General features: G+C 62.9%; 53 protein-coding genes and 1 pseudogene (1 of these 54 running past the window's edge). 27 read left to right on the top strand and 27 right to left on the bottom strand.

Translation table 11 applies throughout. The annotated features are described in order from the left end of the window. Positions 1-42 precede the first annotated feature (42 nt). The 10 genes from hemE to pilM form a co-directional block, all read right to left on the bottom strand. Positions 43-1,107: a uroporphyrinogen decarboxylase gene (gene hemE, locus ACEWE8_RS06975; RefSeq protein ID WP_115273378.1), complete on the bottom strand. Its 1,065-nt coding sequence runs from the start codon at positions 1,105-1,107 to the stop codon at positions 43-45. A gap of 151 nt (positions 1,108-1,258) precedes the next feature. Continuing rightward, entirely contained in the window at positions 1,259-2,677 is a 1,419-nt protein-coding gene (locus tag ACEWE8_RS06980; protein ID WP_115273377.1) for an FAD-dependent oxidoreductase, read from the bottom strand. Between the two features lie 123 nt (positions 2,678-2,800). After that, positions 2,801-7,246 (bottom strand): glutamate synthase large subunit, encoded by a 4,446-nt coding sequence (gene gltB, locus ACEWE8_RS06985; RefSeq protein WP_046787055.1) that lies wholly within the window; start codon positions 7,244-7,246, stop codon positions 2,801-2,803. A gap of 373 nt (positions 7,247-7,619) precedes the next feature. After that, positions 7,620-9,215: an SPOR domain-containing protein gene (locus tag ACEWE8_RS06990; protein WP_046787054.1), complete on the bottom strand. Its 1,596-nt coding sequence runs from the start codon at positions 9,213-9,215 to the stop codon at positions 7,620-7,622. A gap of 15 nt (positions 9,216-9,230) precedes the next feature. Then, positions 9,231-10,328: a 3-dehydroquinate synthase gene (gene aroB / locus ACEWE8_RS06995; RefSeq protein ID WP_046787053.1), complete on the bottom strand. Its 1,098-nt coding sequence runs from the start codon at positions 10,326-10,328 to the stop codon at positions 9,231-9,233. Positions 10,329-10,422: 94 nt separating this feature from the next. Continuing rightward, the gene (gene aroK, locus ACEWE8_RS07000; protein ID WP_039602073.1) at positions 10,423-10,941 is read right to left on the bottom strand and encodes a shikimate kinase AroK; all 519 of its coding nucleotides are present in this window, start codon (positions 10,939-10,941) and stop codon (positions 10,423-10,425) included. 4 nt (positions 10,942-10,945) lie between these two features. After that, a complete protein-coding gene (locus tag ACEWE8_RS07005; protein ID WP_080952148.1) occupies positions 10,946-12,214 on the bottom strand; it encodes a type IV pilus secretin PilQ in 1,269 nt (422 codons plus the stop codon). Next, positions 12,138-13,154 (bottom strand): pilus assembly protein PilP, encoded by a 1,017-nt coding sequence (locus ACEWE8_RS07010; RefSeq protein WP_046787084.1) that lies wholly within the window; start codon positions 13,152-13,154, stop codon positions 12,138-12,140. The genes ACEWE8_RS07005 and ACEWE8_RS07010 overlap by 77 nt, the downstream gene beginning before the upstream one ends. Continuing rightward, positions 13,151-13,687, bottom strand: coding sequence for a PilN domain-containing protein (locus ACEWE8_RS07015; protein WP_046787051.1), 537 nt, complete (start codon positions 13,685-13,687; stop codon positions 13,151-13,153). Before ACEWE8_RS07015 ends, ACEWE8_RS07010 begins: the two co-directional genes overlap by 4 nt. After that, positions 13,687-14,535, bottom strand: a complete 849-nt coding sequence (gene pilM / locus ACEWE8_RS07020) for a type IV pilus biogenesis protein PilM (protein WP_046787050.1) — start codon at positions 14,533-14,535, stop codon at positions 13,687-13,689. Before pilM ends, ACEWE8_RS07015 begins: the two co-directional genes overlap by 1 nt. 181 nt (positions 14,536-14,716) lie before the next feature. Between pilM and ACEWE8_RS07025 the strand changes: the two genes are divergently transcribed. Continuing rightward, the gene (locus tag ACEWE8_RS07025) at positions 14,717-17,167 is read left to right on the top strand and encodes a penicillin-binding protein 1A (protein ID WP_395589246.1); all 2,451 of its coding nucleotides are present in this window, start codon (positions 14,717-14,719) and stop codon (positions 17,165-17,167) included. A 70-nt stretch (positions 17,168-17,237) separates the two neighbouring features. Here the strand turns inward: ACEWE8_RS07025 and ACEWE8_RS07030 are convergent, their stop codons facing one another. The 3 genes from ACEWE8_RS07030 to rpmE all read right to left on the bottom strand — a co-directional run bounded on the left by ACEWE8_RS07030 (position 17,238) and on the right by rpmE (position 19,725). Next, complete coding sequence (locus tag ACEWE8_RS07030) at positions 17,238-18,506, bottom strand: malic enzyme-like NAD(P)-binding protein (RefSeq protein ID WP_039603148.1); 1,269 nt, start codon at positions 18,504-18,506, stop codon at positions 17,238-17,240. Between the two features lie 179 nt (positions 18,507-18,685). After that, positions 18,686-19,507: a thermonuclease family protein gene (locus tag ACEWE8_RS07035; protein WP_046787048.1), complete on the bottom strand. Its 822-nt coding sequence runs from the start codon at positions 19,505-19,507 to the stop codon at positions 18,686-18,688. A 2-nt stretch (positions 19,508-19,509) separates the two neighbouring features. After that, positions 19,510-19,725 carry a 50S ribosomal protein L31 gene (gene rpmE / locus ACEWE8_RS07040; RefSeq protein WP_012312321.1) on the bottom strand — a complete coding sequence of 72 codons (216 nt, stop codon included), beginning with the start codon at positions 19,723-19,725 and terminating at the stop codon, positions 19,510-19,512. 167 nt (positions 19,726-19,892) lie between these two features. Here rpmE and ACEWE8_RS07045 point away from each other — a divergent pair, with 167 nt between their 5' ends. The 3 genes from ACEWE8_RS07045 (at position 19,893) to ACEWE8_RS07055 (ending at position 24,739) form a co-directional block, all read left to right on the top strand. Continuing rightward, a complete protein-coding gene (locus ACEWE8_RS07045; protein WP_046787047.1) occupies positions 19,893-22,112 on the top strand; it encodes a primosomal protein N' in 2,220 nt (739 codons plus the stop codon). Between the two features lie 190 nt (positions 22,113-22,302). Next, positions 22,303-24,039 (top strand): arginine--tRNA ligase, encoded by a 1,737-nt coding sequence (gene argS, locus ACEWE8_RS07050; RefSeq protein WP_046787046.1) that lies wholly within the window; start codon positions 22,303-22,305, stop codon positions 24,037-24,039. A 1-nt stretch (position 24,040) separates the two neighbouring features. After that, a complete protein-coding gene (locus ACEWE8_RS07055) occupies positions 24,041-24,739 on the top strand; it encodes an SPOR domain-containing protein (RefSeq protein ID WP_046787045.1) in 699 nt (232 codons plus the stop codon). Positions 24,740-24,784: 45 nt separating this feature from the next. Here ACEWE8_RS07055 and ACEWE8_RS07060 read toward each other — a convergent pair whose 3' ends face one another. After that, positions 24,785-25,204, bottom strand: a complete 420-nt coding sequence (locus ACEWE8_RS07060) for a TM2 domain-containing protein (RefSeq protein WP_039602507.1) — start codon at positions 25,202-25,204, stop codon at positions 24,785-24,787. A 176-nt stretch (positions 25,205-25,380) separates the two neighbouring features. Between ACEWE8_RS07060 and ACEWE8_RS07065 the strand changes: the two genes are divergently transcribed. Then, on the top strand, positions 25,381-25,998 hold the full coding sequence (locus ACEWE8_RS07065; RefSeq protein ID WP_046787044.1) for a C40 family peptidase: 618 nt from the start codon (positions 25,381-25,383) through the stop codon (positions 25,996-25,998). A 36-nt stretch (positions 25,999-26,034) separates the two neighbouring features. Here the strand turns inward: ACEWE8_RS07065 and ACEWE8_RS07070 are convergent, their stop codons facing one another. Continuing rightward, positions 26,035-27,033, bottom strand: a complete 999-nt coding sequence (locus ACEWE8_RS07070) for a type IV pilus twitching motility protein PilT (RefSeq protein WP_046787043.1) — start codon at positions 27,031-27,033, stop codon at positions 26,035-26,037. Positions 27,034-27,098: 65 nt separating this feature from the next. Between ACEWE8_RS07070 and ACEWE8_RS07075 the strand changes: the two genes are divergently transcribed. From ACEWE8_RS07075 to ACEWE8_RS07115, 9 genes are all read left to right on the top strand, one after another. Beyond that, positions 27,099-27,785 (top strand): YggS family pyridoxal phosphate-dependent enzyme, encoded by a 687-nt coding sequence (locus ACEWE8_RS07075; RefSeq protein WP_046787042.1) that lies wholly within the window; start codon positions 27,099-27,101, stop codon positions 27,783-27,785. A 38-nt stretch (positions 27,786-27,823) separates the two neighbouring features. Continuing rightward, a complete protein-coding gene (proC, locus tag ACEWE8_RS07080) occupies positions 27,824-28,642 on the top strand; it encodes a pyrroline-5-carboxylate reductase (protein ID WP_046787041.1) in 819 nt (272 codons plus the stop codon). A gap of 10 nt (positions 28,643-28,652) precedes the next feature. After that, positions 28,653-29,243, top strand: a complete 591-nt coding sequence (locus tag ACEWE8_RS07085; protein ID WP_046787040.1) for a YggT family protein — start codon at positions 28,653-28,655, stop codon at positions 29,241-29,243. An 88-nt stretch (positions 29,244-29,331) separates the two neighbouring features. Then, a complete protein-coding gene (locus tag ACEWE8_RS07090) occupies positions 29,332-30,471 on the top strand; it encodes a homoserine O-acetyltransferase (RefSeq protein WP_046787039.1) in 1,140 nt (379 codons plus the stop codon). Positions 30,472-30,478: 7 nt separating this feature from the next. Continuing rightward, complete coding sequence (gene metW, locus ACEWE8_RS07095; RefSeq protein WP_012312310.1) at positions 30,479-31,099, top strand: methionine biosynthesis protein MetW; 621 nt, start codon at positions 30,479-30,481, stop codon at positions 31,097-31,099. A 22-nt stretch (positions 31,100-31,121) separates the two neighbouring features. Next, positions 31,122-31,556 carry a DUF4426 domain-containing protein gene (locus tag ACEWE8_RS07100; protein ID WP_046787038.1) on the top strand — a complete coding sequence of 145 codons (435 nt, stop codon included), beginning with the start codon at positions 31,122-31,124 and terminating at the stop codon, positions 31,554-31,556. Next, complete coding sequence (rdgB, locus tag ACEWE8_RS07105; protein ID WP_046787037.1) at positions 31,553-32,149, top strand: RdgB/HAM1 family non-canonical purine NTP pyrophosphatase; 597 nt, start codon at positions 31,553-31,555, stop codon at positions 32,147-32,149. Before ACEWE8_RS07100 ends, rdgB begins: the two co-directional genes overlap by 4 nt. Then, positions 32,146-33,333 carry a radical SAM family heme chaperone HemW gene (gene hemW, locus ACEWE8_RS07110; protein ID WP_046787036.1) on the top strand — a complete coding sequence of 396 codons (1,188 nt, stop codon included), beginning with the start codon at positions 32,146-32,148 and terminating at the stop codon, positions 33,331-33,333. Before rdgB ends, hemW begins: the two co-directional genes overlap by 4 nt. Positions 33,334-33,342: 9 nt before the next feature. Continuing rightward, positions 33,343-33,669, top strand: coding sequence for a DUF3392 domain-containing protein (locus ACEWE8_RS07115; protein ID WP_003257821.1), 327 nt, complete (start codon positions 33,343-33,345; stop codon positions 33,667-33,669). Positions 33,670-33,843: 174 nt separating this feature from the next. Here the strand turns inward: ACEWE8_RS07115 and trmB are convergent, their stop codons facing one another. The 4 genes from trmB to ACEWE8_RS07135 form a co-directional block, all read right to left on the bottom strand. Continuing rightward, complete coding sequence (trmB, locus tag ACEWE8_RS07120; protein WP_046787035.1) at positions 33,844-34,566, bottom strand: tRNA (guanosine(46)-N7)-methyltransferase TrmB; 723 nt, start codon at positions 34,564-34,566, stop codon at positions 33,844-33,846. Positions 34,567-34,575: 9 nt separating this feature from the next. Beyond that, complete coding sequence (locus tag ACEWE8_RS07125; RefSeq protein WP_008092966.1) at positions 34,576-35,370, bottom strand: thiazole synthase; 795 nt, start codon at positions 35,368-35,370, stop codon at positions 34,576-34,578. 54 nt (positions 35,371-35,424) lie between these two features. Beyond that, entirely contained in the window at positions 35,425-35,625 is a 201-nt protein-coding gene (thiS, locus tag ACEWE8_RS07130; protein WP_012312305.1) for a sulfur carrier protein ThiS, read from the bottom strand. Between the two features lie 103 nt (positions 35,626-35,728). Next, positions 35,729-36,100 (bottom strand): DUF423 domain-containing protein, encoded by a 372-nt coding sequence (locus tag ACEWE8_RS07135; RefSeq protein ID WP_115273363.1) that lies wholly within the window; start codon positions 36,098-36,100, stop codon positions 35,729-35,731. 64 nt (positions 36,101-36,164) lie between these two features. Here ACEWE8_RS07135 and mtgA point away from each other — a divergent pair, with 64 nt between their 5' ends. Further along, positions 36,165-36,875 carry a monofunctional biosynthetic peptidoglycan transglycosylase gene (gene mtgA, locus ACEWE8_RS07140; RefSeq protein WP_046787034.1) on the top strand — a complete coding sequence of 237 codons (711 nt, stop codon included), beginning with the start codon at positions 36,165-36,167 and terminating at the stop codon, positions 36,873-36,875. A 111-nt stretch (positions 36,876-36,986) separates the two neighbouring features. Here the strand turns inward: mtgA and rpoH are convergent, their stop codons facing one another. The 4 genes from rpoH to ftsY form a co-directional block, all read right to left on the bottom strand. Then, positions 36,987-37,841, bottom strand: a complete 855-nt coding sequence (rpoH, locus tag ACEWE8_RS07145; protein WP_012312302.1) for an RNA polymerase sigma factor RpoH — start codon at positions 37,839-37,841, stop codon at positions 36,987-36,989. A 111-nt stretch (positions 37,842-37,952) separates the two neighbouring features. Continuing rightward, a complete protein-coding gene (ftsX, locus tag ACEWE8_RS07150) occupies positions 37,953-38,978 on the bottom strand; it encodes a permease-like cell division protein FtsX (protein WP_046787033.1) in 1,026 nt (341 codons plus the stop codon). Continuing rightward, positions 38,975-39,646, bottom strand: a complete 672-nt coding sequence (ftsE, locus tag ACEWE8_RS07155; RefSeq protein ID WP_039601211.1) for a cell division ATP-binding protein FtsE — start codon at positions 39,644-39,646, stop codon at positions 38,975-38,977. The genes ftsX and ftsE overlap by 4 nt, the downstream gene beginning before the upstream one ends. Next, positions 39,643-41,205: a signal recognition particle-docking protein FtsY gene (gene ftsY / locus ACEWE8_RS07160; protein ID WP_046787032.1), complete on the bottom strand. Its 1,563-nt coding sequence runs from the start codon at positions 41,203-41,205 to the stop codon at positions 39,643-39,645. Before ftsY ends, ftsE begins: the two co-directional genes overlap by 4 nt. Before the next feature lie 232 nt (positions 41,206-41,437). Between ftsY and ACEWE8_RS07165 the strand changes: the two genes are divergently transcribed. The 6 genes and pseudogenes from ACEWE8_RS07165 to ACEWE8_RS07190 all read left to right on the top strand — a co-directional run bounded on the left by ACEWE8_RS07165 (position 41,438) and on the right by ACEWE8_RS07190 (position 48,756). After that, complete coding sequence (locus ACEWE8_RS07165) at positions 41,438-42,793, top strand: pitrilysin family protein (RefSeq protein WP_046787031.1); 1,356 nt, start codon at positions 41,438-41,440, stop codon at positions 42,791-42,793. Between the two features lie 124 nt (positions 42,794-42,917). Further along, positions 42,918-44,270, top strand: a pseudogene (locus tag ACEWE8_RS07170) (M16 family metallopeptidase); the annotation flags it as partial. After that, a complete protein-coding gene (gene rsmD, locus ACEWE8_RS07175) occupies positions 44,270-44,872 on the top strand; it encodes a 16S rRNA (guanine(966)-N(2))-methyltransferase RsmD (RefSeq protein WP_012312296.1) in 603 nt (200 codons plus the stop codon). The pseudogene ACEWE8_RS07170 and the gene rsmD, both read left to right, overlap by 1 nt. A gap of 85 nt (positions 44,873-44,957) precedes the next feature. Continuing rightward, entirely contained in the window at positions 44,958-46,301 is a 1,344-nt protein-coding gene (locus tag ACEWE8_RS07180; protein ID WP_052750455.1) for a pitrilysin family protein, read from the top strand. After that, complete coding sequence (locus ACEWE8_RS07185) at positions 46,298-47,692, top strand: M16 family metallopeptidase (RefSeq protein WP_395589238.1); 1,395 nt, start codon at positions 46,298-46,300, stop codon at positions 47,690-47,692. The genes ACEWE8_RS07180 and ACEWE8_RS07185 overlap by 4 nt, the downstream gene beginning before the upstream one ends. Before the next feature lie 71 nt (positions 47,693-47,763). After that, complete coding sequence (locus ACEWE8_RS07190; protein WP_046787029.1) at positions 47,764-48,756, top strand: hydrolase; 993 nt, start codon at positions 47,764-47,766, stop codon at positions 48,754-48,756. 9 nt (positions 48,757-48,765) lie between these two features. Here the strand turns inward: ACEWE8_RS07190 and ACEWE8_RS07195 are convergent, their stop codons facing one another. Continuing rightward, positions 48,766-49,620 carry a sulfurtransferase gene (locus ACEWE8_RS07195; RefSeq protein WP_046787028.1) on the bottom strand — a complete coding sequence of 285 codons (855 nt, stop codon included), beginning with the start codon at positions 49,618-49,620 and terminating at the stop codon, positions 48,766-48,768. Between the two features lie 35 nt (positions 49,621-49,655). Then, a complete protein-coding gene (locus tag ACEWE8_RS07200) occupies positions 49,656-50,321 on the bottom strand; it encodes a TetR/AcrR family transcriptional regulator (RefSeq protein WP_046787081.1) in 666 nt (221 codons plus the stop codon). Positions 50,322-50,473: 152 nt separating this feature from the next. Between ACEWE8_RS07200 and ACEWE8_RS07205 the strand changes: the two genes are divergently transcribed. The 5 genes from ACEWE8_RS07205 to ACEWE8_RS07225 all read left to right on the top strand — a co-directional run bounded on the left by ACEWE8_RS07205 (position 50,474) and on the right by ACEWE8_RS07225 (position 54,970). Further along, positions 50,474-51,904 carry a coniferyl aldehyde dehydrogenase gene (locus ACEWE8_RS07205; protein ID WP_046787027.1) on the top strand — a complete coding sequence of 477 codons (1,431 nt, stop codon included), beginning with the start codon at positions 50,474-50,476 and terminating at the stop codon, positions 51,902-51,904. Between the two features lie 10 nt (positions 51,905-51,914). Then, positions 51,915-52,400, top strand: coding sequence for a hypothetical protein (locus tag ACEWE8_RS07210; RefSeq protein WP_046787026.1), 486 nt, complete (start codon positions 51,915-51,917; stop codon positions 52,398-52,400). Between the two features lie 21 nt (positions 52,401-52,421). Beyond that, entirely contained in the window at positions 52,422-54,020 is a 1,599-nt protein-coding gene (locus ACEWE8_RS07215) for a GMC family oxidoreductase (RefSeq protein ID WP_046787025.1), read from the top strand. Positions 54,021-54,131: 111 nt separating this feature from the next. Next, on the top strand, positions 54,132-54,611 hold the full coding sequence (gene coaD / locus ACEWE8_RS07220) for a pantetheine-phosphate adenylyltransferase (RefSeq protein WP_039601221.1): 480 nt from the start codon (positions 54,132-54,134) through the stop codon (positions 54,609-54,611). Positions 54,612-54,718: 107 nt separating this feature from the next. Next, positions 54,719-54,970, top strand: a complete 252-nt coding sequence (locus tag ACEWE8_RS07225; protein ID WP_009683359.1) for a YfhL family 4Fe-4S dicluster ferredoxin — start codon at positions 54,719-54,721, stop codon at positions 54,968-54,970. Between the two features lie 58 nt (positions 54,971-55,028). On the opposite strand, the gene mutM is transcribed toward ACEWE8_RS07225, so the two are convergent. Continuing rightward, entirely contained in the window at positions 55,029-55,841 is an 813-nt protein-coding gene (mutM, locus tag ACEWE8_RS07230; RefSeq protein WP_046787024.1) for a bifunctional DNA-formamidopyrimidine glycosylase/DNA-(apurinic or apyrimidinic site) lyase, read from the bottom strand. A gap of 3 nt (positions 55,842-55,844) precedes the next feature. Further along, on the bottom strand, positions 55,845-56,663 hold the full coding sequence (locus ACEWE8_RS07235) for an HDOD domain-containing protein (RefSeq protein ID WP_174141113.1): 819 nt from the start codon (positions 56,661-56,663) through the stop codon (positions 55,845-55,847). A 209-nt stretch (positions 56,664-56,872) separates the two neighbouring features. Here ACEWE8_RS07235 and ACEWE8_RS07240 point away from each other — a divergent pair, with 209 nt between their 5' ends. Next, positions 56,873-56,876, top strand: partial view of a class I SAM-dependent rRNA methyltransferase gene (locus tag ACEWE8_RS07240; protein WP_046787023.1) — the start only. The gene runs 1,193 nt beyond the window's last position; only the first 4 of its 1,197 coding nucleotides appear in the window; its start codon is at positions 56,873-56,875; the stop codon falls past the right edge of the window.

The following is a 56,876-nucleotide window of genomic DNA, read 5'->3' on the forward strand; positions in this document are numbered from 1 at the left end:
CCGCAAAGCGGCCCCAAATCGCTTGACTGACTGCCATTCAGATCACTGGTGATACTGCGCCGACAGCTCATGCACGGCGTTGATGAACACACCCGCATGCTCCGGGTCGACCTCCGGCGTAATGCCGTGACCCAGGTTGAACACGTGGCCGGTACCCTTGCCATAGCTCGCCAGGATCCGTGCCACTTCGTTGCGAATGGCCTCAGGCTTGGCGTACAGCACGGTCGGGTCCATGTTGCCTTGCAGGGCAACCTTGTCGCCAACGCGGCGGCGGGCGTCGCCGATCTCGCAGGTCCAGTCCAGGCCCAGGGCATCAGCGCCGGCTTCGGCGATGCTCTCCAGCCACAGGCCGCCGTTCTTGGTGAACAGGATTACCGGCACCTTGCGCCCATCGTGCTCACGGATCAGGCCGCTGACGATCTTGCGCATGTAGGCCAGGGAGAACTCCTGATACGCCGCCGCCGACAGGTTGCCGCCCCAGGTGTCGAAGATCTGCACGGCTTGGGCGCCGGCCAGGATCTGCCCGTTGAGGTAGCTGGTGACCGACTGTGCCAGCTTGTCCAGCAGCAGGTGCAGGGCCTGCGGGTTGTCGTAGGCCATCGCCTTGGTCTTGCGGAAGTCTTTGGACGAACCACCTTCGACCATGTAGGTGGCCAAGGTCCACGGGCTGCCGGAGAAACCGATCAGCGGCACACGGCCGTTGAGCTCGCGCCGAATGGTACTGACGGCATCCATCACGTAGCCAAGGTCTTTCTGCGGATCAGGGATTGGCAGGGCTTCGATGTCGGCCGGGGTGCTGATGACCTTCTTGAAACGCGGACCTTCGCCGGTCTCGAAGTACAGGCCCAGGCCCATGGCATCGGGAATGGTGAGGATGTCCGAGAACAGGATCGCTGCGTCAAGCGGGTAGCGCTCCAGCGGCTGCAGGGTGACCTCACAGGCGAACTGCGGGTTCATGCACAGGCTCATGAAGTCACCGGCCTTGGCGCGGCTGGCGCGGTATTCCGGCAGGTAACGGCCGGCCTGGCGCATCATCCATACAGGGGTGACGTCTACGGGTTGCTTGAGCAGTGCACGCAGGAAACGATCGTTCTTCAGGGCAGTCATGTCGGCATCCGGCAAAAAAGTGCGGGCATTTTCTCAGACGCCAGCGCAAAAGGCACGGTTGAGACCATGCGTTTTGTCTATTGGGTGCCGTGGATCAAGCAATTTTGTATACAAAAAGCGATGAGGCCGCTGTGCGGCCCCATCGGTCACATCAGACTTCGAGGTAATCCAGGATACCTTCGGCAGCGGTACGACCTTCGAAGATGGCGGTCACCACCAGGTCCGAACCGCGCACCATATCGCCACCGGCAAAGATTTTCGGGTTGCTGGTCTGGTGCTTGAACTTGCCTTTCTCCGGGGCCACCACGCGGCCTTGGCTGTCCATCTGGATGCCATGCTGCTCGAACCAAGGTGCCGGGCTTGGGCGGAAGCCGAAAGCGATCACCACGGCGTCCGCCGGGAGGATTTCTTCGGAACCCGGGATTGGCTCAGGGCTGCGACGACCACGGGCATCAGGCTCGCCAAGACGGGTCTCGACCACCTTCACGCCTTCGACCTTGTCTTCACCGACAATGGCGATCGGCTGACGGTTGTAGAGGAATTTCACGCCTTCTTCCTTGGCGTTCTTCACCTCTTTGCGCGAGCCCGGCATGTTGGCTTCGTCACGACGGTAGGCACAGGTCACCGCCTTGGCGCCCTGGCGGATCGAGGTGCGGTTGCAGTCCATTGCGGTGTCGCCACCGCCCAGCACCACGACCTTCTTGCCCTGCATGTCGACGAAGTCTTGCGGCGACTTCTCGAAGCCCAGGTTGCGGTTGACGTTGGCGATCAGGAAGTCCAGCGCGTCATGCACGCCCGGCAGGTCCTCGCCCGGGAAGCCGCCTTTCATGTAGGTGTAGGTACCCATGCCCATGAACACGGCGTCGTACTCGGCGAGCAGCTGTTCCATGGTGATGTCGGTGCCCACTTCGGTGTTCAGGCGGAACTCGATACCCATGCCGGTAAAGACTTCGCGACGATTGCTCAGCACGGTCTTTTCCAGCTTGAACTCAGGGATGCCGAAGGTCAGCAAGCCGCCGATTTCCGGGTTCTTGTCGAACACCACCGGGGTAACCCCGGCGCGCACCAGCACGTCGGCACAGCCCAGGCCTGCCGGGCCAGCGCCGATGATGGCAACGCGCTTGCCGGTCGGTTTGACCTTGGACATGTCCGGGCGCCAACCCATGGCGAAGGCGGTGTCGGTGATGTATTTCTCGACCGAACCGATGGTCACCGCGCCGAAGCCATCGTTCAGGGTGCAGGCACCCTCGCACAGGCGGTCCTGCGGGCACACACGGCCGCAGACTTCCGGCAGGGTGTTGGTCTGGTGCGAGAGTTCCGCCGCAGCCAGGATGTTGCCTTCGGAGACCAGCTTCAACCAGTTCGGGATGAAGTTGTGCACCGGGCACTTCCACTCGCAATACGGGTTACCGCAGCCCAGGCAGCGGTGTGCCTGCTCTACGGACTGCTGGGGCTTGAAAGGCTCGTAGATTTCCACGAACTCCTTCTTGCGTTGGCGCAGCAGCTTTTTCTTCGGGTCCTTGCGGCCCACTTCGATGAACTGGAAGTCGTTACTCAGACGTTCAGCCATTTTTCAAAACCTCTTAACAGCAGCTGCAAGCTACAAGCTGCAAGCCGCAAGACGATCACTTAAGCCGGGCAAACCTCGAGCTGCTATTACTCGCAGCTTGAGGCTTGCCACTTGCAGCTGTTTTTACTGCGGGTTGGCACGGGTGCTGGACAGCAGTTGCTTGAGGTTGGCCGCCTTCGGCTTGACCAGCCAGAAGCGCCGCACATAGTCGTCCAGGTTTTCCGAGAGCTCACGCCCCCACTCGCTGCCGGTTTCTTCCACGTATTCGCCAAGGACCCGCGCCAGGTGGCTACGGTAGGCTTCCATCGCTTCACCACTGATACGCTGGATTTCCACCAGCTCGTGGTTGAGCTTGTCGACGAAGCTGTTGTCCATGTCGAGCACGTAGGCGAAGCCGCCAGTCATGCCAGAGCCGAAGTTGTAACCGGTCTTGCCCAGAACGCAGACAAAGCCACCGGTCATGTATTCACAGCAGTGATCGCCAGTACCCTCGACAACAGCATGGGCGCCGGAGTTACGCACAGCGAAGCGCTCGCCCGCGGTGCCGGCGGCGAACAGCTTGCCGCCCGTGGCTCCGTACAGGCAGGTGTTGCCGACGATGGCGCTGTGCTGGGTTTCGAACGGGCTGCCGGCTGGCGGCACGATGGTGACCTTGCCACCGGTCATGCCTTTGCCAACGTAGTCGTTGGCGTCACCTTCCAGGTACAGGTTCAGACCACCGGCGTTCCACACGCCGAAGCTCTGGCCCGCAGTTCCCTTGAAGCGGAAGGTGATCGGCGCTGCGGCCATGCCCTGGTTGCCGTGCAGCTTGGCGATTTCGCCGGAGATGCGCGCACCAATGGAGCGGTCACAGTTGCAGATGTCGAGCGCGAACTCGCCACCGGCCTGATCGCGAATGGCCGGCAGGGCCATTTCGACCATTTTCTCGGCCAGCTCGCCCTTGTCGAACGGCGGGTTCTTGTCGACTTCGCAGAACTGCGGCTTGTCAGCCGAGATGTGCGAGCTGCCCAGCAGCGGCGACAGGTCCAGGTAGTGCTGGCGCTCGGTATCGCCTGGCAGCACGTCGAGCAGGTCGGTGCGGCCGATCAGCTCGCCCAGGCTACGCACACCCAGCTTGGCCAGCCACTCGCGCGTCTCCTCGGCGACGAAGGTGAAGAAGTTGATCACCATGTCGACGGTGCCGATGTAGTGGTCCTTGCGCAGCTTGTCGTTCTGCGTGGCCACGCCAGTGGCGCAGTTGTTCAGGTGGCAGATGCGCAGGTACTTGCAGCCCAGGGCGATCATCGGGGCGGTACCGAAGCCAAAGCTTTCGGCGCCGAGGATGGCGGCCTTGATCACATCCAGGCCGGTTTTCAGGCCGCCGTCGGTCTGTACCCGTACCTTGCCGCGCAGGTCGTTGCCGCGCAGGGTCTGGTGGGTTTCGGCCAGGCCAAGCTCCCACGGGGCGCCGGCGTACTTGATGGAGGTCAGCGGCGAAGCACCGGTACCACCGTCATAACCGGAGATGGTGATCAGGTCGGCATAGGCCTTGGCCACGCCGGCGGCGATGGTGCCAACGCCCGCCTCTGCCACGAGCTTGACCGATACCAGGGCCTGGGGGTTGACCTGCTTGAGGTCATAGATCAGCTGGGCCAGGTCTTCGATCGAGTAGATGTCGTGGTGCGGTGGCGGCGAGATCAGGGTCACGCCCGGTACCGCATAGCGCAGCTTGGCGATCAGGCCGTTGACCTTGCCGCCGGGCAACTGGCCGCCCTCGCCCGGTTTGGCGCCCTGGGCAACCTTGATCTGCAGCACTTCGGCATTGACCAGGTATTCCGGGGTCACACCGAAGCGGCCGGTGGCCACCTGCTTGATCTTGGAGCTGCGGATGGTGCCATAGCGCGAGGGGTCTTCACCGCCCTCACCGGAGTTGGAGCGCGCGCCCAGGCGGTTCATCGCCTCGGCCAGCGCTTCGTGAGCCTCTGGCGACAGCGCACCCAGCGAGATACCGGCGGAGTCGAAGCGCTTGAGGATCGCCTCCAGCGGCTCGATCTGATCCAGCGGCAGGGCCTCGTCGGCCACCTTCACTTTCAGCAGGTCGCGGATCATCGACACCGGGCGCTGGTCGACCAGCGTGGTGTACTCCTTGAACTTGGCGTAGTCGCCCTGCTGCACGGCGGCCTGTAGGGTATTGACCACATCCGGGTTGTAGGCGTGGTACTCGCCACCGTGGACGAACTTGAGCAGGCCACCCTGCTGGATCGGCTTGCGCGCGCTCCAGGCTTCAGCGGCGAGCAGCTTCTGGTCGCCCTCGAGGTCGACGAAACGCGCACCCTTGATGCGGCTGGACACGCCTTTGAAGCTCAGGCCGACCACTTCTTCGGCCAGGCCTACGGCCTCGAACAGCTGAGCACCACGGTAGGAGGCGATGGTGGAGATGCCCATCTTCGACAGGATCTTCAGCAGGCCCTTGGAGATGCCTTTGCGGTAGTACTTGAAGACTTCGTCCAGGTCGCCCAGCACTTCGCCGGTGCGGATCAGGTCGGCCAGCACTTCATACGCCAGGTACGGGTACACCGCAGAGGCGCCGAAGCCCAGCAGCACGGCGAAGTGGTGCGGGTCACGGGCAGTGGCGGTTTCGACCAGGATGTTGCTGTCGCAACGCAGGCCTTTTTCCGTCAGGCGGTGGTGGACCGCGCCAACGGCGAACGAAGCGTGCACCGGCAGCTTGCCCGGGGCGATGTAGCGGTCGCTGAGCACCAGTTGGGTCTTGCCCGCGCGCACCGCTTCTTCAGCCTGATCGGCGATGTTGCGGATGGCCGCTTCCAGGCCGATGCCTTCTTCGTAGTTGAGGTCGATCAGCTGACGGTCGAAGCCTTCGCGCTCCAGGTTCATCAACGAACGCCACTTGGCGGGCGAAATGACCGGGGAGCTGAGGATTACCCGCGAGGCATGCTCAGGAGATTCCTGGAAGATGTTGCGCTCGGCACCCAGGCAGATCTCCAGCGACATGACGATCGCTTCGCGCAGCGGGTCGATCGGCGGGTTGGTAACCTGGGCGAACTGCTGGCGGAAGAAGTCGTAAGGCGAACGCACGCGCTGCGACAGCACGGCCATTGGCGTGTCGTCACCCATCGAACCGACCGCTTCCTGGCCTTGCTCGCCGAGTGGGCGCAGTACCTGGTCACGCTCTTCGAAAGTGACCTGGAACATCTTCATGTACTGCTTGAGCTGGTCAGCGTCGTAGCTGGCCGCGCCCTGGTCGTCGGAGAGCGTCGCCTGGATGCGCAAGGCGTGCTGACGCAGCCAGCGCTTGTACGGGTGGCGCGACTTCAGGCGGTTGTCGATGGCATCGGTGTCGAGGATGTGGCCGGTCTCGGTATCCACCGCGAAGATCTGGCCTGGGCCGACACGGCCCTTGGCGATGACATCTTCAGGCTTGTAGTCCCACACGCCGATTTCCGACGCCAGGGTGATATAGCCATTCTTGGTGGTCACCCAGCGCGCCGGGCGCAGGCCGTTGCGGTCAAGCAGGCAGACCGCATGACGGCCCTCGGTCATGACGATGCCGGCCGGGCCGTCCCACGGCTCCATGTGCATGGAGTTGTATTCGTAGAAGGCGCGCAGGTCGGCGTCCATGGTCTCGACGTTCTGCCAGGCTGGCGGTACCAGCATGCGCACGCCGCGGAACAGGTCGATACCGCCGGTGACCATCAGTTCCAGCATGTTGTCCATGCTCGAGGAGTCGGACCCTACGCGGTTGACCAGCGGGCCGAGCTCTTCGAGGTCGGGGATCTGGTCGTTGGCGAACTTGGTGCGACGGGCCATCGCCCAGTTGCGGTTACCGGTGATGGTGTTGATCTCGCCATTGTGGGCGAGGAAGCGGAACGGCTGCGCCAGCGGCCATTTCGGCAGGGTGTTGGTGGAGAAGCGCTGGTGGAACACGCAGATCGCGGTTTGCAGGCGCTCGTCGTCCAGGTCGGGATAGAAGGCCGCGAGATCGCGCGGCATCATCAGGCCTTTGTAGATGATGGTCTTGTGCGAGAAGCTGCAGATGTAGTGGTCGGCGTCGTGGGCGTTGGCCACGGACGAACGGCGACGGGCACTGAACAGCTTGATGGCGAATTCCTGATCGCTCAGGCCTTCACCGCCGATGAACACCTGTTCGATCTGCGGCAGGCGCTCCAGCGCCAGGCGGCCGAGCACGCTGGTGTCGATCGGGACTTTGCGCCAGCCAACCAGGGTCAGGCCGGCAGCAATGATTTCGCGATCCATGTTGGCGCGAGCGGCTTCGGCTTTCACGGGGTCCTGATTGAAGAACACCATGCCAACGGCGTACTGCTTGGGCAGCTCGACGGCAAAGTGTTCCTGGGCCACGGCACGCAGGAATTGATCGGGTTTCTGCATGAGCAGACCGCAACCGTCACCGGTCTTGCCGTCGGCGTTGATGCCGCCACGGTGGGTCATGCAAGTCAGGGCCTGCATGGCCGTTTGCAGAAGGTGGTGGCTCGGTTCGCCCGTCATATGGGCGATCAGGCCAAAACCACAGTTGTCCTTGAATTCTTCGGGATGGTACAGACCTGTTTTCATAGACACTTTCTCACCAGGTTCACCTCTCAACCGGAGGCAAATCTCTTTTTTAACAACCACTTACCATCCACGCCGATCAAATGCCAGCTTTTTTGCGGTGGCCATGGAAAACCATTGTTGCACAGCGACAGCGATGCCCACAAATTTTCATGTCTCACCATTGAAAATTTATGTCGCAATTTTGAATGTTTTTGCGCCATGCGCCGTGATAGCGGCTTGGCTCGAGTCTGAAGCGTTTCAGCCATGACTGCAAGATTGGCTTGTGGCCGGCAGCCTGGGACAGAAAAGCCTGCCGCGCTCGGGCGCAGCAGGCTAGACGAAAGTCAGTTATCGCTCAGCAACTGGGCGGCGGGGTGGTGCCGCCCGGAAGGTATCAGCGGGCCGTGGCCAGCTCTTGTTGGACGCTGGCGACAGTACGTGGCCAAGGTTTACCAGCCTGAACCTTCGCTGGCAAGTTCTTGATTGCCGCAACCGCTGCATCGCGGTTGGCGAAGCTACCATAGGTGACCACGTAGAGCGGCTTGCCCTGCAGGCTTTTCTTGAAGTAGCGATAGTCGCCACCCTGCGCCTTGACGAAGGCCTGCGCCGACGCTTCGGAGCTGGTACCAAGGATCTGCACTACATAATTGCCAGGCTTCTGTCCGGAGTACCAGCCGCTGTTACCGCTGCCGCCTGTTGCAGGTTTGGCAGCGGGCTTGGCAGTGGCAACCTGGGTCGGTGCCGGAGCGGGCTTGGCGGGTGCAACCGGCTTGGCCGGCTGGGTTGCTACCGGCTTCTGCACAGGCGCAACCGGCTGGGCCGGCGGCGTACTGGTGGTGGCCTGAGCCATGGTCGGTGCGGGGCCTGCAGCTTCACCCTGCGGTGGTGCGATGGTCGTTACCGTTGGCGGATTGCCTGGCTGCAGCGCAGTGCTGTCCGCCGGGCCACCTTCCTCACCGTCCCCCATGCCGGCGGCCTGTGCCAGCGGCTCGCGCATCACCGGCTGCGACTGGCCAACCAAGGGCAGTGGCATCGGCTGCGACGAGCCTGAGAATTCGATGGCCGGGTCAGCGGGCTTTGCTTCCCCCAGCGGCAATTGGGCTTGGGCTGCGGGCGCATCCGTAGCCGCCTTGTCGCTTTTCTTGGGCATGAGAACCGCGGCAGCAACGGCCACTACAACGACAGCGGACAGCGCGAGCACGTGTTTCTTAGGCATTTTGAACCCCATGGTTGGTCGCTTCGCCGTACTACGGCTGGCGATCATGGCTTCGATCAAGGTATCGCGGGCGACCTGGTTGATGTTGCCAGGCCAACCGTCGGAGTGTTCATGAATATCGACGATCTGCTCATGGGTGAACACCTCGATGCCCCGGCCTGCACCTTCCAGGCGCTGCTCCAGGTACTCGCGGGTCTCTTCCTCGCTGTAGGGGGCGAGTTCGATGACGTGGAAACGCTCTTCCTCGACATGGATCTCATCCAACCCGGCGATCAGCGACGCTTCGCCGAACAGGAACACGTGCGGGCGCCCCTCCGGGACACCTGCCGCCAGCTCCAGCAACGCTTGGAGTGCCGACTCGTCGAGTTGTTCCGCATCGTCCACCAGTAAATAGACTTCCTGCCCGGTGAGGGCAAGCTGTACTACCTTGGAGAGGATCGCCTGAACTTCCGCCGGAGCCACGTCCAGCGCCTGGGCCACCTGGCCCAGCACGCTGGCGGCATCGCTGGCGCCGCGCGCCGATACCACGACGCTCTGCACCGACTGCTTGTTGGTGCTGGCCACCAAGGCCTGGCGCAACAACGTCTTGCCGCTGCCGACCGGGCCTGTAACCACCAGCATCAGCTGGCTGTAACGGGCCAGGTGGTGCAGTTGGCCGAGCACAGGCTTGCGCTGGGCAGGGAAAAACTTGAAGCCGGGCACACGCGGCGCGAACGGATCGTGGCTCAACTGGTAATGGTCGAGAAACGCCTCATCGGCATGCAAACTGGTCATTGCGCTGTCACAACCTCAAAGCTGGGCCACGATCGCGCGGTAATCCGCCGACAGCGTGGCCTGAAGAATCTCTTTCGGATAGTCGTCGGTAACCACGGCTTCGCCCATCTGGCGCAGGAGCACCAGACGCAAACGCCCATCGATCACCTTTTTGTCGACCGCCATATGCTCCATGAAATGCGCCGGGGTCATTTCCTGTGGTGGCACCACCGGCAAACCTGCATCCTGCAGCAGGCGGATTGCGCGATCGCGCTCGGACTGATCGATCCAGCCCAGACGCATCGACATCTCCAGGGCCATCACCGTACCCGCTGCCACGGCCTCGCCGTGCAACCAGACACCGTAGCCCATGTGCGTTTCGATGGCATGCCCGAAGGTATGCCCCAGGTTGAGCGTTGCGCGCACACCAGACTCACGTTCGTCAGCCCCGACCACCGCAGCCTTGGCTGCACACGAGCGCTGGATCGCTTCGGTCAGCGCCGCTGGCTCGAGGGCGCGCAAAGCCTTGATATTGTCCTCGAGCCAACCAAGGAAGGGCTTGTCGCAGATCAGCCCGTACTTGATCACTTCGGCCAGGCCCGCCGACAGCTCGCGCTCGGGCAGGGTGTTGAGGGTGGTGGTGTCGATCAGCACGGCGTTGGGCTGGTAGAACGCACCCACCATGTTCTTGCCCAGCGGATGGTTGATGCCGGTCTTGCCGCCGACAGAGGAGTCGACCTGGGACAGCAGGGTGGTCGGTACCTGGATGAAATCGACGCCGCGCTGATAGCACGCCGCAGCGAAGCCGGCCATGTCGCCGATAACGCCACCACCGAGGGCCACCACCGTGGTGCGGCGGTCGTGCCGGGCCGTGAGGAGGCCGTCGAAGATCAACTGCAGGGTTTCCCAGTTTTTGTGGGCTTCGCCATCCGGGAGGATCACTGGCAGCACCGAATAGGCACCCAGCGTCTTGCTCAGACGTTCGAGATACAGGGGCGCGACGGTCTCGTTGGAAACGATGGCAACCTGCCGGCCGGCAATGTGCGGCGCCAGCAGTTCTGGCTGCTCAAGCAGGCCTTCGCCAATGTAGATCGGGTAGCTGCGCTCGCCCAGGTCGACCTTTAGTGTCTGCATGTATCCCCACAATGTACTTGGGCGCGGCGTCGGCTGAGCGACCCACGCGGTAACGTTGAACCTCGCCTCGGCGCTGGCCGAGAATAGTCCCGGCCTACCGGGGCGGCAACTGCTGCAAGCGCTCGAGAATATCCAGTACGACCATGCGCGGGGGCCGTTCGTCGGTTTCAACCACGATGTCGGCGATCTCACGGTAGAGCGGGTCGCGTGCTTCAAGAAGGCTACGCAAAGTCGCCTCCGGATTGGCAGTACGCAGCAAAGGGCGATTGCGATCGCGCGCAGTACGCCCGACCTGCTGTTCCACCGAGGCATGCAGGTAGATCACCCGGCCACCATGGTGCAGGGCCTGGCGGTTGGCCTCGCGCATCACCGCGCCGCCGCCGGTCGCCACCACCACGCCATCGAGCGCGCAGAGCTCGGCGATCATCGCCTGCTCACGATCACGGAAGCCCGGCTCGCCTTCTTTGTCGAAGATCCACGGGATGTTGGCGCCTGTTTTCAGTTCGATTTCCTTGTCGGAATCTTTGAACAGCAGGCGCAGCTCTTTGGCCAACAGGCGCCCAATGGTGCTTTTTCCAGCGCCCATGGGCCCTACAAGTATCAAATTTCGCACAGAATCAACGACTCACAGCAATCGCCTGGTCATTCATGATACGCGGAGTCAGGAAGACCAGCAGCTCGGATTTTTTCTCTTGTAATGCATCGCGTCGAAACAGCCGCCCAACATACGGCAGATCGCCGAAAAATGGCACCTTGTCGACCACATTGTTTTGCGTGGTCGAATACACACCGCCAATGACGATGGTTTCCCCGTCAGCTACCCGTACCTTGGCATTGACCTCGTTCTTGCGGATCGGCGGCACATCGTTCAAGGCATTGACGAAATCAGGCTCGTCCTTGGTCACCTTGACCGTCATGATCACCTTGCCGTCCGGCGTAATCTGCGGAGTGACCTCCAACGACAGCGAAGCCTCGCGGAATGCAACCGAGGTAGCGCCACTCTTCGTGGTCTCCTGGTAAGGGACTTCGGTGCCTTTGAGGATGCGGGCGGTTTCCTTATTGGCGGTGACCACCTTGGGCTGGGAGATGATTTCACCATTGCCGGTCTTCTCCATGGCGCTGAGTTCAAGGTCCAGCAGCACGCTCCCACGCAACACCCCCAAGCCAATGCTGGAACCGGCCCGTTCCACCCCAAGATCGACAAACACGTCCTTGCCCAAAACAGCAGCTTCGCTGTACAGCCGCGGACCCCAGCGCACCCCAAGGCTTTTCTCGTAATCGACATTGGCCTCGACGATGCGCGCCTCGATCTCCACCTGCCGTACCGGCACATCCAGTTGCGCCACCAACTGGCGCAGCTCGGCAAGCCGCTGCTCAGGCTGGTGCGCCACCAGCGTATTGGTGCGCACATCCACATTCAAACTACCGCGCCCCGTCAGAATGCCGTCATCGGCCAGCGTGGCCAGCAGCAATTCGGCAAGCTCTGAGGCCTCGGCGTGGTGTATCGGCAGCAACTCGCGGCGCAACGGCTGCGATTGGGCGTCCAGCTCCAAGCCTATACGCGCTCCCAGGGCTTGTTCGGCCAGCTCAGCCGCTGGCGCCACCAACAGCACCTTGCCCTCTTCGCGCCGGGCCAGGCCCTTGCTGCGCAACACCAGCTCCAAAGCCTGATCCCAGGGAACATCCTGCAGACGCAAGGTAATACTGCCCTGCACAGTGTCGCTGGCGACCAGGTTGATGCCGGCATAATCGGCCAGCACCTGCAACACCAGGCGCACTTCCACGTCCTGGAAGTTCAGCGAAATCGGCTCACCCCGATAAGGCGTTGCCGCCAGCAACGGCATCGGCAGCAAAGCCACCACCACCCACTTCATCAACCTGTTCATGATCTTCCCTGATCTCCCCGTCCACGCCCTGCCTGAGCCTCAGAAATGCCGTGCGCTCGCGCCAAGTGCCGCCCACGAACACCCGCTCGCGCACCGTTACCTGGTGCTCATCCACGCGTTCCACCAGCCCCCCATCGCGCCCCAGACGGTCACCGGAACGCACGCGATAGAGCCGCCCGGCAGATGACAGCAAAGCCTCATGCTCCATGCCCCGGGACAAGCTTCCGACCATTTCCAGCTGAGCCAGCGGGACAGAGGCGAGCCCTCGCCTGACAACGCGACCCGACCACGTCGAAAACGGATCGAGAACCGCTGGCAAGACCTCACCCCGGGCGGGTATCCAGGCCAATGATTCCGGCTCTGCCACAGGCCCATCGGCGTGGAAGGCGTCAACACGCAGCCTCAATCGCAGCAAGCCGGGCCTGCCTTGAGCATCGGCCAGATGCATGTCGCCGACACGCAGCAGGCGAACCTGCCCAAGCCACTCATCGAGCCAAAGTCGCAACGCCGCGTAACGCCCAACTACCTGCACATCCAGCGGCGTTCGTGCGAAACCTGCCTTCTTCTGCTCATCCAGTACCTCAAGTTGCTCGAAATGCAGCCCATGCACATGCCCCGACGCGGCCAACTGATCGAGCAGATCGCTGATTTCGCCCCCGGCCGCCAGGCGCCATCGCATATCGTGCAGGTGCCGCTGGGCTTCACTCAGCGCTTGCGGTGCATGCACATGCGCCAACACCTGGGTGGCCTTGGCATGATGCTTGTCGTTGAGGGCCCTTTGGTTTACCTGCGCTGCCTGCTGCAGTTGCCGCCATTCCGGCCAACGAATCAGGCAGCCGACCGCAAGCACCAGGCACGCCGCGGCTATCGGCAGGGCACATCGGAACAAGCGCGAGCGAGCTACCAGAGCCTGCCAGTCCAGACGCACGCGCAGCTTCACGACCAAGAGTCCGACATCCGCGCCAGCAGCAAAAACTCTTCACCAGCAGGCAAGCTCTTGATCCGCTTCAATTCCAGGTCGAGCAATATCCCGGAGCGCCCGAGATCACGCATCAATTGCGCTATCACAGCGCTGGAAGCGGCCAGCCCAACCAAGTGCAACCGCTCACCCTCGACCTTCAGTTCGACAACCTGAACGCCCTCGGGCAATGCCTGCTCCAGATCGCTGAACAGCGCCGTGAGAAGCCCTCGGTCCGCAAACAAAGCGTCCAGCGAGGCGGTTTGGGCCCTTGCTGCGTCGAGGGCCTGCTGAATGACGTCAAGCTGCTCCAGCTGCCTATTGAGCCCCGCGATCGCGGCCTGGCGCCCCAGGTTGGCAGCGGCCTGATGCTGCGCCCGCTGGCGCGCCAGCTGGTCCATCAACAACACCACACAGAGTGCCAGCACCACGCTGCCAATCAGCATGAGCTGAAAACGGCGAAGTGCCGCCAAGCGTTGCTGTTCGCGCCAGGGCAAAAGATTGATACGTAGCATCAGCGCAAAGCTCCCAGCGCCAGGGCAGACGCCAATGCCATGTTGTCGTCGTGACATGCAAGGCCAGCCACCTGGGGCAACGCCCGATAAGGCACTTCCAACCGGTCAATCAAGTCACCGAGCCGACCTTGCTCAAGCTGCAGGCTCCCTGCCAGAAGCAGGTCTTGCACCTGCAGGTCATCGACAAACAGTTCGGCCAGCCGGCCCAGGGGCACTTCGCGCCGCTGCGGCAATACACCCTGTGACCAGCAATGCAGCGTAGCGCTGCCGGGCTCAAGGCGCAGCAGCGCGCAGCCGTCTGCACCCGGTTGTGGCATCATTCGCCGCAAGGCGATGCTGTCGACCTCGACGACTTCCAGCAGCAACCCAGCGTCATCGAAAATCGCTTCCAACGACTGCAGCAGGGTCTGCCGGCAGGCCACCACCAGAACATCACGCGCGCCAGCCTGCCCACATGAAGCCCCCAACACCTGGAAGTCCATCACCAGGTCTTCCAGCGGGAAAGGAAACAACCTGTCCGCATCAGCCAGAAGTTGCGCCTCCATTTCGGCTACTGGCTGGTCTGCCGGTAGCTGGCACAACTTGCAGATTACCTGCGAGGCAGGCAGGGCCACTGCGACCCGGCGCTGGCGACTGCCACTGCGCCGACAAGCGCTACGCAGCGCCGCCACGACGCGATCAGGCACTTGCCACCAATCAGCAGCACCTGCGGGCTCGAATCGCTCAACCTCCCAGGCGAGACGCTCACAGCGCCCTTTTCTGCGTTGCAGTTGTACAAGCCGAACCGAATCGACGGCAATTTCAACCCCCAACAGTGAACCGGCATCCTTGCCAATGCGTCCAAGCATCGCTGCTCCTTTGTGTCAGCCCTGAAACCCGCACCAACCCTAAGGCTTGATGGCCGGAAGGTGCAGCGGGCCGCCCGGCCGGTCACCCGGCGAGGCGAAAAATGCTTATAATGCCCAGCGTTTTTTCGTCCGCCGGCTCCGTGCGCAATTCACCCCTCAACCTGGACACCCAAAAGCCTTGATACGTCTGCTGAAGTTCTTCTGGTGGTCTTTCGTCGCAGTCATCTGCGCGCTCGTACTCGGTGTGAGCGGTGCGTTTCTGTATCTTAGTCCCAACCTGCCGTCGGTCGATTCGCTCAGAAGCATTCAGTTGCAGATCCCCCTGAGGGTGTACAGCAGCGACGGCAAGCTGATCGCCGAGTTTGGCGAAATGCGCCGCTCGCCCATCCGTTTCGCGGACATTCCCCCGCAATTCATTCAGGCGCTTCTGTCAGCCGAGGACGACAATTTCCTCAATCACTACGGCGTTGACCCGGCCAGCCTGATGCGCGCCGCGACCCAACTGGTGAAAACCGGTCATATACAGACCGGCGGCAGCACAATCACCATGCAGGTGGCGAAGAACTTCTTCCTCACCAGCGAGCGCAGCTTCTCGCGCAAGACCAACGAGATTCTCCTGGCCCTGCAGATCGAGCGCGAACTGACCAAGGACGAGATCCTCGAGCTGTACGTGAACAAGATCTACCTGGGCAACCGCGCCTACGGCATCGACGCTGCCGCACAGGTTTACTATGGCAAGTCGATCCGTGACGTGAGCCTGGCGCAGATGGGGATGATCGCCGGCCTGCCCAAGGCACCGTCGCGCTTCAACCCTCTGGCCAACCCGGTGCGTGCAAAAGAGCGTCGCGACTGGATCCTGGGCCGCATGTACAAGCTCGGCAAGATTGACGAGGCGAGCTACCAGGCCGCCCTGGCCGAACCGCTCAACGCCAGCTACCACGTATCGGCGCCGGAGGTTAACGCGCCTTACATCGCCGAGATGGCCCGTGCCGAAATGGTTGGCCGCTATGGCAGCGATGCGTATACAGAGGGTTTCCGCGTCACCACCACAGTGCCGAGCGACATGCAGGAAATGGCCAACAAGGCCGTTCACGGTGGCCTGTCCGATTATGATGAGCGCCACGGCTACCGCGGCCCTGAATCGCGCTTCCCGGGCAAAGGCCAGGCTCCCTGGCTGCAGGAATTGAACAAGCAGCGCACCTTGGGCGGGCTGGAGCCGGCCATCGTTACCCAGGTTGAAAAAAGCGGCCTGAAAGTACTGACCCGCGGCGGCAAGGAAGAAGACGTCGCATGGGAAACCATGAAGTGGGCGCGCCCGTTCATCAATAGCAATGCGCAGGGCCGGGCGCCACAATCGCCGGCAGACGTGGCCCAGGTTGGCGACCTGGTGCGCGTGCAGCGGCTGGACGACGGCAAACTCAAGTTCAGCCAGGTACCGGCAGCGCAGAGCGCGCTGATCACGCTGGACCCTTACAACGGCGCCATCCGTGCGCTGGTTGGCGGTTTCTCGTTCGAGCAGAGCAACTACAACCGCGCCATGCAGGCCAAGCGCCAGCCCGGCTCAAGCTTCAAACCGTTCATCTATAGCGCGGCGCTGGACAGCGGCTACACCGCCGCCAGCCTGGTCAACGACGCTCCGATCGTGTTCGTCGACGAATACCTGGACAAGGAATGGCGACCCAAGAATGACACCAACACCTTCCTCGGCCCGATTCGCATGCGCGAAGCGCTGTACAAGTCGCGCAACCTGGTATCGATCCGCTTGCTGCAGGCCATGGGCGTAGGCCGCACCATCGACTACATCACCAAGTTCGGCTTCAACAAGCAGGATCTGCCGCCCAACCTGTCGCTGGCATTGGGCACCGCGACCCTGACGCCCATGGAAATCGCCACTGGCTGGAGCACCTTCGCCAACGGCGGTTACAAGATCAACCCGTACCTGATCGAGCGCATCGAGAGCCGCAACGGCGAGACACTGTTCACCGCCAACCCTGCGCGCGTGCCGCAGGGCGCCGAGGACGACGCAGGCCTGGCGGCACCAGAGCAGCCGATCAGCACGGCGTCGCTGCCTGGTGAGGCGCCGTCGGCTGCCAGCCCGCCCGCCCCTGCTCCACAAGTGCCGGTAACCGCCGAGCAGATCATCGATGGCCGTACCACCTATATCCTCACCAGCATGCTGCAGGACGTGATCAAACGCGGGACCGGGCGCCGCGCCCTGGCCCTGGGTCGTACGGACCTGGCGGGCAAGACCGGCACCACCAACGAGTCCAAGGATGCCTGGTTCTCCGGCTACAACGCCGATTACGTCACTACCGTCTGGGTCGGTTTCGACCAGCCGGAAACCCTGGGTCGCCGCGAATACGGCGGGACGGCTGCCCTGCCGATCTGGATGAGCTTCATGGGCGCGGCCCTGAAGGACAAGCCCAACCACCCGCCTGCAGAACCGGAAGGCATCCTCAGCCTGCGTGTCGACCCGGTCAGCGGCCGTGCGGCCTCCCCGAGCACGCCTAACGCGTATTTCGAACTGTTCAAGGCTGAAGATTCGCCACCATCGGTGGATGAACTGGGCAACGGTGCAGCGCCGGGCAGCCCGCTGCCGGCCGATGAAGCGGCGCCCATGGATTTGTTCTGAGCCGACAGCTTGCAGCTTGAACCCAAAAAAAAACCGGCTCATATGAGCCGGTTTTTTTTTGCACCCTGCTTCAGCCGTTGAATACTTCGTCAACGCTGTTGAGCGGGTAGTGCTTCGGATATGGCAGGGTAGCCACGCCGGATTCGATGGCAGCCTTGGCTACGGCATCGGAAACGACGGTGATCAGGCGTGCGTCCAGCGGCTTCGGAATGATGTACTCACGGCCGAATTCCAGGCCTTCAACGCCATAGGCTTCGCAAACTTCCTTAGGCACCGGCAGCTTGGCCAGGTCCTTCAGGGCGATAGCGGCGGCGATCTTCATTTCTTCGTTGATACGCTTGGCGCGAACGTCCAGGGCACCACGGAAGATGAACGGGAAGCCCAGCACGTTGTTGACCTGGTTCGGGTAGTCGGAACGACCGGTAGCCATGATCACGTCGTTGCGGGTGGCATGAGCCAGCTCTGGCGAGATCTCCGGGTCCGGGTTCGAGCAGGCGAACACGATCGGGTTGGCAGCCATCGATTTCAGGCCTTCCGCGCTCAGCAGGTTCGGGCCGGACAGGCCAACGAACACATCGGCACCGTCCAGGGCATCAGCCAGGGTGCGCTTGTCGGTAGCGTGAGCGAACTGGGCCTTGTACTGGTTCAGGTCGTCACGGCCAGCGTGGATCACGCCGCTACGGTCGATCATGAAGATGTTTTCGACCTTGGCGCCCATGCTGACCAGCAGCTTCATGCAAGAGATGGCGGCAGCGCCGGCACCCAGGCAGACGATCTTGGCGTCTTCGAGCTTCTTGCCCGCGATTTCCAGGGCGTTGATCATGCCGGCAGCGGTAACGATAGCGGTGCCGTGCTGGTCATCGTGGAACACCGGAATATCGCACTGCTCGATCAGGGTGCGCTCGATTTCGAAGCACTCGGGTGCCTTGATGTCTTCGAGGTTGATGCCACCGAAGGTGATCGAGATGCGGCGAACGGTGTCGATGAAAGCTTGCGGGCTTTCCGACTCGACTTCGATATCGAACACGTCGATACCGGCGAAACGCTTGAACAGAACGCCCTTGCCTTCCATGACCGGCTTGGAAGCCAGTGGGCCAAGGTCACCCAGACCGAGGATGGCGGTGCCATCGGAAATAACTGCAACAAGGTTGCCCTTGCCAGTGTATTTGTAGGCCAGCTCAGGATCACGGCCGATTTCACGCACCGGTTCTGCAACACCTGGGCTGTAGGCCAGGGCGAGATCGCGGGCGGTGGCGGTGGGCTTGGAGAGCTCGACGCTCAGTTTCCCCGGACGAGGTTGAGCGTGGTATTCGAGAGCGGCGGTTTTCAGGTCTGACATGGTGGGCATTCCGCTATTTACTGTTCTGACGGACCGCCGAGGATACGCAAAGAGCCGGGGAGCCACAAGACTGGTCGGTCACTTGTGTCAAGGCCTTTAGCCTACGACTTTACGCTATAACACACGGGGGCATTCGAACAACAGTGTGTACAATCCAATAGCGAAATGTCTACATCTTTTCAGCTTGAAATGCGTTCCAGCATGCTCGGATCGGTGATTGGCAACACCCAGCGTCGCTGCCCCGGCTTGAGCCCACCCTTGCGGGAACGATCCAGCACCCAACCCCGCGCCTCGACCTGGCGTCCTTTGAGGTTATCGAAGAAGCCGACGGGGAAGTTGCGTTGCAGACGAGCGGGAACCTGCAGCACCACGTCAGTTTCAAGTTCCAGCCAGACTCCACCGCGATTGCGTGCAATATTCCGGATGCTGCCGCCGATCACCGCGAAGCCCGACTGGCGAACCTGGCTGGCGCGAAGTACCGGTGAAGGGCGCCAAAGGCCAGCGCCTGCCTTGCGCGCCGATTGCTCGGCCACTCGCTGGCACGCCACCAAACGCACATTGGGCGCAACCGCGACGCGATAGCCAAGCCCTTCGCCAAGCAATCGGGCTTCAAGATTGTCGCCACTGCGGGCGTAAACGTGTGCCAGCGTGCGGCCGTACTTGTCCTTGGGCTCGACGCCGAGCACCAAGCCGACACGGCCGTCGCTGGCTTTGACCAAGGCTTGCAAACGCCGCTTGGCGGCCTCGGCAAAAGGTTCGCTGGTGCGCCCCTTGCGCCCTATCTCCGGGGCGTTGATGCCAATCATGCGCACGCTGCGACCATCGGTAAGGCGCAGGGTATCGCCATCGACCACCTGACGCACCGCCACGATCTGCGGCCTGTCCGGCAATGGGCAAAACGCCAGGGCCGGCACTTGCCAGAGCGCGCCCACAAAAAAGGCGCCCACAAGGGGCGCCTTTTTCAGCAACAACGCGAAGCCCGAAGGATTCGCCATGCGCATGATTACTTCTTGGTACCGAACATACCGAAGCGATCGGCGAAGCGCTGAACGCGACCACCGGTGTCCAGCACTTTCTGCTTACCGGTGTAGAACGGGTGGCACAGGTTGCAAACGTCGATCGCCAGGGTGCTGCCCAGGGTCGAACGGGTTTCGAATTTGTTGCCGCAGCTGCAGGTCACAGCAACTGCTTCGTAGTTCGGATGAATATCAGCTTTCATGGTCACTTCCTCGAGCTGCGTGCCGCCACCCAACACCAATTGTTGAATACCGCACGTAATTAGGCGGGGAATAATACCAGAGCGCCGCGTCGACGCAAGTTGTCGCTTGCACCGACTGTCGTCTGATAGGCTCGCCAGTCTTCGAAACGCCCTGCGAGACCTTACGCGTGTCCGACGTCATCCTGCGCCTTGCCCTGCCCTCCCCCCTGCGTCGCCTGTTCGACTACAGGGCGCCGGCGAGCATGGCGCGCCAGGCACTCACCCCGGGAATGCGCATCCGGGTGCCGTTCGGCCGCCGCGAGATGATCGGCGTGCTGGTGGAGGTCTGCGACCACAGCGAGGTCCCTGCCGACAAGCTCAAACCGGCCAGCGCCCTGCTCGACCCGGTTTCACCGGTGCCGGCGCCGCTGTTCAAGCTGTGCCTGTGGACGGCCCAGTACTACCAGCACAGCCTCGGCGACACCCTGAGCTGGGCCTTGCCCACCTTGCTGCGCCAGGGCGAGCCGGCCGAGATGCGCCAGGAGCGCTTCTGGCACGTGGCCCCAGGTGCCCGCCTTGAAGACCCGCGCATCGCCCGCGCACCGCGCCAGCGGGACGCCCTCAGAACGCTGGCGCAACACCCGCACGGCGTTGCGCACAGCCTGCTGAGCAAGCTCAACCTTAACAAGGACAGCCTTGACCTGTTACTGGCCAAGGACTTGGTTCAGCTCGAAGTACGCCGCCACCTGCCGGATCAACGCCATGAGCACTGGCTGGCCCAGCCGGAACTGCCGCTCAACGAAGAACAGCGAGTGGCCTTCGAGGCCGTGCGCGATGGCTTTGGCAGCTTCAATGCGTTCCTCCTGGCCGGCGTTACCGGCAGCGGCAAGACCGAGGTCTACCTGCAACTGATCCGCGAAACCCTGGAAGCCGGCAAGCAGGCGCTGGTGCTGATCCCGGAAATCAACCTCGGCCCGCAAACCCTGGCGCGTTTCGAACAGCGTTTCAACGCACGCATCGCCTTGGTGCATTCGGCCGTCAATGACCGCGAACGCCTCGACGCCTGGCTGGCGGCGCGAGATGGCGAGGCGGATATCATCATCGGCACGCGCTCGGCGCTGTTCACTCCCATGAAGAACCCGGGCCTGATCATCATCGACGAAGAACATGACGGCTCTTATAAGCAGCAGGAAGGCCTGCGCTACCACGCCCGCGACCTGGCGATGGTGCGCGCTCACCAGGAGAACATCCCGATCCTGCTCGGCTCGGCCACCCCTTCGCTGGAAACCCTGCACAATGCCCTGACCGGCCGCTACCGCCTGCTGCGCATGAACCAGCGCGCAGGAGGTGCCCGCCCGCCACGCATGTTACGCCTGGATGTGAAAAGCCTGCCGCTGGACAGCGGCATCAGCGGCCCGCTGCAACAGGCCATCCGCCAGACACTGGAAGCAGGCCAGCAGGTGCTGGTTTTCCTCAACCGCCGCGGTTTCGCCCCGACGCTGCTATGCCACGACTGCGGCTGGCTCAGCGAATGCCCGCGCTGCGATGCCCGCATGACCGTGCATCAGCGCGCCGGCGTACTGCGCTGCCACCATTGCGGGTACGACGAACGCCTCCCGCACCAGTGCCCCAAGTGCGACCATGTCGACTTGCGCCCGGTAGGTGCAGGCACCGAGCGCGCCGAGGAACGTCTGAAGGTACTGTTCCCCGATTACCCGATCCTGCGAGTCGACCGCGACAGCACGGCGCGCAAGGACGCGATGCACAATTTGTTCAGCACCATTCAGCGCGGCCAGCCGAGCATCCTGGTCGGGACGCAGATGCTGGCCAAGGGGCATCACTTTCCGCGGGTGACCTTGGTCGCGATTCTCGATGCTGATGGCGGGTTGTTCTCCGGCGACTTCCGCGCCACCGAGCGCATGGCCCAGCTCATCGTGCAGGTCGCCGGGCGCGCGGGGCGTGCCGAGGAACCCGGCAAAGTGGTCATCCAGACGCACCTGGCCGACCACCCGCTGCTGGTGCAGTTGACCGAGCAAGGCTACTTCGCCTTTGCCGAACAGGCGCTGGACGAGCGCCGCGCCGCTGGCCTGCCACCGTATTCCCACCTTGCCCTGCTGCGCGCCGAAGCGCACAAGCCAGGGCAGGCCGAAGGTTTTCTCGACGAAGCCTGCAGCGCCGCGCAGCGCCTGGTGGCCGAGCAGCGCTTGCCCGGCATTGAACTGTTGGGCCCGGTGCCTGCTCCGATGGAGCGCAAGGCCGGGCGCTTCCGTGCGCAATTGCTGATACAGGCCGAAACCCGGGCACCGCTGCATCGACTGATCAGTGCCTGGTTGCTAGTGTTGGAGCAGCTTCCAGGCGGGCGGCAAGTACGCTGGTCGCTGGATGTCGACCCGGTCGACCTATATTGAGCTGTAAGCTGCAAGCTACAAGCAAGAGCAAGAGCAAGAGCAAGAGCAGGCCGGGCGATGGCGTTTGTTCTTGCAGCTTGAAGCTTGCAGCTCAAAGGTTGGCAACCCGGCCCCAGCAACGGATAATGCCCAGTTTTTCCACCTGCGCACCCAGGCGCTCCACCGCGCTAGCGGTCGAAAAGAGATCCCCATGAAAGACACCATTCGCCAGCTGATCCAGCAAGCCCTCACCCAACTCGTCACCGACGGTGTGCTGCCTGAAGGGCTGTCGCCGGCGATCCAGGTGGAAAACGCCCGGGACAAGACCCACGGCGACTTCGCCAGCAACATCGCAATGATGCTGGCCAAGCCGGCTGGCATGAAGCCGCGCGACCTCGCCGAAAAGCTGATTGCAGCCCTGCCGGCCAGTGCCGACATCAGCAAGGTCGAGATCGCAGGCCCAGGCTTTCTGAACTTCTTCCAGAACACCGACGCCCTGGCCAACCGCCTGGACGCCGCCCTTGCCGATGCGCACCTGGGTGCGCGCAAGGCTGGCCCTGCGCAGAAGGTGGTGATCGACATGTCGGCACCGAACCTGGCCAAAGAGATGCACGTCGGCCACCTGCGCTCCACCATCATCGGTGACAGCGTCGCCCGCGTGCTGGAGTTCCTGGGTGACCAGGTCATCCGCCAGAACCACGTGGGCGACTGGGGTACTCAGTTCGGCATGCTGCTGGCCTATCTGGAAGAAAACCCGATCACCAGCGACGAGCTGTCCGACCTGGAGAACTTCTACCGCGCCGCCAAGAAGCGCTTCGACGAGTCCGAAGAATTCGCCACCCGCGCCCGCGGCCTGGTGGTCAAGCTGCAGGCCGGCGACCCTGAGTGCATGGCGCTGTGGACGCGCTTCAAGGACATTTCGCTGTCGCACTGCCAGAAAACCTACGAGCTGCTCAACGTCAAACTGACCATGGCCGACGTGATGGGCGAAAGCGCCTATAACGCCGACCTCGCCAACGTGGTTGCCGACCTCAAGGCCAAAGGCCTGCTGGTCGAGGACCAAGGCGCCCAGTGCGTGTTCCTCGAAGAGTTCAAGAACAGCGAAGGCGAGCCGCTGCCCGTGATCGTGCAGAAGGCCGACGGCGGCTACCTGTACGCCACCACCGACCTGGCTGCCGTGCGCTACCGCAGCAATGTGCTCAAGGCCGACCGCGCGCTGTACTTCGTCGACCAGCGCCAGGCACTGCACTTCAACCAGGTGTTCGAAGTGGCGCGCCGCGCCGGTTTCGTCGGCCACCCGATGCAAATGGAACACATGGGCTTCGGCACCATGAACGGCGCCGATGGACGCCCGTTCAAGACCCGTGACGGCGGCACCGTGAAGCTGATCGACCTGCTCACCGAGGCCAAGGAACGTGCCTACGCACTGGTCAAGGAGAAAAACCCGAGCCTGGCCGAGGACGAATTGCGCCACATCGGTGAAGTGGTCGGTATCGGCGCGGTGAAATACGCAGACCTGTCCAAGCACCGCACCAGCGACTACAGCTTCAACTTTGAGCTGATGCTCAACTTCGAAGGCAACACCGCGCCCTACCTGCTGTACGCCTACACCCGCGTGGCCGGCGTGTTCCGCAAGCTGGGCAAGGGCTTCGACGAGGTGGAAGGCCACATCGTCCTGCAGGCTGCACACGAGCAGGACCTGGCTGCACGCCTGGCGCAATTCGGCGAGATCCTCAACAACGTCGCGGACAAGGGCACCCCGCATGTGTTGTGCACCTACCTGTACGACCTGGCCGGCCTGTTCTCCAGCTTCTACGAGAATTGCCCGATCCTCGCCGCCGAAACCCCCGAGCAACAGCAGAGCCGCCTGCGCCTGGCAGCCCTGACGGGTCGCACCCTCAAGCAAGGTCTGGAACTGCTCGGCCTGGAAACCCTGGAGCGCATGTAAGTTGGCTGCCAAGAAAAAACCAGCTCCCAAGCGCGGTGCAAGCCGCACCCAGGCACCGGCCAAACAGCCGATCCCCGGCTGGATATGGCTGGCGGTCGGCCTGACGGTCGGCGCCTTCATCGTCTTCCTGATGAAGCTCGAGCCTGGCGGTGGCGATATCAAGCGCGCCAAGCCCGAGCAGCAGAAGCCCGAGAAAGTTGCCGAGGCGGGCAAATCAACCGCGGCCGCTACGCAGCAGCCGGTAAAGCCCAAGTATGACTTCTACACCCTGCTGCCCGAGTCGGAAGTGATCGTGCCGCCAGAAGCCGTGCCTGAGAAGACGCCGCCTGTCCCAGCCCAGCCGGTCACCCCGGTCACACCTGCCGAAGCGGCGAAAATCGATACCGCGCGCGCCCAGGCTGCACTGTTGGGCCAAACGCCACCCCCGGCTCCGCCAGTGATCAAACCTGCGGCCACCACGCAGTACTTCCTTCAGGCCGGCTCGTTCCGCAAACAGGCCGACGCCGACAAGGTGCGGGCGCAGATCATCCTGTTGGGCCAGACGGTGAAGGTGGAGTCGGGCACGGTCAAGGATGAAACCTGGTACCGCGTGCTGGTCGGCCCATACAGCAACCGTGAGCAGTTGACCGGTGCGCAGAAGCAGCTGGCCGGAGCGGGGTTCAGTAACCTGCTACTGCAGCAGCGCCAGACCCGCCAGTAACGAAAAAGGCCTTGTCGCTCAGCGTGACAAGGCCTTTTTTTGTGCTCAACGGCGTTCGGCGTTGGCTTGGGAAACCTGGCTGTTCAGCGTCCAGAAGTCATACAGCACACCCACCAGGAACAGGCCACCGGTGAAGAAGTAGATGATCGCGGTGATCCACTTGCCCTGGTACAGGCGATGCACGCCAAAGATGCCGAGGAAGGTCAGCAGTACCCAGGCAATGTTGTAGTCGATGCGCCCAGACTGAAAACGCAAGTCAGCCTCGCGGTCCATCGACGGGATCAGGAACAGGTCGATCAGCCAGCCTATGCCAAGCAGGCCCAGGGTGAAGAACCAGATTGTTCCGGTGATCGGCTTGCCGTAGTAGAAACGATGCGAGCCCGTGAAGCCGAAAATCCACAACAGATAGCCGATGACCTTGCTATGGGTGTCGTGAAACGGCGCCCCTTGTTCATAACTGTTCATTCATAGCCCCCATGGGTTAGCCGAAAATTTTCTAAAAAAAAATGTGACTTTTGCGTCGCAGGCCGACGTACGGCAGCATGACAATCGACAAACGGATCAGAAATTGATCAAAAAGCTGTTATAAAGTTGCGCGCCAATACCAAAACCAACACCAAAACTTCACAAGAGCTTCATCTATGCCGCCTTTGTTCAAGACATGGCTGACCCTCTGCCTATTATTGCCCCTGGCCGCCCACGCCACCAACCGTGAGCAACGTCTTCCCAACGGTTTCACCGGCTATACCACCAATGCCACGGTGAAACACGTGCCCAGCAAGCACACCGCCTTGCGTGCACGCGCCAACAACGCCGGCCAGGTGCCAGTGGCTGCCATGTCGCCGAAACAGAGCAGCGACGTGCTCAGCCGCGCCGTGAATGTGCTCGGCACCCCTTATGTTTGGGGCGGCAGCAGCCCTAAAAAAGGCTTCGACTGCAGCGGGCTGGTCAAGTACGCCTTCAATGACGTGGCTGATGTCGACTTGCCGCGCACCTCCAATGCCATGGCAAAGGGCCACGGCGTGAAGGTGGCCAAAAGCGATCTCAAGCCTGGCGACCTGATCTTCTTCAACATCAAGAGCCGCCGCGTCAACCACGTAGCCATCTACCTGGGCAACGATCGCTTCATCCATGCACCGCGCCGCGGCAAGCGGGTGAGCATCGACAACCTGAGCAAGCCTTACTGGCAGAAGCACTATGTCGTGGCCAAGCGGGTGTTGCCGAAGGCGCCGCAGCAGCTGGCCCTGGCCAAGCGCTGACCTGGCCAGGCAACCGATGGATTGCTGGGGCCACTGCTACACGGCCCCGATCAACCCTTCGGTCTTCAATCGCTGCAACGCCCCCTCCATCGTCCGCATGCCCTGCGCAGCACCCGTCTGCATCACCGAATTCAATTGCGCCATGCGCCCCTCGCGGATCAGGTTGCGCACCGCAGGCGTTCCCACCAGCACCTCCCGGGCAGCCACCCGCCCACCCCGCACACACTTGACCAGCACCTGCGCCACAACCATACGCAGCGACTCCGCCAACATCGCTCGCACCAGCGGTTTCTCCTCGGCGGCAAACACCTCCACCAGCCGGTCGACACTGCCAGCAGCCGAGCGCGTATGCACCGTTGCCAGCACCAGGTGCCCGGTCTCCGCAGCGCGCAACGCCAGGCGAATCGTCTCCAGGTCGCGCAATTCGCCTATGACGATCACATCCGGATCCTGACGCAGCGCGCTGCGCAGCCCTTGGGAAAAGTCGCGGCAATGCCGACCGATTTCTCGCTGATTGATCAGGCTTCGCTGGCTGTTGTGGATAACTTCGACAGGGTCCTCGAGGGTGATGATGTGCAAGGACCGCTGCCGGTTCAGCTGATCGATCAGCGTCGCCAAGGTGCTGGATTTTCCACTGCCGGTAGGCCCGCCGAGCAGAATCAGGCCGTCAGTCCACTGTGCAACAGACCGAAACACATCTTCCAGGTCAAGCTCGTCGAGCGTCGCAATCCGCTTTGGGATCAAGCGAAAGGTGGCCGCCGGGCCATTCAACTGGCGGAACAGGTTCAGGCGAAAGCGCCCGAGCGAGGGCAGCTCCAGTGCCAGGTCCTGCTCATCACCTTGCGCCCACTGCTGGCGCCGGCACTCATCGAGCAGCGGCGCCAGGGCATCGGTCAACGCCGCTGGCGTCAAGTTCGGTAGCGCCATGCGCCGCAGCTCACCATCCACGCGCAGCATCGGTATCTCGCCCGCGGCCAGGTGCAGGTCACTCGCCCCTGCATCGCCAGCCCGGGCCAACAGGTCAGTCACGTCCATGAGACTCCCCAACAGCCATCAAGCAGGTAGAATGCCGCTGACTCCTGAGCCAACGGCATCGATCCATGTCCACCATAGCAGACAACCTTTGCGCCCTTGCCGCCCGTATCGATAGCGCAGCCAAGGCCGCTGGACGCGACCCGGCCAGCCTTCAGTTGCTGGCCGTCAGCAAGACCAAACCGGCCAGTGCCATCCGCGAGCTGCATGCCGCAGGTGTATGCGATGTCGGTGAAAACTACCTGCAGGAAGCCCTGGCCAAGCAGGAGGACCTGCGGGACTTGCCCTTGATCTGGCACTTCATCGGCCCCATTCAGTCGAACAAGACCAAAGCAATTGCCGAACATTTCGACTGGGTACACTCCGTGGACCGCCTGAAGATCGCCCAACGCCTGTCTGAACAACGCCCCCCAGGCCTGCCGCCTCTGAACATCTGCCTGCAGGTGAATGTCAGCGGCGAGGACAGCAAATCGGGGTGCGCCCCCGAGGACCTGCCGGCACTGGCCAATGCCGTGGCCGCACTGCCCAACCTGCGCCTGCGCGGGCTGATGGCGATCCCCGAACCCAGCGAGGACCGCGCCGAGCAAGAAGCCGCCTTCGCTAGCCTGCGCCAGCTGCAGGAGGGCCTGAATCTTGGCCTGGACACCCTGTCCATGGGCATGAGCCACGACCTGGAAGCTGCGATCGCGCAGGGTGCGACCTGGGTGCGTATCGGCACCGCCCTGTTCGGCGCCCGCAGCTACGGCCCCGCCTGATTCCATGCTTTACTCACTCTTTCCCTCAAGGACCTGACATGAGCAAGACACGTATTGCCTTCATCGGCGCCGGCAACATGGCTGCCAGCCTGATCGGCGGCCTGCGCGCCCAGGGCCTGGACGCCACGCAGATCCGCGCCAGCGATCCAGGCGCCGAAACCCGCACCCGGGTCCAGGCCGAGCACGGTATCGAGGTATTCGAAGACAACGCACAGGCCATCGTCGGGGCTGACGTGATCGTCCTGGCAGTCAAACCGCAGGTGATGAAAACCGTCTGCGAGGCCCTGCAGCCGAACCTGCAGGATGGCCAGCTGATCGTTTCGATTGCCGCCGGCATCACCTGCGCCAGCCTGCAGGCCTGGCTCGGCACCCGCCCGGTAGTGCGCTGCATGCCCAACACGCCGGCCCTGCTGCGCCAAGGCGTAAGCGGGCTGTATGCCACCGCCGAAGTGACCAGCACACAGCACCAGCAGGCCGAGCAGCTGCTATCGGCCGTCGGCACCGCCTTGTGGCTGGAGCATGAACACCAGCTCGATGCCGTTACAGCTGTCTCGGGCAGCGGTCCGGCCTATTTCTTCCTGCTGATCGAAGCCATGACTGCCGCCGGCGAGAAGCTTGGCCTGCCACGCGAAACCGCTACCCAGCTGACCCTGCAGACCGCACTGGGTGCCGCGCACATGGCGGTGGCCAGTGACGTTGACGCCGCCGAGCTGCGTCGCCGGGTCACTTCGCCAGCCGGCACCACAGAGGCCGCAATCAAGTCGTTCCAGAGCAACGGTTTCGAAGCCATCGTCGAGCAGGCACTGGCAGCCGCGGCGCAGCGTTCTGCCGAGCTGGCCGAGCAATTGGGCAAATAAGGAGTCTTAGATGAATGCATTGTCGGGCGCCGCGATCTTCGTGGTGCAAACCCTGGTCAGCCTGTATCTGGTGATCGTCCTGCTGCGCTTCGTGCTGCAGCTGGTAAAAGCCAACTTCTACAACCCGCTGTGCCAGTTCGCGGTGCGCGCCACGCAACCGCTGCTCAAACCGATCCGTCGCATCATCCCAAGCGTCGGCGGCCTCGATACCTCGTCGCTGCTGCTGGCGGTGGTGATCCAGGCTCTGCTGATGGGCTTTGTGCTGATGGTGACCTACGGCACCTTCGGTGATGTGCTGCACCTGCTGATGTGGGCGATCATCGGCATCACCTCGCTGTTCCTGAAGATTTTCTGGGTCGCGATGATCGTCATGGTGATCGTGTCCTGGGTCGCGCCGAACAGCCACAATCCTGCGGCCGAGCTGGCCTACCAGATCAGCGAACCCGTGCTGGCGCCGTTCCGCCGTATCGTGCCCAGCCTGGGCGGCATGGACATTTCGCCGATCTTCGCCTTCATCGCGATCCAGGTGCTGCAATCGTTTGTCATGCCGCCGCTGGCAGCCTATGCCGGCATGCCACAGGAACTGTGGCGGATGATCTGAGCCCTGTTGTTCCCGGCGGCAAGCCTTTGCTTGCCGCTGGGGGTAGCGCTCTTTAGACTTACGCCTCCGTCAAGCGTGAGCAGGGTCGATGTCCACTGTCCTTCCCGAAGATTCCGTCGGTCTGGTTACACCGCAAACAGCCCGGTTCGATGAACCGCTGGCCCTGGCCTGTGGCCGTTCTCTGGCCAGCTACGAGCTGGTCTACGAGACCTATGGCACCCTGAACGCCAGCGCAAGCAATGCTGTGCTGATCTGCCATGCCCTCTCTGGCCATCACCACGCGGCCGGCTACCACGCCACCACCGACCGCAAGCCCGGCTGGTGGGACAGCTGCATCGGCCCTGGCAAGCCGATCGACACCAACCGTTTCTTCGTGGTCAGCCTGAACAACCTCGGTGGCTGCAACGGCAGCACCGGCCCCAGCAGCGTCAACCCCGCCACCGGCAAGCCGTATGGCGCCGATTTCCCGGTACTGACCGTTGAAGACTGGGTACACAGCCAGGCACGCCTTGCCGATCGCTTGGGCATCCGGCAGTGGGCGGCCATTGTCGGCGGCAGCCTCGGCGGCATGCAGGCCCTGCAGTGGACCATGACCTACCCCGACCGCGTGCGCCACTGCGTCGATATCGCCTCGGCACCAAAGTTGTCGGCCCAGAACATTGCCTTCAACGAAGTGGCGCGCCAGGCCATCCTCACCGACCCCGAATTCCACGGCGGCTCGTTCCAGGACCAGGGCGTGATCCCCAAGCGTGGCCTGATGCTGGCGCGTATGGTCGGGCATATCACCTACCTGTCCGACGACTCGATGGGGGAAAAGTTTGGCCGGGAGCTCAAGAGCGACAAGCTCAATTACGACTTCCACAGCGTCGAATTCCAGGTCGAGAGCTACCTGCGCTATCAGGGCGAAGAGTTCTCTGGCCGCTTCGACGCCAACACCTACCTGCTGATGACCAAGGCGCTGGATTACTTCGACCCGGCGGCGGCCAATGGCGGCGACCTGGCCGCGACCCTGGCCCACGTCACAGCCGACTACTGCATCATGTCGTTCACCACCGACTGGCGTTTCTCGCCGGCCCGCTCGCGCGAGATCGTCGATGCCCTGATGGCGGCACGCAAGAACGTCTGTTATCTGGAGATCGACTCTCCTTATGGGCACGATGCCTTCCTGATCCCCACGCCTCGCTACATGCAGGGTTTCGCGAACTACATGAACCGCATCGCCATCTGAGGACAGCATGAGAGCCGACCTGGAAATCATCCACGACTGGATTCCCGCCGGCAGCCGGGTACTCGACCTGGGCTGCGGCAGTGGCGAGCTGCTGGCTTCGCTGCGTGATCGCAAGCAGGTCACCGGCTACGGCCTGGAGATCGACCCCGACAACATCGCCGCCTGTGTAGCCAAAGGCGTCAACGTCATCGAGCAGGACCTGGACAAGGGCCTTGGCAACTTCGCCAGCAACAGCTTTGACGTAGTGATCATGACCCAGGCCCTGCAGGCCGTGGAGTACCCCGACCGCATCCTCGACGAGATGCTGCGTGTGGGCCGCCAGTGCATCATCACCTTCCCCAACTTCGGCCACTGGCGTTGCCGCTGGTACCTGGCGACCAAAGGCCGCATGCCGGTTTCGGACTTCATGCCGTACACCTGGTACAACACCCCGAACATCCACTTCTGCACCTTTGCCGACTTCGAACAGCTGTGCCATGAGCGCCGCGCCAAGGTCCTGGACCGCCTGGCCGTCGACCACTTGCACCGCAATGGGTGGGGCGGCCGGCTTTGGCCTAATCTGTTAGGGGAAATCGGCATTTACCGCGTCAGTAGCCCCGGCCTGCAGGAGCACCAGCTCGCGGTCTGACGTCCAGCAGAGGAATCGCACCATGCGTCGCCTAGCCCTGTTTCTGATCAGCTTGTGCCTGGCGCTGCCGGTACTGGCTGCCGATGCCGCCAAACCCGAGCGCAAGGAAGTGTTCGGCGACGTGACGGTGCACTACAGCGCCTTCACCTCCAGCATGCTGCAGCCGGACATTGCCGCCGCCACTGGGCTTGTCCGCAGCAAGAATCAGGGGGTGCTCAACATCGCCGTGCTCAAGGCCAGCAAACCCGCCATGGCGGTGGTCAGCGGCACGGTAAAAGACCTCACCGGGCGCAGCAACCCGCTGTCGTTCAAGCAGATTACCGATCGAGGCGCGATCTACTACATCGCCCAGTTCAAGATCCAACAGGCCGAGACGCTGACCTTCGACCTGAATGTCGAAACCGGCGGGGTCAGCCATAAACTCAGCTTCAACCAGGAAGTGTTCCCAGGCGAATGATGAATCTCCAGCAACTCGTATTGGCCAGCCACAATGCCGGCAAACTCAAGGAACTTCAGGCCATGCTCGGCCAGACCGTGCAACTGCGCTCGATTGGTGAGTTCAGCCAGGTAGAACCCGAAGAAACCGGCCTGTCGTTCGTCGAGAACGCCATCCTCAAGGCGCGCAATGCTGCACGCATCTCCGGGCTGCCGGCGCTGGCCGACGACTCTGGCCTGGCGGTCGACTTTCTCGGTGGCGCGCCGGGCATCTACTCGGCGCGCTATGCCGACGGCAAGGGTGATGCGGCAAACAACGCAAAGCTGCTCGAGGCACTCAAGGATGTACCGCAAGATCAGCGCGGCGCCCAGTTCGTCTGTGTGCTGGCACTGGTACGCCATGCCGACGATCCACTGCCCATCCTCTGCGAGGGCCTTTGGCATGGGCGCATCATGTTCGAAGCCAGCGGCGATCAAGGCTTTGGCTATGACCCGCTGTTCTGGGTGCCTGAGCGCAACTGCTCAAGCGCCGACCTCGCGCCTGCCGACAAGAACCAGCTCAGCCACCGCGCCCGCGCCATGGTCCTGCTGCGCCAACGTCTGGGCCTGGCATGATCGAATTGTTGTCCACCCAGCCGCGCCAGCCTGGCGTGGCGGGTTTCGCCACGTTGCCACCTTTGGCACTGTACATCCACATTCCGTGGTGCGTGCGCAAATGCCCTTACTGCGACTTCAACTCCCATGCAGCTGGGCCTGAGCTTCCGGAAGAGGCCTATGTCGATGCCCTGCTGACCGACCTAGACCAAGAGCTGCCTGCGGTTCAGGGAAGGCCAATTTCGTCGATCTTCTTCGGCGGCGGCACCCCTAGCCTGTTCAGCGCCAATGCCCTTGGCAGGTTGCTGCGCGGCGTGGAGCAACGCATCCCCTTCGCGCCGGACATTGAAATCACGCTGGAAGCCAACCCAGGGACGTTCGAGCAGGAGAAGTTCAAGGCGTACCGGCAGACGGGCATCAATCGCCTGTCGATTGGCGTGCAAAGCTTCCAGCCGGCCAAACTGCAGGCGCTTGGGCGCATCCACAATGGCGACGAAGCCATTCGCGCAGCGGGCATGGCCCGGGCGGCCGGCTTCGACAACTTCAACATGGACCTGATGCACGGCCTTCCGGATCAGTCACTGGACGATGCGTTGGGCGACCTGCGCCAGGCCATCGACCTGGGGCCAACGCACCTGTCCTGGTACCAGCTGACCGTGGAGCCGAACACGGTGTTCTGGAACCAACCACCTGAACTGCCCGAGGACGACATTCTTTGGGACATTCAGGAGGCCGGCCAGGCACTGATGGCGGCGCACGGCTACAAGCAGTATGAGGTTTCGGCCTATGCCCAGGCGGGGCGTGCTGCCAAGCACAACCTCAATTACTGGCGCTTTGGCGATTTTATCGGCATCGGCGCCGGCGCCCACGGCAAGCTGACCTTTGCCGACGGCCGTATCCTGCGCACCTGGAAAACCCGCCTACCCAAGGACTACCTGAACCTGGCCAAGCCGTTCAAGGCCGGCGAAAAGCTGCTGCCGGTGGACGAGCTGCCGTTCGAGTTCCTGATGAACGCGCTGCGCCTGACCGATGGCGTAGAAGCCGAGCTGTTCAGCCAGCGCACCGGCTTGCCACTGGCGCAACTGGCCGAGGCCCGCCGCGCCGCCGAACAAAAAGGCCTTTTGCAGGTCGAACCGGATCGGTTGGTGGCCACGCCACGCGGCCAGTTGTTCCTCAATGACCTGCTGCAGTATTTCTTGACCTAAGGATGACCCATGGATCTGGTACTTGACCTGCTGGCAACGGTTTCCCGCTGGAGCCGTAGCAACCTGTCTGAGATTTCGCTGGCCTTGGTGGGCTGCCTGCTGGTGCTGTTTGGCACCGATATCAAGGGCTGGGTGGAACAACGGCTGGGCGGCCTGGCAGGTGCCCTGCGGGTTCCGTTCATGGCGCTGCTGGTGATGATCGGCAGCGGCGCGGCGCTGATCTATGCCACGCCGTGGGTGGTGAAGGGGCTGAGCCAGTTCAACAACTACGCGTTGGCGCCGGTGCTGTTGGTGGTGCTGGTGTTGATTGGCGTGGTCGCTGATCGGCGGGGGTAAAGCTGACTGACTGGAAGCTGCCCCGCAAAACCAGGGCAGCTCTACCACTCGACTGCCCTTTGCAGGGAGCCACCGAGGCGGTCAGGCGTGCCCCCTCTCGGCCTGGATTACAAACAAGCCCCGGAGGGCTTGCATAGGCGGCTCAGCGCAACATCGAAAGGCTCAAACAGCCAATCAAGCCACCTTCTCGAATTTCAAATCCCAAACCCCATGCCCCAAGCGCTCACCACGGCGCTCGAACTTGGTGATTGGACGTTCTTCGGGACGCGGCACATAAGCCCCGTCTGCGGCCAGGTTTCGGTACCCCGGCGCCGCGCTCATCACTTCCAGCATGTATTGGGCATACGGCTCCCAGTCAGTGGCCATATGGAATATGCCACCCGGTTTGAGCTTGCGACGCACCAGCTCGGCGAACTCCAACTGCACGATACGACGCTTGTGGTGGCGCGCCTTGTGCCATGGGTCAGGGAAGAACAGCATCAAGCGGTCGAGGCTGTTATCGGCCACACAGCGGTTGAGCACTTCGATGGCGTCGCAATCGTACACCCGCAGGTTCTTCAGGCCCTCGGTCAGCACGCCGTTAAGCAGCGCGCCGACACCCGGGCGGTGCACTTCAACACCGATGAAGTCTTGCTCAGGTGCGGCAGCGGCCATCTCCAAGAGGGAATGGCCCATGCCGAAACCGATCTCCAGGGTGCGTGGCGCCGAACGGCCGAACACCTGGTCATAGTCCACCGGGCTTTCGGCCAGCGGCAGGATATACAGCGGGCCGCCCTGGTCCAGGCCGCGTTGCTGGCCTTCGGTCATGCGCCCGGCGCGCATCACGAAACTCTTGATGCGGCGGTGTGGACGCGCTTCGCCGTCGGTGGTGATCGGCGTGTCTTGCGATTCAGTCATCAGTAGCTCTTACTTGATCAGACCATCCAGCGGCGAAGACGCGCTGGCATAGAGTTTCTTCGGCATGCGCCCGGCGAGGTAGGCCATGCGCCCGGCGACGATTGCGTGTTTCATGGCCTCGGCCATCAGCACGGGCTGCTGGGCGTGGGCGATGGCCGAGTTCATCAGCACCGCTTCACAGCCCATTTCCATGGCGATGGTGGCATCGGAGGCGGTACCCACGCCTGCATCGACCAGCACCGGCACCTTGGATTCTTCCAGGATGATCTGCAGGTTGTACGGGTTGCAGATGCCCAGGCCAGTGCCGATAAGGCCGGCCAGCGGCATGACCGCGATGCAGCCTGCTTCGGCCAGTTGACGGGCAATGATCGGGTCATCGCTGGTGTAGACCATCACGTCGAAGCCGTCCTTGACCAGTACTTCGGCGGCCTTGAGGGTTTCGATCACGTTGGGGAACAGGGTCTTCTGGTCTGCCAGGACCTCCAGCTTGACCAGGTTATGACCATCGAGCAGTTCACGGGCCAGGCGGCAGGTGCGCACCGCTTCGACGGCGTCATAGCAGCCGGCGGTGTTCGGCAGAATGGTGTAACGGTCCGGTGGCAGCACATCGAGCAGGTTCGGTTCGCCCGGGTTCTGGCCGAGGTTGGTGCGGCGCACGGCGACAGTGACGATTTCGGCGCCCGAGGCCTCGATGGCCAGGCGGGTTTCTTCCATGTCACGGTATTTGCCGGTGCCGACCAGCAGGCGCGACTGGAAAGTGCGCCCGGCCAGGGTAAAGGGCTTGTCGCTACGAACGTTGCTCATCAAAGATCCTCTGGAAAAGGTTGCTGGGCTTGCAGGTGAATCGCCAGGCCGGAATCAGCCGCCGCCAATAGCGTGGACCACTTCGACCTGGTCGCCGTCGTTGAGCTGCGTGCTGTCGTGCTGACTGCGCGGCACGATATCCAGGTTCAATTCCACTGCCACCCGGCGCCCGGTCAGCTCCAGGCGGGTCAGCAGCGCCGCGACGCTTTCGCCAGCGGGCAATTCATAGGGTTCACCGTTCAATTGAATGCGCATGCGCACGGCCACCATTGTGCGTTGGGGGCCAGCATTCTAGCGCCGATCAACGCGTTAACCCAAGGGCGGTGCACGCCATTAGTCGTGATTGTGGACCGCTTGGTCAGCCTAAACGCCATGCTGCCATGCCCAGGCAGACCCAGCCGGCCAGGAAGCACAAGCCGCCGATAGGGGTGATGATGCCAAGCTTGCCCAGCCCGCTGAGGGTCAGCAGGTACAGGCTACCGGAGAACAGCACGATGCCCAGGGCGAACAGACCACCGGCCCAGCCAACCAGGCGCCCCGGCAAGTGCGCCGCGAGCAGCGCGACCCCGAAGATTGCCAAGGCATGCACCAGTTGATAGGTCACTCCGGTTTGAAAGATGGCCAGGTAATCTGCGCTCAGGCGGTTTTTCAGCCCATGGGCGGCGAATGCGCCCAGGCCGACACCGGTAAAGCCGAAAAGGGCGGCGAGCATGAGGAAGGTGCGAAGCATGGGACGACTCCTGGGATCGGGTCTGTATAATGGCCCGTTCCACCGGTCCGGCCAAGCCATCGCCATGCTGTCATCCCTACTCCGTCGCCTCGCCCGCGCCCTGTTCTGGTTCGCTGCCGGCAGCATCGTGCTGGTGCTGGTGTTCCGCTGGGTGCCGCCTCCCGGCACGGCATTGATGGTCGAGCGCAAGGTGCAGTCGTGGGTCAGTGGCGAGCCGATCGACCTGCAGCGCGACTGGCAGCCGTGGGAAAATATCTCGGATGACCTCAAGGTCGCGGTCATCGCCGGTGAAGACCAGAAGTTCGCCAACCACTGGGGGTTCGACATCCCCGCCATCCAGGCGGCGCTAGCCTATAACGAGCGGGGCGGCAGCATCCGTGGTGCCAGCACCTTGACCCAGCAGGTGGCCAAGAACCTGTTCCTGTGGTCGGGTCGCAGTTGGCTGCGCAAGGGGCTGGAGGCCTGGTTCACGGCGCTGCTGGAACTGTTCTGGTCGAAAGAGCGGATCCTCGAGGTCTACCTGAACAGTGCCGAATGGGGCAAAGGGGTATTTGGTGCCCAGGCTGCGGCGCGCTACCACTTCGGTATCGATGCCAGCCGCCTGAACCGCCAGCAGGCTGCTCAATTGGCTGCGGTGCTGCCCAGCCCCATCAAGTGGAGCGCCAGCCGGCCGAGCGCCTACGTGGCGAGCCGGGCAGGCTGGATTCGCCGGCAAATGAGCCAGCTGGGTGGGCCGAGCTACCTGATGCAGCTGGATGCTTCGCGCAGGCCCTGAATTGATACGCTGACTTTGACTGCCCCTCTCCGAGGCCGGTAAAGCATACGCAAACAAAAAAGCCGCTCACCCTGTCATGGGCCAGCGGCTTTTCAGTGCATCAGGCGCCAATCACGCAGCAATCAACGCCTTCACCTTGTTCATCGCATTCTTTTCCAGCTGGCGAATACGCTCAGCCGAAACGCTGTACTTGTCTGCCAGCTCATGCAATGTGGCTTTCTCTTCAGCCAGCCAGCGCTGGTAGAGAATGTCGCGGCTACGCTCGTCCAGGCCCTGCAAGGCTTCATGCAGGTTGCTGGTGGAGTTGTCGCTCCAGTCAGCGTCCTCAAGCTGCACAGCCGGGTCGTAGCGATGGTCTTCCAGGTAATGTGCAGGCGACTGGAAGGCGCTGTCGTCGTCCGCCTCTGCTGCCGGGTCGAAGGCCATGTCCTGGCCACTCAGACGGCTTTCCATCTCACGCACTTCACGCGGCTCGACGCCGAGGCTTTCAGCCACGCGGTGCACTTCATCATTGTTCAACCAGGCCAGACGCTTCTTCTGGCTGCGCAGGTTGAAGAACAGCTTGCGCTGGGCCTTGGTGGTAGCCACCTTGACGATGCGCCAGTTGCGCAGGATGAATTCGTGGATTTCAGCCTTGATCCAGTGCACGGCGAACGACACCAGGCGCACACCCATTTCCGGGTTGAAGCGCTTGACCGCCTTCATCAGGCCGACGTTGCCTTCCTGAATGAGGTCGGCCTGGGCCAACCCGTAGCCAGCATAGCTGCGGGCGATATGTACGACGAAGCGCAGGTGGGCCATCACCATTTGCCGAGCGGCCTCAAGATCCTGCTCATAATAGAGACGCTCGGCCAGATCACGCTCCTGCTCGACAGTCAGCAGCGGGATGCTGTTGACCGTGTGCACGTAGGCTTCCAGGTTTGCACCGGGAACCAGGGCATAGGCAGGTTGCAACGATGTGGTCATTCAAGAACCTCCGACTTACCAGACTCGTGCCTTGTGAGCACTGCCAACATAGACCTGGAACCAAGGTGCAAGTTCCAAAAATGAAAAATTGTCAATGCTGGCTCAGAAAAACTATCGCGGGGCCAACTCGTTCAAATGCCGAGCCACCGCAATCCATGCACCGATATACCCCAACAGTACCGCCCCGATCAAGAGCGACAGACCATCGGATGCTGGCACACCGCCCAGGGAGAAGTCGCTGCCGTAGAGCCCGGACAGCCCTACCACGGCCTCGTTCAGCCAGTTGAGGCCGAACGCGAGGATACCCCAGGCAAGCAGGCCCGCACCCAGGCCGTACAACGCGCCCATGTACAGGAAAGGCCGACGGACGTAGCTGTCGGTGCCGCCTACCAGCTTGATGACTTCGATCTCGGTACGGCGGTTTTCAATATGTAGACGAATTGTGTTACCGATTACTAACAGCAAGGCAGAAATAAGCATCACCGCCAGGCCGAAGACGAACCGGTCGCCCAGCTTGAGGATCGCCGCCAGGCGCTCCACCCACACCAGGTCGAGTTGTGCATTTTCCACTCGCGGCAGCTCGGCCAGACGTTGCCGCAGCGCTTCCAGGGCCGGCTTGTCGACTTCGGTCGGGGTCACCACCACGACACCAGGCAGCGGGTTGTCGGGCAGTTCACGCAGGGCTTCGCCCAACCCGGACTGCTGCTGGAACTCTTCCAGCGCCTGCGCTGGGCTGATGTACAAGGCATCGGCCACCCCAGGCATGCCTTTGATCTCTTGGCCCAGGGCCTCGCCCTCCTTGCTGCCCGCGTCGAGCTTCAGGTACAGGGAAATCTGCGCGGCGCGCTGCCAGGAGCCCCCCAGCTTCTCGACGTTCTTCAACAGCAGCGAAAGGCCCATGGGCATGCTCAGCGCCACGGCCATCACCAGGCAGGTGAAGAAGCTGCCGATCGGCTGCTTGCCCAGGCGACGCAGGCTGTCGGCCAGGCTGGCACGGTGGCTGTCCAGCCAGGCGTGCAACAGCGTGCGGAAGTCCGGGCCGTCATCATCATGCTCGCCGCGCTTTTTCCGGGTATCCGCGTCGGCGGCCTTTGGGGCGACCCGCTCGGAAACCTTGGGTGTACGTGTAGTGCTCATTGCCCGGCCTCCCCATCGCCGATCAGACGGCCGCGCTGTAAGGTCAGCATGCGGTGGCGCATGCGCGCAATCAGTGCCAGGTCATGGCTGGCGATCAACACCGTGGTACCCAGCCGATTGATGTCCTCGAACACCCCCATGATCTCTGCGGCAAGGCGCGGGTCGAGGTTACCGGTGGGTTCGTCGGCCAGCAGCAAGGCGGGCTGGTGGACGATCGCACGAGCGATACCGACCCGCTGCTGCTGGCCGGTGGACAGGTCGGCCGGGAACAGCTCACCCTTGTCGACCAGCGACACACGCTCCAGCGCCGAATCCACGCGTTTGGCGATCTCTGCCTTGGACAGGCCGAGAATCTGCAGCGGCAGGGCAATGTTGTTGAAAACGGTACGGTCGAACAGCAACTGGTGGTTCTGGAACACCACCCCGATCTGCCGACGCAGGAACGGGATCTGCGCATTGCTGATCTGGCCCAGGTCCTGCCCTGCCAGCATCAACTTGCCGCTGGTGGGGCGTTCCATGGCCAGCAGCAGGCGCAGCAAGGTGCTCTTGCCGGCCCCGGAATGGCCGGTGACGAACAGGAATTCGCCCCGGCGCGCCCGGAAACTCAGCTCATGCAAGCCAACATGGCCGTTGGGGTAGCGCTTGGCAACCTGTTCGAATCGGATCATGGGTGCTCTCGCTCGGCAAACAGAGCCTTGACGAACGGCTCGGCTTCGAAGGTGCGCAGGTCGTCGATACCTTCACCCACGCCGATGAAGCGGATCGGAATGTTGAACTGCTTGGCAAGCGCGAAGATCACGCCCCCCTTGGCAGTGCCGTCCAGCTTGGTCAGGGCCAGGCCGGTCAGCTCGACGCTCTGGTTGAAGTACTTGGCCTGGCTGATGGCGTTCTGGCCAGTACCGGCATCGAGCACCAGCAGCACCTCATGCGGCGCCTCGGCGTCAAGCTTGCCGATGACCCGGCGAACCTTTTTCAGCTCTTCCATCAGGTTGTCTTTGGTGTGCAGCCGGCCGGCGGTATCGGCGATCAGCACATCGACGCCACGGGCCTTGGCGGCCTGCACGGCATCGAAGATCACCGACGCGGAGTCGGCACCGGTGTGCTGGGCGATCACCGGGATCTGGTTTCGCTCGCCCCAGACCTGCAACTGCTCGACAGCGGCAGCACGGAAGGTATCACCCGCGGCCAGCATGACCTTCTTGCCCTCGAGTTGCAGCTTCTTGGCCAGCTTGCCGATAGTGGTGGTCTTGCCGGCGCCGTTGACGCCTACCACGAGGATCACATAGGGCTTGTTCTGCGCCTGGATCTTCAGCGGCTGCTCGACCGGGCGCAGCAGCGCGGCCAGTTCTTCCTGCAGCGACTTGTACAGGGCATCGGCATCGGCCAGCTGTTTGCGCGCAACCTTCTGGGTCAGGTTCTGAACGATGGTCGAGGTCGCCTCCACGCCAACGTCGGCGGTCAGCAAGCGTGTTTCGATCTCGTCTAGCAGGTCATCATCAATGACTTTCTTGCCCAGGAACAGGCTGGCCATGCCTTCGCCGATGCTGGCGCTGGTCTTCGACAGGCCCTGCTTGAGGCGAGCGAAGAAGCCGGGCTTGGCAGGTTCGGCAACGGCTGGGGTAACGGCCGCGACGGCCTGTTCCGGGGCCGGGCGCTCGGGAATCGCTGGCGGGGCTTTTGGCTCAAGGTCTGGAACCAGGGCGACCGGTTCTTCGGCAACGGGCAAGACCAGGTTGCTGACCGGGGCTTCGGGGGCTGCTGCGACTGGAGCAGGGCTTTCGAGCTGCGCAGCAGCGGGCTCAGCACTCGCAGGCAACTCCGCCCTCACAGGGGCCAGGACAGGCTCGGGAACCGGCACTGGCTCAGGGGCTGGAGCATGCTCAGGGACCGGTGCAACCTCAGGAGCCGGCGCAGGCTCAGGGGCCGGTGCGACCTCCGGGGCCGGAGCAGGCTCAACGACAGGCGCAGGCTGGGGGGCCAGTACCGGCTCAGCGGGACGTACCGGCTCAACGGCAGGCGGGGGCGCTTCGGCAACCACCGGCTCGGCCGCAGCCGCTTCAGGCTGCTCGGCGGCAGGCGGCGGCGATACCGGCTCTACTGCGTGAGCATCAGGGGTTTGTGGCTGTTCGGCGACAGGTTGCTGCGGCTTCTTGCGAAACCAGCTGAACAGGCCTTTTTTCTCGCCAGCCTCGGCCGGCGCTTTTTTGTCGTCGTTGGAACCAAACATGGAAGACGGCTATCTCAGGGTAGCGATGGGCCAGCAGCGGCTCATCTGGAATTCTCTAAACGCAGAACAGACTGTTTTGAAGCCGGCTGGTTCATGCGCAATGTTTTGTCTTAATGGACCTGCAGGCCAGAACGGCGACAGGCATGGTCGCCAGGCAACCGGATCAGTATCCTAGCACCTCCTGGCCCGCCGACGCTAAACCCTGCGGGCCGCCGAACAGGTTAAACACCTTATGAATGCTCTAGCCCGCCGCGCCGCTGGCCTGTTGCTCAGCACGCTCTGCCTGCCGCTCGCAGCCTTTGCCGCCGATGTGCAACCCACCCACGAATTCATCCTCGACAACGGCCTGAAAGTGGTCGTACGCGAGGACCACCGCGCGCCAGTGGTGGTTTCGCAGATCTGGTACAAGGTCGGCTCCAGCTATGAGACACCCGGCCAGACCGGGCTGTCCCACGCTCTGGAACACATGATGTTCAAGGGCAGCGCCAAGGTCGGCCCCGGCGAAGCTTCGCGCATCCTGCGCGACCTGGGCGCGGAAGAGAACGCCTTTACCAGCGACGACTACACCGCCTACTACCAGGTTCTGGCCCGCGACCGCCTGCCGGTGGCTCTGGAGCTGGAGGCCGACCGGCTGGCCAACCTGCGCCTGCCGGCCGATGAGTTCAGCCGCGAAATCGAGGTGATCAAGGAAGAGCGCCGCCTGCGCACCGACGATCAGCCAAGCGCCAAGGCTTTCGAGCTGTTCCGCGCCATGGCCTACCCGGCCAGCGGCTACCACACCCCGACCATCGGCTGGATGGCCGACCTCGAACGCATGAAAGTCGAGGAGCTGCGCCACTGGTACGAGTCCTGGTACGCGCCGAACAACGCCACCCTGGTGGTGGTCGGCGATGTTACCGCCGCCGAGGTCAAAGGCCTGGCGCAGAAGTACTTCGCCAGTATCCCCAAGCGCGCCGTGCCGCCGGCCAAGCTGCCGCTGGAGCTGGCCGAGCCAGGCCGGCGCCAGCTGACCCTGCACGTGCGCACCCAACTGCCAAGCCTGATCTACGGCTTCAACGTACCGGGCCTTGCCACCGCCAAGGACCCGCGCACCGCGCACGCCCTGCGGCTGATCTCGGCCTTGCTCGACGGCGGCTACAGCGCCCGCCTGCCGGCGCGCCTGGAGCGTGGCCAGGAACTGGTGGCCGGCGCCTCGTCCAGCTACAACGCCTTCACCCGCGGCGACAGCCTGTTCATGATCTCGGCTACCCCTAACGTACAGAAGCAGAAGACGCTCGCCGATGTCGAGAAAGGCGTCTGGCAGTTGCTCGATGAGCTCAAGACCACCCCGCCGAGCGCCGAGGAACTGGAACGTGTACGCGCCCAGGTGATCGCCGGGCTGGTCTACGACCGCGACTCCATCAGCAGCCAGGCCACCACCATTGGCCAGCTAGAGACGGTCGGCCTGTCCTGGAAACTGATCGACAGCGAACTGGACGAACTCAAGCGCGTGACCCCCGAAGACATCCAGGCCGCCGCACGCACCTATTTCACCCGCGAACGCCTGAGCGTTGCCCACGTACTGCCTGAGGAGTCCGCTCATGAGTGATTGCAGCGCACCACGCTACACCCTGATCGGCACGGGCATCATCGCACTGGTGGTGGCGATGACCTGCGTCCTGGCTCGCCCTGCCCACGCCGAAACCGACAGCACCGCGGCCCGCCCCGCCAATACCCTGCAGTCGCTGGCCGAGCTGGACGGCAAGGCCCCCAGCCGGCGCCAGCTGAACATCCAGAACTGGACCACTGCCGAAGGTGCACGCGTACTGTTCGTCGAGGCCCGCGAGCTGCCGATGTTCGATTTGCGCGTGACCTTCGCCGCCGGCAGCAGCCAGGACGGCAACACGCCGGGCCTGGCCACCCTGACCAATGCCATGCTCAACGAAGGCGTTGCCGGCAAGGATGTGACCGCCATCGCCGAAGGCTTCGAAGGGCTCGGCGCAGACTTCGGCAACGGTTCCTACCGCGACATGGCGGTGGCCTCGCTGCGCAGCCTGAGTGTGAAGGACAAGCGCGAGCCGGCCCTGAAGCTGTTCGCTGAAGTAACCGGCAAGCCGACCTTCCCGGAGGACGCACTCAAACGAATCAAGAACCAGCTGCTGGCCGGTTTCGAATACGAGAAGCAGAACCCCGGCAAGATCGCCGGCAAGGCGTTGTTCGGCAAACTTTACGGCGAACACCCTTACGCCCATCCAAGCGACGGCAGCGCTGAAAGCATCCCGGGCATCACCCTGGAACAGCTGCGCGCATTCCACGCCAAAGCCTATGCAGCGGGCAACGCGGTAATCGCACTGGTCGGCGACCTCAGCCGCGAAGAGGCCAAGGCGATTGCCGCCCAGGTCTCCGCCGCCCTGCCCAAAGGCCCGGCACTGGCCAAGCCTGCGCAACCCGTCGAGCCCAAGGCAGGTACCACCCACATCGACTTCCCGTCCAAGCAGACCCACCTGATGCTGGCCGAGCTGGGCATCGACCGCCAGGACCCGGACTGGCCAGCCCTGTCGCTGGGCAACCAGATTCTCGGTGGCGGCGCCTTCGGTACCCGCCTGATGAGCGAAGTGCGGGAAAAACGCGGCCTGACCTACGGCGTATACTCGGTATTCAGCCCGATGCAGGTGCGCGGCCCGTTCATGATCAACCTGCAAACCCGTGCCGAACTCAGCGAGGGCACACTCAAGCTGGTGCAGGGTATCCTTGCCGACTACCTCAAGAACGGCCCGACCCAGCAGGAACTGGACGACGCCAAGCGCGAACTGGCCGGCAGCTTCCCGCTGTCGAACGCCAGCAATGCGAGCATCGTCGGCCAATTGGGCGCCATCGGCTTCTACAACCTGCCATTGACCTGGCTGGAAGACTTCATGCAGCAGTCCCAAGCGCTGACCGTCGAGCAGGTCAAGGCAGCCATGAACAAGCATTTGGCAGCCGACAAACTGGTGATCGTCACCGTCGGCCCGAGCGTGCCGCAAAAGCCGCTGCCAGCCCCTACTGACAAACCCGCCGAGCAGCCTCTCGGCGTACCGGAGCACTAATGCCTAGATCCACCCCTCCCGCCCGACCTCAGCAGGGCCAAAGCAAGGGACAGGGCCACCTGCGCATCATCGCTGGCGAGTGGCGCAGCCGCCGCCTGGCGGTGCCTGAAGGCGAAGGCCTGCGGCCGACCACCGACCGTGTGCGCGAAACCCTGTTCAACTGGCTGGCGCCCTACATCGAAGGCGCCCGGGTGCTGGATGCCTTTACCGGCAGTGGCGCCCTGGTGCTCGAAGCGTTGTCACGCGGTGCTGCAGATGCCGTAGCACTGGACAGCAACGCGGCGGCTATCAACAACCTGAAGAACAACCTGGAGATCCTGCGCTGCCCGCGCGGGCAAATCCTCCAGACCGACGCCCAGCGCTACTTGCAAGCCCCGGCCAAGCAACAGTTCGACGTCGTGTTTCTCGATCCGCCGTTCCACCAGGACCTGCTGGCCAACACCTGCAACCTGTTGGAGCAGAACCAGTGGCTGCGCGAGCAGGCGTGGATCTACACCGAGAGCGAAGCCGCCCCCTCTACCCTGCAAATGCCAGGCAACTGGCGCCTGCACCGCGAAAAAAAGACTGGCCAGGTGCATTACGCGCTGTGGCAGCGCGCCTGAACGCAGGCCCTAACTATATAGCGCAGGCAAGCGCACAATCTCGCCGAAGCTGCTCCTGGTCACCCCAACCAGGAGCACTTGAGCAATGCCATCGACTCCCCCGTTTACCCTCGACGACCAAACGGTGTCAGCCGGCATCGTCTCCATCGCGGATGCCACCCACCCATCGTTGCAGCATTTCACATTGGATAACGGCCTGGCTGTCTATCTGCGTGAAGACCACAGCACCCCGCTCGCCGCAATCCAGCTCTGGTACCACGTTGGCACCAGCCATGAACCGGCCGGCCATACCAACCTCTCGCACCTGCTGGAACACCTGATATTCGAAGGCAGCCGCAAACTCGAAGCGGGCCGATACACCCAGGTGATCGCGCGGCTCGGCGGAAAGGCCAATGCCACTACCACCGATGACGCAACGGCATACGATGTCCTGTTACCCGCGGCACGATTGCCGATTGCACTCGAAATAATGGCGGATGCCATGGCGGGCGCAACCTTTGGCCAGGCAGACATGGAGCGGGCAGTCAAAGCGATCGAAGACGAGCGCCGACTCAAAGTCGAAAACGCTCCTGCACAGCAGGCAGCTGAACGGCACATAGCGCTTGCTCACGGCAGCAGCCCGTATGCCACGGCGGCGTTTGGCAACCCGGCAGACCTGAACAACATGCGCCTGGATACCGTGCGCACCTGGTATCAAACGTGGTATCGGCCCAATAACGCCACCCTCGTGGTGGTGGGCGCCGTCGACCTTCCCACGCTTCGCCAGCACGTGAGCCGGTATTTCGCCAGCATCGCCAGGGCCCCGCTTGGCGCAGCACCGGTCCCCCGGCATGACGCGCACCTGCAGGAGCGAAGCCAGAAGCTGAAATTGCCAGGCCTGCGTGATGGTTTGTTCATGTCCTTCAATGCACCAAGCCACGCCACGGCCACCGAGGCAACCACAGTGCCTGCCTTGGGCGTGCTCTGTGAAGTGCTTGGCAAAGGGTTCAGCGCAAGGCTCTACAGCGAGCTGGTGCGAGACCGACGGCTGCTCAAGGGCATCGGCCTGTCATATGAGCCAATGGTGCGTGGCGACACGCTGTTGACCCTTTCAACCTATATCAACAGTCAAAGATCCACCCACGAGCACGCCGTAGAAGCGATCTATACCTTGATCGATACCCTGCGCCATACGCTGCTTTCCCCCCAGGAACTGGAGCGCGCGAAACTGCGCATGCTTACCCGCCGCCTGTTCAGCCGCGACAGCGTCACCCTGCAAGCTGGGCGCATCGGCGCAGCGGCGGCCGCTGGTCTGTCTCCCTCGCTGATCGATCAAGAAGCCGAACGTGTCCGCCACCTCGATAGCGCGACATTACGACAGGTAGCGTTCGACTACCTGAGCCGCGAAAGGCTGACCATCACTCATCTGCAAACAGGAGCACCGGCATGAACAAACCTCTTTCCACCAGCAGCATGCCACTGATTTGCAAGGGCCCCATGACCGATGCCGCCGTGGCGGCAATGGCCCGGCTGGAGTCCACGCAAGGCCTGGACCTGGAGCAGCACCAGCCCTTGCCGGCCCAGATACAGCAATGGCAGACCGACGAAGGCGCCAAGGTCAGCTTCATGCCATCCCATGACCGCCCGATATTCGACCTGGCGCTACGCTTTCGCGCTGGCAGTGCGCTCGACGGCACTAGCCCGGGCCTGGCCGCCCTTGTCCTTTACAGCCTCGATCAGGGTACCGAGCATCTGGATGCCGCCCAATTCGCACAGGCCATCGAGGGGCTGGGTGCGATCATGGCAAGGCAGATGAACCAGGATGAGGCCGTGATCACGCTGCGCTGCCTGAGCCTGCCGGCACTGCGTACAAGCGCCCTGCAACTGCTCACGCAAATGCTGGCGCGCCCCGCCTTCCGGGAGGAAGCCGTCGCAGGCATCCGCGAACGACTGCTCAACTTCCTTGGCGCAGTTGCATCGAGCCCGGCCTCAGGGATGTCTCACGCGACAATGAGCCATGTATTCGATGGCCACCCCTACGCCACACATTGGGCTGGCACCCCTGAGAGCCTCAAGCAGATCGACGAGCAGCAGCTGCGCGATTTCCACCGACGCGCCTACTCTGCCAACAACCTCGATATCGGCCTGGTGGGCGACCTCTCGCGCGACGAGGCGCAGACACTCATCACTGAACTGCTTCAGGCGCTACCACAACACTGGGCAGGGCAGCTCCCGCCACCGGCGCCGTTGCCAGAGGCGCTCATCCGGCATCAGGAACACACCGCAAGTACGACCCGGGCCACCCTGACTCTGCTGCTGCCCACATCACCCGACAAGCCAGGGTATGCAGCTTTGACCATGCTTGACGAAATCCTCGGCAGCGGCTTCGAGTCGCGTCTGACACAAGAGCTACGAAGCCGACGTGCCTTGACCTACACCATCCGCTCGTCGCTCAGACCCTTTGATGCGGCGAGCCTGCTGCAAATTGAATGGGACATTGCCCCCCAATACCGAGATGCCTCGCGTGAGCTGGTTTCCGGGATGCTGGCTTGCCTGCGCGAGCATGGCCCAAGCCAGGCGGAGTGCGACATGGCGCGCAACCAGATCGCAGGCAGGTTGCATCGCACCATGGCGAGCAACGCAGAGCTGGCCAAGAGCCTGGCCACGTCAAGCCACCTTGGCCAACCTGCAGATCATTTTGCAACCTACATCCAAAGCCTGGCAGCCCTGACGCCCAAGGACATTCGCGAAGCCGCGCGCTTATGGCTGAGCCCTGCGCAGGACGTGTTCATCACTCTCGGCCCGCCCCATGCGCAACAACCTTTGCCCGAGCTGCCCTGACCGACCAATAGCGCAAGTACAACGGCGGTGTTTCATGGCAATCTAGGCAGGCACAACACGAGTCGCCCAGCATGCCCAGTCTTACCGCCACATTCCGCCCGGCCACCGGGTTGTCCAACCCTCACCTGCAAACCCTTTGGGGCCCGCTGTGGCGCAAACTGCCTGCACTTGAACGCAAGCGCGAGCGCCTGTGGCTGGCCGATGGCGACTTCATGGACCTCGACTGGCACGGGCCCCACCAGCCAGATACACCGCTGGTGCTGGTGTTGCACGGCCTGACCGGTTCGTCCCATTCGCCTTATGTCAAAGGCCTGCAGCAGGCGCTCGATGCCCTCGGCTGGGCCAGCGTTGCGGTGAACTGGCGTGGCTGCTCGGGGGAGCCGAACCTGCTGGCACGCAGTTACCATTCCGGGGCCAGCGGGGACCTGGCCGAAGTTGTCGCCCACCTGCGCGCTCAACGCCCGCTGGCCCCCTTGTATGCCGTCGGCTATTCACTGGGCGGCAATGTGCTGCTGAAGTACCTGGGTGAAAGTGGCAGCGCCAGCCAACTGCAGACGGCCGTGGCGGTTTCCGTACCGTTTCGCCTGGATCAGTGCGCCGACCGCATCGGCCAAGGCTTTTCCAAGGTGTATCAGGCGCATTTCATGCGTGAAATGATGGCCTATGTGCAGGTCAAACAACGGCATTTCCGCGCACAGGGCCATCATGAAGGCCTGGCCGCGCTCGACCGGCTCGGGTCGTTGCGCAAGCTGCGTACCTTCTGGGATTTTGACGGCAAGGTGACCGCGCCACTCAACGGTTTTGACGATGTACACGACTACTATCGTCGCTCATCCAGCCGCTACTATCTCGGGGAAAACCGCACGCCGACGCTGATCATCCAGGCAAACGATGATCCGTTCGTATACCGCCACAGCCTGCCCGCCCCCAGCGAGCTGACGCCGCAAACTCAGTTCGAGCTGCATGAGCGGGGCGGGCATGTGGGGTTTGTCGAAGGCAGCCTGCGAAATCCGGGGTATTACCTTGAGCGGCGGATTCCGCAGTGGCTGGTGGATAGGCGATAACCCGGCGTATCAGTCGCCCGTGGCAACCTGATGCGCCGGATCATTGATCCACTCACTCCACGACCCGGCATACAGCCTGCCCAGCGGATACCCCGCCAATGCCAGGGCAAACAGGTTATGGCAAGCCGTCACTCCCGAACCGCAATACGCCACCAGGTGTTCCGGTGAACGCCCCGCCAGCTTCTCGGCAAAGCGCTGCCTGAGCTGCTCTGGCGCCAGGAAACGCCCATCTTCGCCCAGGTTGTCGGTGAAGGCTGCGCACTGAGCGCCGGGAATATGCCCGGCCACCGGGTCGATCGGCTCCACATCCCCACGAAAACGCGGCAAGGCACGCGCATCGATCAGCGTCAGCTTGGGGCTTGCAAGCTCAGTGGCCAAGTGCTCGGCGTCAATCAGCAGCTTCGTATCCGGCTCGCCGTTGAACGTACCCTCATAGCGTGCCGGCGCGTCCAGGCTCAATGGCTGGCCCGCGGTGTGCCAGGCTTTGAGGCCTCCATCGAGAATGGCCACACCTGTGCGTTTACCCAACCAGGCCAGCAGCCACCAGGCACGGGCGGCAAAAGCACCAGGCCCATCGTCGTACAGCACCACCTCACTGTCATTGTCCAGCCCCCACTCACGCAAGCGCTCGACCAGCCGCTGTGGGTCAGGCAAGGGATGGCGGCCGGTCTTGCCCTTGCTCACCGGCCCACTCAGATCGCGCTCCAGGTCGGCGAAGTGCGCCCCGGCGATATGCCCCTCGGCATAGCTGCGTTGGCCGTAATCCACGTCTTCCAAGGCAAACCGACAATCGAGGATCACCAACTTGGGCGAGCCCAGGCGCTCGGCCAGTTGCTGCGGGGTGATCAATTGCGCAAGGGGCATGACAATCTCCTGATCGATGGCACGAAGGCTCTGGGTTAACGTTCCAGAGCCTGGTTGAACGGAACATGGAATTCCTGGCACAAGGCATCCACGGCACTGCGAGCGTTGGCGGTGACGAAGCCGAGTTCCAGTACCAGTACCTGATAGACGCCACGCTTGAAGGCTTCTTCACCCAGGTGAGCGGAGTGCTCGCGCGTGGTGCTGAGAAAGCGGACCCAAGAAGTAAGCACGATCCAGGCGTTGATGGTCAGCGATTCGATCTGCGCAGGTGCCATGACCAGAATGCCGGCCTCGACGAAGCCCCGATAGATCGCCTGGCCCTGGCGCAGGCAACGTTCGGAAAAGCGCCGGTAACGGGCAGCCAGCTCAGGGTCGCTGTCGAGCAGGTGCTCGAGGTCACGGTGCAGGAACCGATAGCTCCACATCGCTGCGAGCAACGCCTTGAGATAGAAACGCTTGTCTTCGACGGTGGCGGCGCGCCCCTGCGGCGGGCGCAGGAAGCTGTCCACCAGCTCTTCGTACTGGCTGAACAGCAGGGCGATGATCGCCTGCTTGTTGGGGAAGTGGTAGTAGAGGTTGCCGGGCGAAATTTCCATGTGCGCAGCAATGTGGTTGGTACTCACGCTACGCTCGCCTTGCTGGTTGAACAGCTCAAGGCTGTTCTGCACGATGCGCTCTCGGGTCTTCATGCGCGGGGCCATGCTCAGCTCCCAGTCTGCAGGCTTACGGTAAGGGTCCATATTACGGGGTAACAGGGCCCGGATGCACCGTGCGGTGGCGGGAAAAATATTCGCACTATCGTCCCGATTAGAGTATAGGCTCTAGAGATTCTCTAGCCCCGATGAGAGCCGCCGTGACTTCACCTATCGCCGTGCCTCCCTTGCAGTCCGACATCGACCTGGCGGCCACGTTCGCCACCCAGCGCAAAGCATTTGCGGGCAACCCCATGCCGCCCCTGGCCCAACGCCGGCAATGGCTGAAAAGCCTGCGCGAGGCTGTGCTGGCGGATCAACAACGGCTGATAGAGGCGATCGATACGGATTTTTCCGGCCGCAGCGCCGACGAAACCCTGCTGGCCGAACTGTTGCCCTCGGTACAAGGTATTCGCCATGCCGAGCGCCAGCTCAAGCGCTGGATGCGACCCGCAAGGCGAACCGTAGGCCTGGCCTTCCAGCCGGCCAGCGCCCGCGTGCTGTATCAGCCGCTTGGCGTAGTTGGCATCATCGTGCCGTGGAACTACCCGCTGTTTCTCGCCATCGGCCCGCTGACCTGCGCTTTGGCCGCCGGCAACCGGGTGATGCTCAAGCTCAGTGAGGCCACACCTGCCAGCGCCCTGGCGCTGAAAACCTTGCTTGAGCGGGTATTCCCGCACGAGCTGGTCAGCGTGGTGCTGGGCGAGGTGGAAGTCGGCCAGGCGTTTGCCCGGCTACCCTTCGATCACCTGCTGTTCACCGGTGCCACCAGCGTCGGGCGCCAGGTCATGCTGGCCGCGGCACAAAACCTGACCCCGGTCACACTGGAGCTTGGCGGCAAGTCGCCAGCCATCGTTTCGTCCAGCGTGCCGCTGGACAGCGCCGCCGAGCGTATCGCGTTCGGCAAGACCCTCAATGCCGGCCAGACTTGCGTCGCCCCAGACTACGTCCTGGTACCACGCGAGCGCCTGAACGCCTTCAGCGATGCCTACCGCAGGGCGGTCCACCGGTTGTACCCGCGCATCGCCGACAACCCCGACTACAGCGCCATCATCAATCCGAGGCAATTGCAGCGCCTGCAACACCTGCTGGATGACGCCCGCAGCAAAGGCGCGCAGATCATCGACCTGTACCCGGACGAGCCCCGCCAAGGCAGGCGCCTGCCGCCGCAGCTGCTACTGGAGGTGAACGACAGCATGCAGGTGATGCAGGACGAAATCTTTGGCCCGCTGCTGCCGGTAGTACCCTATGACAGCCTCGACGGCGCACTGGCCTACATCAATGAACGGCCACGCCCACTGGCGCTGTACTACTTCGGCTACGACCGTGCCGAGCAGGAATATGTAGTGCAGCACAGCCACTCCGGTGGTGTATGCCTCAACGACACACTGCTGCATGTGGCTCAGGACGACCTGCCGTTCGGCGGCATCGGCCCTTCGGGCATGGGCCACTACCACGGCCACGACGGCTTCCTGACCTTCAGCAAGGCCAAGGCAGTGCTGGCCAAGCAGCGCCTGAACGCCGCACGCCTGATCTACCCGCCGTATGGCAAGGCCTTGCAGCGCCTGGTCTACAAACTGTTCATCCGCTGAGGGCCGGGCCATGCAGCGGCGCGAATTCATGCGTTTCAGCCTGGGAGCCAGCGTGTTTCTGGCCAGTGCCAGCCTGGTCGGCTGCAGCCCTCAGGCGCCTGCAACCGGGTACCACGTATTGCGCGATGACGACCTGCCATTGCTGCGGGCACTGATCCCGGTGGTGCTCGCCGGTACTTCGGCAAGCGCAGCACTGGTGCTGCCCACTCTCGACGCCAAACTGGCGGCACTGTCCCCGCAAATGCTCAAGCTCACCCGGCAATTGTTCGATGTGCTCAACCTGCCGCTGACCCGTGGCCCACTGACCGGGGTCTGGGGCGCCTGGGAACAGGCCAGTGAACAGCAGATTGCGGGGTTTCTGCAACGCTGGCAGGACAGTTCGCTGAACCTGCTGCGCATGGGGCACTCGTCGATCGTGCAACTGCTTACGATGGCCTGGTACGAGCGCCCGGAAAGTTGGGCCGCCTGCGGTTACCCCGGGCCGCCGAAAATCTGACCAACAACAAGAGCATCTTCAATGCCTGTCATCGACCCGTTTCGCCAAGGCCTCGACCGCGGCTGGATCACCTACGACGGCTCACGCCTGGGGCAGGACCTCAGCCTGCAAGCCGACATTGCCGTGATAGGCAGCGGTGCCGGCGGCGCCACCAGCGCGCAGATGCTCAGCGCCGCAGGCTTCAAGGTACTGCTGATCGAGGAAGGCCCGCTCAAGACCAGCAGTGACTTCCACCTGCTTGAGAATGAGGCCTACGCCAGTCTCTACCAGGAAGGCCTGGGCAGGATGAGCAAGGACGGCGCCATCACCATTCTGCAGGGCCGTGCGGTAGGCGGCACCACGCTGGTCAACTGGACCTCCAGCTTTCGCACGCCCGCGCCGACCTTGGCCCACTGGGCCACGGCCCACAACGTAAAAGGGCTGGACAACGACGCGCTACGCCCCTGGTTCGAACGCATCGAGCAAGACCTCGGCATTACTCCTTGGGCGGTGCCGCCAAACGCCAACAACGACGTACTGCGCCGTGGGTGTGAACGGCTCGGCTACCGATGGGCCGTGATTGCGCGCAATGTCCGGGGGTGCTGGAACCTTGGCTATTGCGGCATGGGTTGCCCGGTCAACGCCAAACAATCGATGCTGGTGACGCGCATTCCAGCCATGCTCGGCAAGGGCGGCGAGCTGCTGTACCTGGCCCGGGCCGAACGCTTCGAGCATGACGGCGAGCGCATCGAGCATCTGCGCTGCCAAGGGCTGGATGCTCAAGGGATACACACCAACGGGCGCAGCATCACTGTGCGCGCACGCCACTACATCCTCGCAGGCGGCGGCATCAACAGCCCCGCCCTGCTGCTGCGTTCCAAGGCTCCTGACCCCCACGAGCGCCTGGGCAAGCGGACCTTCCTGCACCTGGTCAACTTCAGCGCGGCACGCTTCGACGCACGCATCGACCCTTACTACGGCGCCCCGCAATCCATCTACAGTGACCACTTCCAATGGCAGGACGGCGTCGATGGCGCGGTCGGCTACAAACTTGAAGTGCCGCCCCTGCACCCGGCGCTGGCCAGCACCTTGCTCGGTGGCGATGGTGTCGAAAATGCCCGGCGCATGGCCGAGCTGCCGCATACCCACGTCATGCTTGCGCTGTTGCGCGACGGTTTCCACCCCGAAAGCCCGGGCGGCGCGGTGGAACTGCGTGGCGATGGCTCACCGGTGCTCGATTATCCGGTCACCGACTACTTGCGAGACGGCCTGCGCCGCGCCTTTCACAGCATGGCGCAGATCCAGTTCGCAGCAGGCGCCACGCAGGTTACACCCGCGCACAGCGATGCCCGCGCTGCTGCCAGCCTGGCGCAGGCCCAACGCATGATCGACGGTTTGCGCCTGGAGCCGTTCCATACGCGGCTGGGCAGCGCCCACGTAATGGGCGGCTGCGCAATGGGCGAAGATCCACGTCACGCGGTGTGCGACAGCCTGGGCCGTCACCATCAGCTGGAAAACCTGTCGATTCACGACGGCTCGCTGTTCCCGACCAGCATCGGTGCCAACCCACAACTGTCGGTCTACGCCATCAGCGCGAAGCTCACCGACGCCCTGATAGCCCGCCTGGCACAGAGTGCATGACAACAAATGCCCCTGCTGTCTATAGTGCCATCAGCCGGCCGCATGACTTGGCCGGGCGCAATCGCTGCGCTACCATCCGACTCCCCAACGCACTCCAGCCAGGATGACGCGATGAACCGAGTGTTGTACCCGGGTACTTTCGACCCTATTACCAAGGGCCATGGCGACCTGGTCGAGCGCGCCTCGCGGCTGTTCGACCACGTGATCATCGCAGTGGCAGCCAGCCCGAAGAAAAACCCGCTGTTCCCGCTGGAACAACGGGTAGCGCTGGCCCGTGAGGTCACCAGGCACCTGCCCAATGTCGAAGTCATCGGCTTCTCCACCCTGCTTGCGCATTTTGCCAAGGAACAGGGCGCCAACGTCTTCTTGCGTGGGCTGAGGGCAGTGTCCGACTTCGAATACGAATTCCAGCTGGCGAACATGAATCGGCAACTGGCGCCAGAGGTCGAAAGCCTGTTCCTCACGCCTTCGGAGCGCTATTCGTTCATTTCCTCGACCCTGGTCCGGGAAATCGCAGCGCTGGGCGGCGACATCACCAAGTTCGTGCACCCGGTGGTGGCCGAGGCCCTGACTGAGCGTTTCAAGAAGTAAGCCTGAGCGCTGATTATCGCGCCCGCGTGCACTGCGGGCGCGAATGCGGCACAATTGTGCCCATTGCGTTGAACATGCCCGGGCGGTGAGCCCCGGCCGGAGTCCCCATGTCCCTGATAATCACCGACGATTGCATCAACTGCGACGTCTGCGAACCCGAGTGCCCGAACGAGGCCATCTCCCAAGGCGAAGAGATCTACGTGATCGATCCGAACCTGTGCACCCAGTGCGTGGGTCACTACGACGAGCCGCAGTGCCAGCAGGTCTGCCCGGTCGACTGCATCCCGCTGGATGAGGCGCACCCGGAAACCGAAGAGCAGCTGATGGCCAAGTACCGCCGGATTACCGGCAAGGCTTGAGCGCTGCGCTGCTCCTGATGGCCCAATCGCCGGCTAGCCGGCGATTGGGCCATGCCATTCAACGCTGGCAACGCGGGCAGTAAACGCTGGCCCGTTGCCCAAGCTTGGCCTCGCGCAAGGCAGTGCCACACAGCTTGCAAGGCATTCCGCCCCGGCCGTACACGAACAGTTCCTGCTGGAAATACCCAGGCTGCCCGTCGCCGCCAATGAAATCGCGCAAGGTCGTACCCCCTTGCTCGATGGCTGCCGCCAGCACGCGCTTTATCTCGATGGCCAGTTTCAGGTAACGGGCACGGGAGATTCCGCCCGCCTCACGGCGCGGGTCGATACCGGCGGCAAACAGCGCCTCGGTCGCGTAGATATTGCCCACGCCCACCACCACCGCGTTATCCATGATGAAAGGCTTGACGGCCATCGTCCGCCCGCGCGACAGCTGAAACAGGCGCTCGCCGTCGAACAGGTCGGTCAACGGCTCTGGGCCCAGACGCTGCAGCAACTCGTGATTGAGCGGGTCGAGGCTCCAGAGCATGGCACCGAACCGGCGTGGGTCGGTGTAGCGCAGCATCAGCCCCGACTCCAGCTCGATATCGACGTGCTCATGCTTGGCCGCCGGTAGCCCCATCTGCACCAGACGCAGGTTGCCCGACATGCCCAGATGGCTGATCAAGGTGCCGACCTCGGCATTGATCAGCAGGTACTTGGCGCGCCGCTCGACGCTGAGAATACGCTGCCCGGACAAACGCACGTCCAGGTCCTCGGGGATTGGCCAGCGCAAGCGCCGGTCTCGCACCACCACGCGGCTGACCCGCTGGCCTTCCAGGTGCGGTGCGATACCGCGCCGCGTAGTCTCGACTTCGGGTAATTCCGGCATGAATCAGTGCCCGCCCAGCTCGCGAATGGTCTGTTTGAGGTTCTCGAAGTCGTACTCCGACAAACCGATGTAGTCCAGTACCAGCGGGCCGACCGCATTCCACTCATGGTCGACATGCTGGTTGCCCAGGACCCGGCAGGACGCGCAGATGTGTTCGGCCATCTTCAGCACCGCCAGCAGGTTCTTCAGCTGGCTCTGGGTGTTGCGCGGCGACTCCTCGCGGAACACGGCCAGGGCATTGTGATGGTTGGCGATGGCCGCGCTGATGTGCTCCGGCAGGCGCCAGGACTTGGCGGTGAAATAGCCGACCACCGAATGATTGGTGTTGAATGCACGGTTCTCGGTGTCGACCACGCGTGTTTGCGCATCAGCCTTGGCGTAGGCCTCTTCAAGTACATCCATATAGTTGGGGAAACGCTTGAGCATCAGCGGGACGCCGCAATCATGGAACAGCCCGAGGGTGTAGGCCTCGTCCGCCGCCTGGATGCCGGTGCGCTTGGCCAGTGTCAGGCAGGTCATGGCAACGTCCTGGGCAGTGTCCCAGAAGCGGTTGAGGGTAACGATGGTCTCGTCGCTCATCTCGCCCTTGATCGACTGGGCGTTGATCAGGTTGATGATCGAACGGCTACCCAGCAAGTTCACCGCACGCTGGATCGAACCGATCTTGTTGGACAGCCCGAAGTGCGGCGAGTTGACCAGCTTGAGCAAGGCACCGGACAGGCCCGGGTCCTGGGAAATCAGCTTGGCGATGGTTTCCAGGTCCGGGTCGGGCATGTACTGCTCGAACTGCAGGTCGACCATGATCTGCGGTTGCGGCGGGATGGTAATGCCTTGCAAGGCTTGCTGGATCTGTTCGGCGCTGAGTTCTTGGGACATACGTACATACTCGTTGAGGACGGGGGATTCTAACCCTGTAGGTCGCTCGACTTATAGCGCTTGTGCCCGCGAACAGGCAGGGCAGTTTGTCGTACCCTGCACCGAATCAAGGGCCAACCGGTTATACTCCCGCTCTTTTTTCCCGGAGCGACGTCATGT

It is taken from the genome of Pseudomonas sp. TR47 (assembly GCF_044143025.1).
Taxonomy (GTDB): Bacteria; Pseudomonadota; Gammaproteobacteria; order Pseudomonadales; family Pseudomonadaceae; genus Aquipseudomonas; species Aquipseudomonas putida_E.

Bases quoted from the DNA above. Each gene is read 5' to 3' on its own strand.
- aroB (WP_046787053.1), bottom strand. From the start codon at position 10,328: ATGCAGACACTAAAGGTCGACCTGGGCGAGCGCAGCTACCCGATCTAC.
- rpoH (WP_012312302.1), bottom strand. From the start codon at position 37,841: ATGACCACATCGTTGCAACCTGCCTATGCCCTGGTTCCCGGTGCAAAC.
- ACEWE8_RS07090 (WP_046787039.1), top strand. From the start codon at position 29,332: ATGTCCACTGTCCTTCCCGAAGATTCCGTCGGTCTGGTTACACCGCAA.
- hemW (WP_046787036.1), top strand. From the start codon at position 32,146: ATGATCGAATTGTTGTCCACCCAGCCGCGCCAGCCTGGCGTGGCGGGT.
- ACEWE8_RS07005 (WP_080952148.1), bottom strand. From the start codon at position 12,214: ATGAACAGGTTGATGAAGTGGGTGGTGGTGGCTTTGCTGCCGATGCCG.
- ACEWE8_RS07100 (WP_046787038.1), top strand. From the start codon at position 31,122: ATGCGTCGCCTAGCCCTGTTTCTGATCAGCTTGTGCCTGGCGCTGCCG.
- ACEWE8_RS07165 (WP_046787031.1), top strand. From the start codon at position 41,438: ATGAATGCTCTAGCCCGCCGCGCCGCTGGCCTGTTGCTCAGCACGCTC.
- ACEWE8_RS07075 (WP_046787042.1), top strand. From the start codon at position 27,099: ATGTCCACCATAGCAGACAACCTTTGCGCCCTTGCCGCCCGTATCGAT.
- ACEWE8_RS07210 (WP_046787026.1), top strand. From the start codon at position 51,915: ATGCAGCGGCGCGAATTCATGCGTTTCAGCCTGGGAGCCAGCGTGTTT.
- ACEWE8_RS07200 (WP_046787081.1), bottom strand. From the start codon at position 50,321: ATGGCCCCGCGCATGAAGACCCGAGAGCGCATCGTGCAGAACAGCCTT.
- rsmD (WP_012312296.1), top strand. From the start codon at position 44,270: ATGCCTAGATCCACCCCTCCCGCCCGACCTCAGCAGGGCCAAAGCAAG.
- ACEWE8_RS07180 (WP_052750455.1), top strand. From the start codon at position 44,958: ATGCCATCGACTCCCCCGTTTACCCTCGACGACCAAACGGTGTCAGCC.
- ACEWE8_RS07065 (WP_046787044.1), top strand. From the start codon at position 25,381: ATGCCGCCTTTGTTCAAGACATGGCTGACCCTCTGCCTATTATTGCCC.
- mtgA (WP_046787034.1), top strand. From the start codon at position 36,165: ATGCTGTCATCCCTACTCCGTCGCCTCGCCCGCGCCCTGTTCTGGTTC.
- ACEWE8_RS07030 (WP_039603148.1), bottom strand. From the start codon at position 18,506: ATGTCAGACCTGAAAACCGCCGCTCTCGAATACCACGCTCAACCTCGT.
- ACEWE8_RS07195 (WP_046787028.1), bottom strand. From the start codon at position 49,620: ATGCCCCTTGCGCAATTGATCACCCCGCAGCAACTGGCCGAGCGCCTG.
- argS (WP_046787046.1), top strand. From the start codon at position 22,303: ATGAAAGACACCATTCGCCAGCTGATCCAGCAAGCCCTCACCCAACTC.
- rpmE (WP_012312321.1), bottom strand. From the start codon at position 19,725: ATGAAAGCTGATATTCATCCGAACTACGAAGCAGTTGCTGTGACCTGC.
- ACEWE8_RS07125 (WP_008092966.1), bottom strand. From the start codon at position 35,370: ATGAGCAACGTTCGTAGCGACAAGCCCTTTACCCTGGCCGGGCGCACT.
- thiS (WP_012312305.1), bottom strand. From the start codon at position 35,625: ATGCGCATTCAATTGAACGGTGAACCCTATGAATTGCCCGCTGGCGAA.
- ACEWE8_RS07115 (WP_003257821.1), top strand. From the start codon at position 33,343: ATGGATCTGGTACTTGACCTGCTGGCAACGGTTTCCCGCTGGAGCCGT.
- ACEWE8_RS07085 (WP_046787040.1), top strand. From the start codon at position 28,653: ATGAATGCATTGTCGGGCGCCGCGATCTTCGTGGTGCAAACCCTGGTC.
- ACEWE8_RS07215 (WP_046787025.1), top strand. From the start codon at position 52,422: ATGCCTGTCATCGACCCGTTTCGCCAAGGCCTCGACCGCGGCTGGATC.
- ftsX (WP_046787033.1), bottom strand. From the start codon at position 38,978: ATGAGCACTACACGTACACCCAAGGTTTCCGAGCGGGTCGCCCCAAAG.
- ACEWE8_RS07135 (WP_115273363.1), bottom strand. From the start codon at position 36,100: ATGCTTCGCACCTTCCTCATGCTCGCCGCCCTTTTCGGCTTTACCGGT.
- ftsY (WP_046787032.1), bottom strand. From the start codon at position 41,205: ATGTTTGGTTCCAACGACGACAAAAAAGCGCCGGCCGAGGCTGGCGAG.
- ACEWE8_RS07190 (WP_046787029.1), top strand. From the start codon at position 47,764: ATGCCCAGTCTTACCGCCACATTCCGCCCGGCCACCGGGTTGTCCAAC.
- pilM (WP_046787050.1), bottom strand. From the start codon at position 14,535: ATGCTTGGACGCATTGGCAAGGATGCCGGTTCACTGTTGGGGGTTGAA.
- ACEWE8_RS07060 (WP_039602507.1), bottom strand. From the start codon at position 25,204: ATGAACAGTTATGAACAAGGGGCGCCGTTTCACGACACCCATAGCAAG.
- ACEWE8_RS07070 (WP_046787043.1), bottom strand. From the start codon at position 27,033: ATGGACGTGACTGACCTGTTGGCCCGGGCTGGCGATGCAGGGGCGAGT.
- ACEWE8_RS06980 (WP_115273377.1), bottom strand. From the start codon at position 2,677: ATGGCTGAACGTCTGAGTAACGACTTCCAGTTCATCGAAGTGGGCCGC.
- hemE (WP_115273378.1), bottom strand. From the start codon at position 1,107: ATGACTGCCCTGAAGAACGATCGTTTCCTGCGTGCACTGCTCAAGCAA.
- ACEWE8_RS07225 (WP_009683359.1), top strand. From the start codon at position 54,719: ATGTCCCTGATAATCACCGACGATTGCATCAACTGCGACGTCTGCGAA.
- ACEWE8_RS07035 (WP_046787048.1), bottom strand. From the start codon at position 19,507: ATGCGCATGGCGAATCCTTCGGGCTTCGCGTTGTTGCTGAAAAAGGCG.
- proC (WP_046787041.1), top strand. From the start codon at position 27,824: ATGAGCAAGACACGTATTGCCTTCATCGGCGCCGGCAACATGGCTGCC.
- ACEWE8_RS06990 (WP_046787054.1), bottom strand. From the start codon at position 9,215: ATGACCAGTTTGCATGCCGATGAGGCGTTTCTCGACCATTACCAGTTG.
- rdgB (WP_046787037.1), top strand. From the start codon at position 31,553: ATGATGAATCTCCAGCAACTCGTATTGGCCAGCCACAATGCCGGCAAA.
- trmB (WP_046787035.1), bottom strand. From the start codon at position 34,566: ATGACTGAATCGCAAGACACGCCGATCACCACCGACGGCGAAGCGCGT.
- ACEWE8_RS07015 (WP_046787051.1), bottom strand. From the start codon at position 13,687: ATGCTACGTATCAATCTTTTGCCCTGGCGCGAACAGCAACGCTTGGCG.
- ACEWE8_RS07185 (WP_395589238.1), top strand. From the start codon at position 46,298: ATGAACAAACCTCTTTCCACCAGCAGCATGCCACTGATTTGCAAGGGC.
- mutM (WP_046787024.1), bottom strand. From the start codon at position 55,841: ATGCCGGAATTACCCGAAGTCGAGACTACGCGGCGCGGTATCGCACCG.
- coaD (WP_039601221.1), top strand. From the start codon at position 54,132: ATGAACCGAGTGTTGTACCCGGGTACTTTCGACCCTATTACCAAGGGC.
- metW (WP_012312310.1), top strand. From the start codon at position 30,479: ATGAGAGCCGACCTGGAAATCATCCACGACTGGATTCCCGCCGGCAGC.
- ftsE (WP_039601211.1), bottom strand. From the start codon at position 39,646: ATGATCCGATTCGAACAGGTTGCCAAGCGCTACCCCAACGGCCATGTT.
- gltB (WP_046787055.1), bottom strand. From the start codon at position 7,246: ATGAAAACAGGTCTGTACCATCCCGAAGAATTCAAGGACAACTGTGGT.